Source organism: Streptomyces sp. NPDC048420, assembly GCF_040651535.1.
In the GTDB taxonomy this organism is placed as follows: domain Bacteria; phylum Actinomycetota; class Actinomycetes; order Streptomycetales; family Streptomycetaceae; genus Streptomyces.
The window spans coordinates 1-56,153 of record NZ_JBEZKG010000022.1; the positions used below are offsets into that span (position 1 = coordinate 1).

At 70.1% G+C, this 56,153-nt stretch carries 52 protein-coding genes and 3 pseudogenes (1 of these 55 running past the window's edge); 24 read left to right on the top strand and 31 right to left on the bottom strand.

Features of this window, described 5'->3' with window-relative positions; all coding sequences use genetic code 11:
* Window positions 1-222: 222 nt before the first annotated feature.
* From AB0D34_RS34555 to AB0D34_RS34575, 5 genes are all read right to left on the bottom strand, one after another.
* A complete protein-coding gene (locus AB0D34_RS34555; RefSeq protein ID WP_362668889.1) occupies window positions 223-1,323 on the bottom strand; it encodes a PDR/VanB family oxidoreductase in 1,101 nt (366 codons plus the stop codon).
* 23 nt (window positions 1,324-1,346) lie between these two features.
* Window positions 1,347-2,258: a metal-dependent hydrolase gene (locus tag AB0D34_RS34560; protein ID WP_362668892.1), complete on the bottom strand. Its 912-nt coding sequence runs from the start codon at window positions 2,256-2,258 to the stop codon at window positions 1,347-1,349.
* Window positions 2,259-2,340: 82 nt separating this feature from the next.
* Window positions 2,341-3,273, bottom strand: a complete 933-nt coding sequence (locus AB0D34_RS34565; protein ID WP_362668895.1) for an alpha/beta fold hydrolase — start codon at window positions 3,271-3,273, stop codon at window positions 2,341-2,343.
* On the bottom strand, window positions 3,270-4,427 hold the full coding sequence (locus tag AB0D34_RS34570) for a hypothetical protein (RefSeq protein ID WP_362668898.1): 1,158 nt from the start codon (window positions 4,425-4,427) through the stop codon (window positions 3,270-3,272). The genes AB0D34_RS34565 and AB0D34_RS34570 overlap by 4 nt, the downstream gene beginning before the upstream one ends.
* A gap of 4 nt (window positions 4,428-4,431) precedes the next feature.
* Window positions 4,432-5,343 carry an SDR family oxidoreductase gene (locus AB0D34_RS34575; protein WP_362668901.1) on the bottom strand — a complete coding sequence of 304 codons (912 nt, stop codon included), beginning with the start codon at window positions 5,341-5,343 and terminating at the stop codon, window positions 4,432-4,434.
* 152 nt (window positions 5,344-5,495) lie between these two features.
* Between AB0D34_RS34575 and AB0D34_RS34580 the strand changes: the two genes are divergently transcribed.
* From AB0D34_RS34580 to AB0D34_RS34590, 3 genes and pseudogenes are all read left to right on the top strand, one after another.
* A complete protein-coding gene (locus AB0D34_RS34580; RefSeq protein WP_362668904.1) occupies window positions 5,496-6,137 on the top strand; it encodes a TetR/AcrR family transcriptional regulator in 642 nt (213 codons plus the stop codon).
* Between the two features lie 235 nt (window positions 6,138-6,372).
* On the top strand, window positions 6,373-6,639 hold the full coding sequence (locus AB0D34_RS34585) for an STAS domain-containing protein (protein ID WP_362668907.1): 267 nt from the start codon (window positions 6,373-6,375) through the stop codon (window positions 6,637-6,639).
* 103 nt (window positions 6,640-6,742) lie between these two features.
* Window positions 6,743-7,039: pseudogene (locus tag AB0D34_RS34590) on the top strand (nitroreductase/quinone reductase family protein); the annotation flags it as partial.
* Between the two features lie 341 nt (window positions 7,040-7,380).
* Here AB0D34_RS34590 and AB0D34_RS34595 read toward each other — a convergent pair.
* Window positions 7,381-8,415, bottom strand: coding sequence for a LacI family DNA-binding transcriptional regulator (locus AB0D34_RS34595; RefSeq protein ID WP_362668910.1), 1,035 nt, complete (start codon window positions 8,413-8,415; stop codon window positions 7,381-7,383).
* A gap of 181 nt (window positions 8,416-8,596) precedes the next feature.
* On the opposite strand from AB0D34_RS34595, the gene AB0D34_RS34600 reads away from it, so the two are divergent.
* The 5 genes from AB0D34_RS34600 (at window position 8,597) to AB0D34_RS34620 (ending at window position 13,738) form a co-directional block, all read left to right on the top strand.
* Window positions 8,597-9,379, top strand: a complete 783-nt coding sequence (locus AB0D34_RS34600) for a TIM barrel protein (protein ID WP_362668913.1) — start codon at window positions 8,597-8,599, stop codon at window positions 9,377-9,379.
* 135 nt (window positions 9,380-9,514) lie between these two features.
* Complete coding sequence (locus AB0D34_RS34605; protein ID WP_362668916.1) at window positions 9,515-10,537, top strand: sugar ABC transporter substrate-binding protein; 1,023 nt, start codon at window positions 9,515-9,517, stop codon at window positions 10,535-10,537.
* A gap of 163 nt (window positions 10,538-10,700) precedes the next feature.
* Entirely contained in the window at window positions 10,701-11,720 is a 1,020-nt protein-coding gene (locus AB0D34_RS34610) for a Gfo/Idh/MocA family oxidoreductase (protein WP_362668919.1), read from the top strand.
* Between the two features lie 78 nt (window positions 11,721-11,798).
* Complete coding sequence (locus tag AB0D34_RS34615) at window positions 11,799-12,761, top strand: sugar phosphate isomerase/epimerase (RefSeq protein ID WP_362668922.1); 963 nt, start codon at window positions 11,799-11,801, stop codon at window positions 12,759-12,761.
* A 230-nt stretch (window positions 12,762-12,991) separates the two neighbouring features.
* On the top strand, window positions 12,992-13,738 hold the full coding sequence (locus AB0D34_RS34620; protein ID WP_362668925.1) for a GntR family transcriptional regulator: 747 nt from the start codon (window positions 12,992-12,994) through the stop codon (window positions 13,736-13,738).
* A gap of 51 nt (window positions 13,739-13,789) precedes the next feature.
* Here AB0D34_RS34620 and AB0D34_RS34625 read toward each other — a convergent pair whose 3' ends face one another.
* From AB0D34_RS34625 to AB0D34_RS34645, 5 genes are all read right to left on the bottom strand, one after another.
* Window positions 13,790-14,569, bottom strand: a complete 780-nt coding sequence (locus tag AB0D34_RS34625) for an SDR family NAD(P)-dependent oxidoreductase (RefSeq protein ID WP_362668928.1) — start codon at window positions 14,567-14,569, stop codon at window positions 13,790-13,792.
* Between the two features lie 13 nt (window positions 14,570-14,582).
* Complete coding sequence (locus AB0D34_RS34630; RefSeq protein WP_362668931.1) at window positions 14,583-15,878, bottom strand: substrate-binding domain-containing protein; 1,296 nt, start codon at window positions 15,876-15,878, stop codon at window positions 14,583-14,585.
* 66 nt (window positions 15,879-15,944) lie between these two features.
* Entirely contained in the window at window positions 15,945-16,997 is a 1,053-nt protein-coding gene (locus tag AB0D34_RS34635) for an ABC transporter permease (protein ID WP_362668934.1), read from the bottom strand.
* On the bottom strand, window positions 16,997-18,022 hold the full coding sequence (locus AB0D34_RS34640) for an ABC transporter permease (protein WP_362668937.1): 1,026 nt from the start codon (window positions 18,020-18,022) through the stop codon (window positions 16,997-16,999). The genes AB0D34_RS34635 and AB0D34_RS34640 overlap by 1 nt, the downstream gene beginning before the upstream one ends.
* Complete coding sequence (locus AB0D34_RS34645) at window positions 18,019-19,626, bottom strand: sugar ABC transporter ATP-binding protein (protein ID WP_362668940.1); 1,608 nt, start codon at window positions 19,624-19,626, stop codon at window positions 18,019-18,021. The genes AB0D34_RS34640 and AB0D34_RS34645 overlap by 4 nt, the downstream gene beginning before the upstream one ends.
* A 290-nt stretch (window positions 19,627-19,916) precedes the next feature.
* Between AB0D34_RS34645 and AB0D34_RS34650 the strand changes: the two genes are divergently transcribed.
* Together AB0D34_RS34650 and AB0D34_RS34655 are read left to right on the top strand one after the other, a co-directional pair.
* The gene (locus AB0D34_RS34650) at window positions 19,917-20,855 is read left to right on the top strand and encodes an SDR family oxidoreductase (protein WP_362668943.1); all 939 of its coding nucleotides are present in this window, start codon (window positions 19,917-19,919) and stop codon (window positions 20,853-20,855) included.
* Window positions 20,852-22,465, top strand: coding sequence for an FAD-binding oxidoreductase (locus tag AB0D34_RS34655; protein WP_362668946.1), 1,614 nt, complete (start codon window positions 20,852-20,854; stop codon window positions 22,463-22,465). Before AB0D34_RS34650 ends, AB0D34_RS34655 begins: the two co-directional genes overlap by 4 nt.
* A gap of 82 nt (window positions 22,466-22,547) precedes the next feature.
* Here the strand turns inward: AB0D34_RS34655 and AB0D34_RS34660 are convergent, their stop codons facing one another.
* Genes AB0D34_RS34660 through AB0D34_RS34680 form a run of 5 tightly spaced genes read right to left on the bottom strand, consistent with a single transcriptional unit; the run spans window position 22,548 to window position 28,445 of the window.
* A complete protein-coding gene (locus tag AB0D34_RS34660; protein WP_362668949.1) occupies window positions 22,548-23,381 on the bottom strand; it encodes an SDR family NAD(P)-dependent oxidoreductase in 834 nt (277 codons plus the stop codon).
* Window positions 23,378-24,952: an FAD-binding oxidoreductase gene (locus tag AB0D34_RS34665; RefSeq protein WP_362668952.1), complete on the bottom strand. Its 1,575-nt coding sequence runs from the start codon at window positions 24,950-24,952 to the stop codon at window positions 23,378-23,380. The genes AB0D34_RS34660 and AB0D34_RS34665 overlap by 4 nt, the downstream gene beginning before the upstream one ends.
* Window positions 24,949-25,956 carry an alpha/beta fold hydrolase gene (locus AB0D34_RS34670; RefSeq protein ID WP_362668955.1) on the bottom strand — a complete coding sequence of 336 codons (1,008 nt, stop codon included), beginning with the start codon at window positions 25,954-25,956 and terminating at the stop codon, window positions 24,949-24,951. The genes AB0D34_RS34665 and AB0D34_RS34670 overlap by 4 nt, the downstream gene beginning before the upstream one ends.
* Before the next feature lie 49 nt (window positions 25,957-26,005).
* Window positions 26,006-27,247, bottom strand: a complete 1,242-nt coding sequence (locus AB0D34_RS34675; protein WP_362668958.1) for an acyl-CoA dehydrogenase family protein — start codon at window positions 27,245-27,247, stop codon at window positions 26,006-26,008.
* Between the two features lie 31 nt (window positions 27,248-27,278).
* Entirely contained in the window at window positions 27,279-28,445 is a 1,167-nt protein-coding gene (locus tag AB0D34_RS34680) for a flavin reductase (RefSeq protein WP_362668962.1), read from the bottom strand.
* Window positions 28,446-28,642: 197 nt separating this feature from the next.
* On the opposite strand from AB0D34_RS34680, the gene AB0D34_RS34685 reads away from it, so the two are divergent.
* Both AB0D34_RS34685 and AB0D34_RS34690 read left to right on the top strand, forming a co-directional pair.
* Complete coding sequence (locus AB0D34_RS34685) at window positions 28,643-29,878, top strand: acyl-CoA dehydrogenase family protein (protein WP_362668965.1); 1,236 nt, start codon at window positions 28,643-28,645, stop codon at window positions 29,876-29,878.
* 36 nt (window positions 29,879-29,914) lie between these two features.
* Entirely contained in the window at window positions 29,915-30,334 is a 420-nt protein-coding gene (locus AB0D34_RS34690; protein WP_362668967.1) for a nuclear transport factor 2 family protein, read from the top strand.
* Between the two features lie 47 nt (window positions 30,335-30,381).
* On the opposite strand, the gene AB0D34_RS34695 is transcribed toward AB0D34_RS34690, so the two are convergent.
* Genes AB0D34_RS34695 through AB0D34_RS34740 form a run of 10 tightly spaced genes read right to left on the bottom strand, consistent with a single transcriptional unit; the run spans window position 30,382 to window position 38,521 of the window.
* Window positions 30,382-31,128, bottom strand: coding sequence for a GntR family transcriptional regulator (locus tag AB0D34_RS34695; RefSeq protein ID WP_362668970.1), 747 nt, complete (start codon window positions 31,126-31,128; stop codon window positions 30,382-30,384).
* Between the two features lie 6 nt (window positions 31,129-31,134).
* Complete coding sequence (locus AB0D34_RS34700) at window positions 31,135-32,256, bottom strand: zinc-binding dehydrogenase (protein WP_362668973.1); 1,122 nt, start codon at window positions 32,254-32,256, stop codon at window positions 31,135-31,137.
* An 11-nt stretch (window positions 32,257-32,267) separates the two neighbouring features.
* The gene (locus tag AB0D34_RS34705; RefSeq protein WP_362668976.1) at window positions 32,268-33,356 is read right to left on the bottom strand and encodes a zinc-binding dehydrogenase; all 1,089 of its coding nucleotides are present in this window, start codon (window positions 33,354-33,356) and stop codon (window positions 32,268-32,270) included.
* On the bottom strand, window positions 33,353-34,213 hold the full coding sequence (locus AB0D34_RS34710) for an SDR family oxidoreductase (protein WP_362668979.1): 861 nt from the start codon (window positions 34,211-34,213) through the stop codon (window positions 33,353-33,355). The genes AB0D34_RS34705 and AB0D34_RS34710 overlap by 4 nt, the downstream gene beginning before the upstream one ends.
* Before the next feature lie 11 nt (window positions 34,214-34,224).
* Window positions 34,225-34,986, bottom strand: coding sequence for a carboxymuconolactone decarboxylase family protein (locus AB0D34_RS34715; RefSeq protein ID WP_362668982.1), 762 nt, complete (start codon window positions 34,984-34,986; stop codon window positions 34,225-34,227).
* Window positions 34,983-35,903 carry an NAD(P)-dependent oxidoreductase gene (locus tag AB0D34_RS34720; protein WP_362668985.1) on the bottom strand — a complete coding sequence of 307 codons (921 nt, stop codon included), beginning with the start codon at window positions 35,901-35,903 and terminating at the stop codon, window positions 34,983-34,985. Before AB0D34_RS34720 ends, AB0D34_RS34715 begins: the two co-directional genes overlap by 4 nt.
* A complete protein-coding gene (locus AB0D34_RS34725) occupies window positions 35,896-36,345 on the bottom strand; it encodes a carboxymuconolactone decarboxylase family protein (RefSeq protein ID WP_362668988.1) in 450 nt (149 codons plus the stop codon). Before AB0D34_RS34725 ends, AB0D34_RS34720 begins: the two co-directional genes overlap by 8 nt.
* A 6-nt stretch (window positions 36,346-36,351) precedes the next feature.
* Entirely contained in the window at window positions 36,352-36,750 is a 399-nt protein-coding gene (locus AB0D34_RS34730; RefSeq protein WP_362668991.1) for a cupin domain-containing protein, read from the bottom strand.
* The gene (locus AB0D34_RS34735; RefSeq protein ID WP_362668994.1) at window positions 36,747-37,673 is read right to left on the bottom strand and encodes an NAD(P)-dependent oxidoreductase; all 927 of its coding nucleotides are present in this window, start codon (window positions 37,671-37,673) and stop codon (window positions 36,747-36,749) included. Before AB0D34_RS34735 ends, AB0D34_RS34730 begins: the two co-directional genes overlap by 4 nt.
* The gene (locus tag AB0D34_RS34740; RefSeq protein WP_362668997.1) at window positions 37,670-38,521 is read right to left on the bottom strand and encodes an N-acyl homoserine lactonase family protein; all 852 of its coding nucleotides are present in this window, start codon (window positions 38,519-38,521) and stop codon (window positions 37,670-37,672) included. Before AB0D34_RS34740 ends, AB0D34_RS34735 begins: the two co-directional genes overlap by 4 nt.
* Before the next feature lie 216 nt (window positions 38,522-38,737).
* On the opposite strand from AB0D34_RS34740, the gene AB0D34_RS34745 reads away from it, so the two are divergent.
* From AB0D34_RS34745 to AB0D34_RS34780, 8 genes are all read left to right on the top strand, one after another.
* Entirely contained in the window at window positions 38,738-39,694 is a 957-nt protein-coding gene (locus AB0D34_RS34745; protein ID WP_362669000.1) for a hypothetical protein, read from the top strand.
* A gap of 109 nt (window positions 39,695-39,803) precedes the next feature.
* Complete coding sequence (locus AB0D34_RS34750; RefSeq protein ID WP_362669002.1) at window positions 39,804-40,889, top strand: maleylacetate reductase; 1,086 nt, start codon at window positions 39,804-39,806, stop codon at window positions 40,887-40,889.
* Window positions 40,882-41,694, top strand: coding sequence for a hypothetical protein (locus tag AB0D34_RS34755; protein ID WP_362669005.1), 813 nt, complete (start codon window positions 40,882-40,884; stop codon window positions 41,692-41,694). Before AB0D34_RS34750 ends, AB0D34_RS34755 begins: the two co-directional genes overlap by 8 nt.
* 105 nt (window positions 41,695-41,799) lie before the next feature.
* Window positions 41,800-42,528: a GntR family transcriptional regulator gene (locus tag AB0D34_RS34760; protein ID WP_362669008.1), complete on the top strand. Its 729-nt coding sequence runs from the start codon at window positions 41,800-41,802 to the stop codon at window positions 42,526-42,528.
* Between the two features lie 155 nt (window positions 42,529-42,683).
* Entirely contained in the window at window positions 42,684-43,943 is a 1,260-nt protein-coding gene (locus AB0D34_RS34765; protein ID WP_362669011.1) for an Nramp family divalent metal transporter, read from the top strand.
* Between the two features lie 54 nt (window positions 43,944-43,997).
* Window positions 43,998-45,962 carry a nitrate- and nitrite sensing domain-containing protein gene (locus AB0D34_RS34770; protein WP_362669014.1) on the top strand — a complete coding sequence of 655 codons (1,965 nt, stop codon included), beginning with the start codon at window positions 43,998-44,000 and terminating at the stop codon, window positions 45,960-45,962.
* A gap of 9 nt (window positions 45,963-45,971) precedes the next feature.
* Entirely contained in the window at window positions 45,972-46,391 is a 420-nt protein-coding gene (locus AB0D34_RS34775) for a roadblock/LC7 domain-containing protein (protein ID WP_362669017.1), read from the top strand.
* Window positions 46,392-46,402: 11 nt separating this feature from the next.
* Window positions 46,403-46,537: a hypothetical protein gene (locus AB0D34_RS34780; protein ID WP_362669020.1), complete on the top strand. Its 135-nt coding sequence runs from the start codon at window positions 46,403-46,405 to the stop codon at window positions 46,535-46,537.
* A 251-nt stretch (window positions 46,538-46,788) separates the two neighbouring features.
* Here the strand turns inward: AB0D34_RS34780 and AB0D34_RS34785 are convergent, their stop codons facing one another.
* Window positions 46,789-47,862, bottom strand: a complete 1,074-nt coding sequence (locus tag AB0D34_RS34785; protein WP_362669023.1) for an alpha/beta hydrolase — start codon at window positions 47,860-47,862, stop codon at window positions 46,789-46,791.
* A 66-nt stretch (window positions 47,863-47,928) separates the two neighbouring features.
* Complete coding sequence (locus AB0D34_RS34790) at window positions 47,929-49,293, bottom strand: aromatic acid/H+ symport family MFS transporter (protein WP_362669026.1); 1,365 nt, start codon at window positions 49,291-49,293, stop codon at window positions 47,929-47,931.
* 193 nt (window positions 49,294-49,486) lie between these two features.
* On the opposite strand from AB0D34_RS34790, the gene AB0D34_RS34795 reads away from it, so the two are divergent.
* On the top strand, window positions 49,487-51,007 hold the full coding sequence (locus AB0D34_RS34795; protein WP_362669029.1) for a carboxylesterase family protein: 1,521 nt from the start codon (window positions 49,487-49,489) through the stop codon (window positions 51,005-51,007).
* 551 nt (window positions 51,008-51,558) lie between these two features.
* Here AB0D34_RS34795 and AB0D34_RS34800 read toward each other — a convergent pair.
* Window positions 51,559-51,720: pseudogene (locus AB0D34_RS34800) on the bottom strand (pirin family protein); the annotation flags it as partial.
* A gap of 452 nt (window positions 51,721-52,172) precedes the next feature.
* Between AB0D34_RS34800 and AB0D34_RS34805 the strand changes: the two are divergent.
* Together AB0D34_RS34805 and AB0D34_RS34810 are read left to right on the top strand one after the other, a co-directional pair.
* Entirely contained in the window at window positions 52,173-52,979 is an 807-nt protein-coding gene (locus AB0D34_RS34805) for an SGNH/GDSL hydrolase family protein (RefSeq protein WP_362669032.1), read from the top strand.
* Between the two features lie 69 nt (window positions 52,980-53,048).
* Window positions 53,049-54,347, top strand: a complete 1,299-nt coding sequence (locus tag AB0D34_RS34810) for a DUF3533 domain-containing protein (RefSeq protein WP_362669035.1) — start codon at window positions 53,049-53,051, stop codon at window positions 54,345-54,347.
* An 85-nt stretch (window positions 54,348-54,432) separates the two neighbouring features.
* On the opposite strand, the gene AB0D34_RS34815 is transcribed toward AB0D34_RS34810, so the two are convergent.
* Window positions 54,433-55,008 (bottom strand): PadR family transcriptional regulator, encoded by a 576-nt coding sequence (locus AB0D34_RS34815; protein ID WP_362669038.1) that lies wholly within the window; start codon window positions 55,006-55,008, stop codon window positions 54,433-54,435.
* A gap of 129 nt (window positions 55,009-55,137) precedes the next feature.
* Between AB0D34_RS34815 and AB0D34_RS34820 the strand changes: the two genes are divergently transcribed.
* On the top strand, window positions 55,138-55,530 hold the full coding sequence (locus tag AB0D34_RS34820; protein WP_362669041.1) for a nuclear transport factor 2 family protein: 393 nt from the start codon (window positions 55,138-55,140) through the stop codon (window positions 55,528-55,530).
* Window positions 55,531-55,930: 400 nt separating this feature from the next.
* Here the strand turns inward: AB0D34_RS34820 and AB0D34_RS34825 are convergent.
* Window positions 55,931-56,153 (bottom strand): annotated as a pseudogene (locus AB0D34_RS34825) (transposase) (its annotated part continues 163 nt past the right edge of the window); the annotation flags it as partial.

Below are 56,153 nucleotides of genomic sequence, written 5' to 3' on the forward strand. Positions count from 1 at the left end.
GCGCGACCCGGGAGCCATGTCCCATGGCGTGGCCGACGCGCGGTTACCGGAACTCGTCGAGCAAGGTCGCTTACACCACGAAGAGGGACACGACCTGCCGCAGAGCCGGGGTACATCGCACCCATTGGCATGGGACGCCGATGAAGCGGTTCCTGCCAGCGCTTTCGGATACCCCCACGAAACGGCGTCTCCCAGGGCCTGGGCAATGTGCAGACGCACCGTCTACACATCCAGCACCAACCGCTCTCCTTCCGGCGCACGCGAGACGCACGGCAGCATGGCGCCCTCCGCACGTTCGGTGGCCGTGAGCCGACGGTCACGATGATCGACATGGCCCTGCGCCACCCGTACCCGGCAGGTACCGCAGAACCCCTGGCGGCAGGAGAACGGCATGTCCGGCAAGGCCTCGTGGAGAACATCCAGGGCGGAGCGGTCGTACGGCACCGGCAGAACCCGTCCGGTGTCGCCCAGTTGAAGTTCGAAGGGGCGGCCGTCCGTGATCGGGGGCGGGGCGAAACGCTCGAAGTGCAGGGCTGACGCGCGACTGTCATCGAACGCGCGCCGAACGCCGTCGATCATGAGCGCGGGCCCGCAGCAGTACACCGCACCCGCCGCCGGGCTCAAGCTCAACAGATCGGCTGCTTCGGGCACGCCGGACTCGTCGTCAGGACGGATGCAGACCCGGTCCGGGGCTGCGGCTGCGAGTCCGGTCAGCTCTGCCGCGAAGGGCATCGAGGCGCGGCTGCGGCCCGTGTGCACGAGCCTCCAGTCCAGCCCGCGTCGGGCGGCTTCCCGGGCCATCGGCAGGATCGGGGTGATTCCGATGCCGCCCGCGATGAGCAGGACGGACGCTTCGGCGGCGAAGGGGAAGGCGTTCCGGGGCGCGGTGACGGCGACCCGCACACCCTCTCCGAGGGTGTCGTGGACCTCGGCCGAACCGCCTCCGCTCCCTGCGATGCGGCGCACCGCGATGCGGTGGTGGTACCGGTCTGCGGGGTCGCCGCACAGGGAGTACTGCCGCTTGCGGCCGGAGGGCAGGCGCAGTTCGATGTGGGCGCCGGGCTGCCAGGGCGGGAGCATTGCCCCGTCGGGTGCTCCCAGCCGCAGGGAGATGACATCCTCGGCCTCTTGGTGCCTGGTGGCGACCACCAGTTCCCGGATCACGGGCGTCTCGGTGGCCGGAGGGCGCCCAGGAGGAGTCCCGCGCCGCGCGAGGCGCGTGACCGCGTGGTCGCTGAAGGCCGCCAGCTTCTGCATGAAGGAGTCCCCGCGCGGTCTGCCGTACAGATCCGGCGGCCGGGTGACGGGTGCGCTGATGTCCATGGGATGCCTCACTGGTCGCCGGCTCAACGGGCAGCCGCTCGGGCGGCGGGGGACGCCGCCAGGTAGGCGACCGCCTGCTGGGTCGAGCCCTCCTGGGTCGGGTGGTAGCCGGGGCGGAAGTAGCGCAGCACCGAGCGGGCGAAATTGCCCGGCGGGGGCAACAGGTCCTTGCGTGCCGCGGCCAGGAAGTCGCGGAAGCGGACCTTGACCCGGTCGTCGAGTTCGGGGTCGGCGGCCATCAGGAAGCGGACTCCGCGGATCCACAGGCGGGTCAGGACCGGAGCGGTGACGAGCATGCCGGTTACTCGGCGCCGGTACCGGGGATCGAGGTGAACCAGCAGGTCGAAGGCGACCGAGCGGTGTTCGACCTCCTCCGCGCCGTGCCAGCGGAACAGATCGAGCATGGCGGGGTCAGCGCCGGCCTGGTCCAGGTGCCTGTTGCTGAGAATCCAGTGACCCATGTACGCGGTGAAGTGCTCGAAGGCCGCTATGAGGGCGAGCCGTTGGAGGAGGTGCGCGTGTGCGGCGGCCGGCGTCAGCTCCGGCCGGTCCCCGAGCACCCTTCGGAAGATCCACTCGGACTGCAGGGTGTACGGAGCCGGGTCAAGACCCTTGGCGAGCAGGTGCTCCAGCACCTCCTGGTGCGCCTCGGCGTGCATCGCCTCCTGGCCGATGAAGCCGCGTACGTCCTCGCGCAGCCGGTCGTCGGTGATCAGTGGCAGGGCCTGCTCGAAGGTGCGCACGAACCAGCGTTCGAGTTCGGGGAGCATGAGGTGGAGCACATCGAAGGTGTGGGTCGCGAAGGGCTCACCCGGCACCCAGTGCAGCGGGGTCGCGCCCCAGTCGAACGTGACGTCCCGGGGTTGCAGCACCAGGTCGTGGTGGTCGATGGGCTCGGACGGGCTCTCCCGGTGGGCACGTGCGGCTCGGAACATGACAGGTTCCTCCTGCGTCAGCGATCGAAGTGTGGGAAAGGGCGGCCAGGCAGTCGTCCAGTACTGCCGGCCTGTTGGTCGGTCAGATCGGGTGCGCGGTGTGGTCCGGAGTGCGGTCGGAGCCGTCTTCGACGCGGTGGGCGAATTCCGCGATCCAGGACGCGACCTCCTCGGGGTGGCTGAGCTGTACCCAGTGCCCGGCGTCGATCGGGCGCCGTTGTATCTGGCGCGTCCAGCGCTCCACTCCGTACGACAGCACCGGGGTGACGCAGAAGTCGCGCATGGGGACGATGAGTTGGACCGGGACGGTGGTCGGCCGGTCCCGGGGACGCAGCAGGCGGGGCAGCATGTTGGCGCGGTAGAGCGCGGTGCCGGACACGGCGTCGCGGACCAGCGTCGGCGCGGGGTAGGCGGTGTACCCGGGCATGCCCTGGGAGCCGGTGAGGAAGGCGCGCCAGCGGTGTCCCAGTGCTCTCCAGGTCAGGGCGGGCAGGAGAGGGAGGTGGAAGAAGGTGACGTACCAGGACCGTACGCCCTGCCACAGCATCTTCGGCAGCTCCGGATGCCGCGGCCGGACGCGGGCACGGATCAGGTGCCCGACGTGGTCCAGGCAGGGTCCGGAGATGGAGGTGAACGAGGCGATCCGCCCGGCCAGGCGGGTGCCGGTGACCGACTCCCAGGAGTGGATCGATCCCCAGTCGTGTCCGACCAGGTGCACCGGGCGGTCGGGGCTCACCGCGTCGAGAACCGCCTCCAGGTCGGCTTCCAGGCGGGACATCCGGTAGGCGCGCAGCCCCCTGGGCCGGTGGGATGCACCGGCTCCCCGCACGTCGAACGCGGTGACGTGGAAGCGGTCGGCCAGGCGCTCGGCGACGGGGTGCCACACGGCGCTGGTGTCCGGATAGCCGTGGACCAGCACCACCGCGGGAGCCGTGGGCGCTCCCCATTGGTAGGCGGCCAACTCCACGCCCTCGGCGCCGTCCACGGCGATTCGGCGGGCGGCCGGGCCGGTCACCGGCCACCACTGGCTGCGGACCGGCCACCACTGGTTGCGGTCAACTCGCCGTAGTTCAGACCGCCGTGGAAGAAGCTGGGCTGCACCGGCCAGTGCCGCTTGAAGGGGGCCAGTTCCGAGGAGGGCAGGATCTGCAACCAGCGTGGATCGCGTCGGCTGGGGTCGGCGAGGGTCTTCTCCTTGACCATGGAGTCGTACTGGTCGAGAGAGTCCTCCAGGGTGTTGGCGTTGGGCACCACCTCATGGCCGTAGAAGGCGGCGTGGCGGCGCACCCCGGGGATGCGGGAGAGCTCGGGCTGCCAGTTGTCGGCCGAGATGCCGTTCTCGGAGGAGACCCACACTCCGTCGGGGGTGTTCAGCACCAGGGAGTGATTGCCGTCCGTGTGGCCGGGGGTCCACAACAGGCTGACGCCGACGCCGAGTTCCACATCGCCGTCGAAGGCGGTGACGCGCTCGGGCGGTACCCCGTCCATGCCTCCGTCGACGTACCAGGCCCACTGCATCGGATGCGTCGATTCGAACGTGCCCAGTTCCCTGCGGTGCACCAGCAACCGGGCGCGCGGGAACAGCGCTTCGCGGGGCGCCCGTTCGCCGGGAATGGTGCTGGTACTTCCCATGATCATGCGCACGTCCTGGACGTGCAGGTGGTCGAAGCTGACGAAGTCCACGTCCTCGGGTCGCAGACCGCAGGAGGGCAGGACGGTGTCCGGGTCCTGGTAGTAGCGGGAGAAGACGTGCTCGGTGAGAAAGTCCCCGGCCAGCCGCTTGAGCTGGGCGTAGAACGGTGCTTGAACCGATCCGGCGGCGACGGTCGGCTCCCACACCAGTGTTTTCCGCTCACCGTCGAAGCCGTCGAACTGCACGATCAGCATCCGGTTGACGATGCTCACGAACGGGTTGACGGCGAGCGCGGCACCGTGGAAGCCGAACCGCGTCGGATACGGGGCGGCGGCGATGTCGAAACTGCGGACGGCGTGGATGTGGCCCTGCTGGACGAACCGCTCACGGTAGGCGGCCGCGGCGCTGCGAACGGCGCGCAGCCGGTCACCGCGGGGCCATACGTCGTGGACGCCTTCGAATTCGGGGATGGGGCGCGGAGCGGCCGCGTCCTGGGCCTTCTCCGCGCTGGGCGCCGGCTTGGGCGTGGTGGTCACGGGCTCACCTTTCGGGATGGCGGGCGGTCCGGGTGCGCTGCTCGTAGGCCGCGCGGACCGACCGGTCGGACAGGGCGGCGAGCTGGTCGGGGACAAGGAAGTGATGCAGGGCGTCGCGGGCACGGCCCGGGAGCAGCGCGGCCAACCGGGTCAGGGCGGCCACCTGACGTGGAACGAAGACCTCGAACCGCGGGCGCAGCACGACGTCGAGCACCGCGTCGGCCACCTGATCTGTTGTCAGGCGTGGGGTGCGGCCGGCCGCGGTGCCCACGGCCAGCTCGGTGTCCACGACGCCGGGCATCACCAGGGACACCTGCACGCCGGTGCCGCGCAGTTCGGTGCGGACGGCGGTGCTGTAGCCGTGGACGGCGTGCTTCGTCGCCGCGTAGGTCGCCTCACCGGCCGGGGCGACCTTGCTGGCGGCGGAGGCGATGTTCACGACGTGGCCGCGACCGCGTTTCCGCATCTGCGGGATCGCGAGCTTCATCCCCCGCAGTACGCCGTGGACGTTGACGTCGAACTGGCGCAGGGCGGCTTCCTCCGGTTCCTCCGCGAAGGGGCCCACCCACATGATTCCGGCGTTGTTGATCAGTACGTCGATCGGCCCGAGCTCGGTCTCGACGGTGCGCAGGAAGTCTTCGAAGGAAGGTGTGTCGGTGACGTCGAGGGACAGCCCGAGCAGCCGGCCACCGGGATGTGCGGGGATGGCACCGGCCGTCTCGACGGCGAGCTCCGCGTCGATGTCGCCGATCGCCACGGAGGCTCCGGCCGCGGCGAGCCGGGCTGCGACGGCACGCCCGATTCCGCGCCCCGCCCCGGTGACCGCGATCACTGTGCCGGTCAGTGGTTGCGTGCCGGGGAGTCTGTCGCGGTCTCTTCGGCTGGACGCGTACGGGTCTTTGGGCGGTGCGGCCACGGTCGAGCCCCTTTCTTGCCCTGAGCATGAGCGGAACGCCGAGCGGCGAGCGGCCCCCACACGCGTCTGACACGTCGCCGTGTCAGATGAACTGACAAGCTAGAGTGTCAGTTCGGAGCACACCGGTGTCAACACCTCTGCGAAGGGGAGAAATGACCGGCACACAGACCGCCGGGCGGCGCTACGGCGGACGCGACGCGGCGCAGCGACAGCAGGAGCGCCGCACCCGCCTCATCCAGGCGGGCCTCGACCTGTTCGGCACGGCCGGATACGCCTCGGTCTCCGTCAAGCAGGTGTGCTCGCACGCCGGACTGACCGAGCGCTACTTCTACGAGTCGTTCCGCGACCGCGAAGACCTTCTCACCGGCGTCTACAACGACCTGGTCGCCGCGATCACCACCGAAACCGCGCACGCCGCAGCCGCTGCCGCCCCCGATGTCGACGCCCAGCTGCGCGCGGGCCTCGAGGTGTTCATCCGCGCGCTGGCCGGCGACGCCCGTGTTGCCCGCCTGGTGCTCATCGAAGTCGTCGGCGCCAGCCCTCGCCTCGAAGTACGGCGCCGTGAGGTCCTGCACGAATTCGCCGCGATGGTCGCCGGCGTCGTCGGACCGCTCCCTGGCCCGGAAGCCTCCTCCAGTCGGCTCACCATGACCGCGATGAGTCTGGTCGGCGGGGTCAACGAACTCCTCGTGGACTGGACGCTCGGCCACCAGAACGCCACCGTCGAAGAGCTGATCGACCTGTGCCACACCCTGTACACAGCGGCCTACCGAGCCATCAGCGATCAGCCCTGATCACACAGGCCCGGATTCCTTGAGGGCTGCAGCGCCGGAGCAGAAGGCGTGGGCTGCCGTAGGACTGCCCGCGGGCGGCCAGGTCCTGCTGGGGTTGGCGGCAGTCTGATCGGCCTACCACCGGTGGAGGTCGCAGATGTGTACCGGGCGGGGGGACCTTTACAGGGCGGGAGATGACCAAGAGGCCGGGTCCGCGGACGGTGTCCTGGCAGATGGGTCCGGTGGGCGTCTGCGCGTGTCCAGCGCGCCCGGGCTTGGTGAGACCCTGGTGGTCGTGGTGGTGGGCGAGGTGGACTTCGGTACCTCGCCCCAACTGGGTGCAGCCCTGGAAACGGCCGTGGCCGGCGGGACGCGCCGTGTCCTGGTGGACCTGAGCGGTCTGTCCTTCTGCGACTGCTCGTGCGTGAACGTACTGCTTGCCGCGCGCGGGCCGGCCGGCGGAACGGCACGGTTCTCCTATGTCAGGGGCTGTCGCCGTTCGCTGAGCGTGTCTTCGAGCTGACGGAGGCGGGAGAGCTGTTGCGGGCGGCGTGATCTGCCGTTGACCGACTGATCCCTGGCAAGGGGCGCCCCACATACGCCACACGAGTTTCCCGTTCGCAGCGCCCCGCCGGACCCCGGTGGGCGGCAGGCGGGTCGGCGGCTCCTTCTGGCCGGTCTCCGAGTTCGGGGAGCGGTCGCAGTACGTCCGCAACATCAAGGCCGACCCGCGGGTCCGGGTCCGGATCAGGGGGCGGTGGCACCCGGGTACGGCCCATCTGATGCCGGAGGACGACACGGCCGTACGACTGCCTTCGCTGGCGTCGATGAACAGCGTGGCGGTGCGGGCGACAGGGGCCGGACAGCTGACCGCACCCCCGCATGGATCCTCCCCAGCCGCAGATCCGGCGCGCCCGCGCTGAACGAGCGACGGCTTCCTCCACAGGGCCCGGGCCTCCTGTGATCGTTTCCCACCAGGCAGGTGGGCGGTGCACAGGGCCAGGCTGTGCCAACGTGCGTAAGCCACTCTGCCGAAGATCTTGGAGTTCATGGTCATGCGCCCTGACGCCACCATCGGGGCCTGGAACGCCGTAGGCGGGCGCGGTCGGCAGGTGTGCTCTTCCGGCCCTCGGGCGGCCGGGCGCTCGACGTTTATCGCGATGCCGAGGGAGCATGACCAGGATCGGCTGAGTTTCCTTCAGCCCATCCCGGTTCAGGACAAGAAACCTGGGAGGGGGCCCTGGACCTCACAGCACCGCGCTGGTCAGGACCGGGAAGGCGCGGTCGTCGTGCTGCGGATGACGAGGCGTGGTGTGACGACGATTTCCCGGTCGTCCTCGGCCGCCTCCCCCTCCAGCCGGGCGACGGCCCGTTCCACGGCCAGCCGCGCAAGCTCGGGGACTTCCTGCCCGACGGTGGTGAGATCGACGTGGGCCAGGCGCGCGAGGTGGCTGTCGTCGAAGCCGACGACCGAGATCTCTTCGGGCACCGCCACCCCGGCACGCAGGAAGCTGTCGAGGACGCCGATGGCACAGTGGTCGTTGAAGGCGAGGACGGCGGTGGGGCGGGAGGTCTCGGCCAGGAGCGTACGGGCGGCCGCGGCGCCGTGGTCCTCGGTCAGCCCGCCCGGCACCAGGCGGGCACGGTCGGCCAGGCCGTGGCGGTTCATGGCCGCCTTGTAGCCGCGGCGCCGGTCGGCCGCGCCGGGCGCCCTGCCCCCGTCGATGTGGACGATGTCCCGGTGGCCCAGTGCCACCAGGTGGTCGACCGCCTGGCGGGCGCCCTCGTCGTCGGCCGCGCGGACGACGTCCACGTCCTCGGCGCGCGGGCGCAGCCGCCGGGCCACGGAGACGACCGGCAACTGCGCCGCGAGTCGTGTCAGTTGGGCCACCGGGACGTGGGGGCTGAGCAGGATCAGCGCCTCGCAGCGGTCGGCGAGCAGCGTCTCCACGGCGTGCTGTTCGCTGCGACTCGGTGCGACGGCGCTGAGGGCGATCTGGTATCCGGCGGACTCCGCCGCGGTGTAGAGGGCCTCCACCATGTCGGCGTGGAAGGGCTGTTGGAGGTCGAACTGCACTCCGAGCAGGTGCGAGCGGCTGCTGCGCAGCAACCGCGCCCTGCTGTCGGGCCGGTAGCCGATCTCCCGCGCGGCCTCCAGTACCCGCTCGCGGGTTGCCGTGCCGGCCCCCTTGGCACCGCGCATGACGATGGAGGCGAGCGAGACGGACACGCCGGCCCGTGCCGCGAGGTCGGTGAGCGTCGGCCGCTTTCCGTCCGGGACCGCAGGTAGCGAGGGCACCGCCGGCCTTCCTGATCGATGGTCCTCTTCAGGGTGATCGTAGACGGAGCCGAGCCGGTAACGCACCGCTCAAGGGTGCTGCAACGTTCTAGCTCAAATGTCCGCACAAACCCTTGACAGGCCGCTCGGCGGCTGGCGTACTGCTCCTGTTCCTTTGCAACGTTCTAGTCCTGGAGCGGTCATGCACACGTTGGCGGTCTGTGCCGAGATGGTCTTCCGCGACCTGCCCATAGAGGAGCGGGCGCGGCGCATCCACGAGGCCGGCTTCCAGGTGGAGATCTGGGACTGGACCCGACACGACCTCGACGCTCTCGCCCGTACACCTGCCACGTTCTCCTCGATGACCGGCTACATCCGCGGCAGCCTGACCGACCCGGACGGGGCCGCCGAACTGCTGCGCACCGCAGAGGAGTCCGTCAAGGCCGCCGAACACCTGGGCTGTCCCCGGCTCAACGTGCACGGCACCGGGCTGGACGGCGAGGGCCTGCCCGTGGTGCCGGTGAGCGGCGAGGCCACCGGCGAGATGTGGATCGCCGCGCACCGCACCCTCACCCGCCTCGCCGAGCTGGGCGAGAGCGCGGGGGTCACCTTCACCCTGGAAAACCTCAACACCGCCGTCGACCACCCCGGTGTCCCCTTCGCCACGGCCGCCGACACGTTCGCCCTGGTCGCGGCCGTGGACCGGCCCGGGCTGAGGATGAACCTGGACCTGTACCACGCCCAGATCGGCGAGGGAAACCTCATCGAGCTGGTCCGCCGGGCACACGGCGCGGGTCTCATCGGCGAGATCCAGGTGGCCGACGTACCCGGCCGCTGCGAACCCGGCACCGGTGAGATCAACTACCCGGCCGTGGCCCGGGCCCTCGCGGACCTCGGCTACGACGGCACGGTCGCGATGGAGGCGTGGGCCTCCGGCGACAGCGAGGCCGCCCTGGAGCGGTTCCGCGCCGCCTTCAGCCTCTGATCCTCCACACCGACACGCCCAGCAAGCCGCGCCACCTGCCGGTGAGCGGCTCCTTCACCCGACGCACGAGGGATGTCACGTCTCCCTCCGCGGCGCGTCGCCCCATCCCCGCCATCAGCACAGTGAGGTGCCGACATGACGAACCGCCCGTCTTCCCTCCGCTCCCGCAGACTCACCCTTGCCGTGGCCGTGGCCGCCGGTGCGGCACTCACCCTCGCCGGCTGCTCCAGCAGCTCGGGCGGCAAGAAGTCCGAGGAGAGCGCGGACGGCGCCCCCGCGGGCAAGGCCACCACGCCCCGTATGACGGTCGCGATGATCACCCACGCGGTCCCCGGTGACACGTTCTGGGACACCATCCGCAAGGGCGCCGAGGCCGCCGCCGCGAAGGACAACATCAAGTTGATCTACTCCTCCGACCCCAGCGGAGGCACCCAGGCGAACCTGGTGCAGAACGCGATCGACCAGAAGGTCGACGGCATCGCGGTCACCCTCGCCAAGCCGGACGCGATGAAGGATGTCGTCGCCAAGGCGATGAAGGCCGGCATCCCCGTGGTCGCCTTCAACTCCGGTGTGGACAACTGGAAGAGTCAGGGGCTGCTCGAGTACTTCGGCCAGGACGAGACCGTCGCCGGCGAGGCGGTCGGCCGGAAGCTGAACACCCTTGGTGTCAAGCACACCGTCTGCGTGATCCAGGAACAGGGCCAGGTCGCCCTGGAGGCACGCTGTGCGGGCGTGAAGAAGGGCTTCGAGGGCAAGACGGACATCCTCTACGTCAACGGCGCCGACATGCCGTCACTGAAGTCGACGATCACCGCCAAGCTCAGGCAGGACAGTTCCATCGACGAGGTGGTCACCCTCGGCGCCCCCTACGCGCTGGGCGCGGTGGGTGCGGTGTCCGACGCGGACAGCAAGGCCAAGGTCGCCACCTTCGACCTCAACAAGGACCTGGTGAAGGCCGTCCAGGACGGCAGCATCCAGTTCGCCGTCGACCAGCAGCCCTATCTGCAGGGCTACCTGGCGGTCGACGGTCTGTGGCTCTACAAGAACAACGGCAACTACAGCGGCGGCGGTGAGCAGCCGGTCCTGACCGGCCCGGCTTTCGTCGACAAGTCCAACGTCGAGACCGTCGCCGGGTTCGCCGCGAAGGGCACGCGCTGACGACCCTGCCCCGGCTCCCGGCCGGCCCCGAACCGGTCCGGCCGGGAGCCGGGTAACCGCCGCCGCGCTCCGGCAAGAAACGTCCCGTCAGGTTGTCGTATGCCGGCTCAGGTCTCTCCGGGCGCAGGCATCACCACATCGCCCCCCTCCTTGAAAGGACTCCATGTTCCACCACGACTCCCTCGGTGTCGCCGTCATCGGCGCCGGCCGCATGGGCGCCGACCACGTGCGGCGGATCAGCGGGGTGACCAGCGGCGCCCATGTGGCCGCCGTCGTCGACCTGGACGCCGACCGGGCCAAGGCGATCGCCGCCGGTGTCGAAGGATGCGCGGCCTTCGACGACGTGGCCGAGGCGATGGCCTCCCCGGCCGTCGACGCGGTGCTGCTCGCATCCCCTGGCGTCGCCCACGAGGCCGCGCTGCTCACCGCGTTCGACCACGACCTGCCCGTCCTGTGCGAGAAGCCCCTCACTCCCGACGCCGCCTCCGCGCTGCGCGTGCTGGAGGCCGAGCAGCAGCTCGGTCACCGTCGGGTGCAGGTGGGCTTCATGCGCCGCTACGACCACGAGTACCTGAAGCTCAAGGCACTGCTGGACAGCGGGGAACTCGGACGGCCGCTGATGCTGCACAACCGGCACCGCAACCCCTCGTCCCCGCCGGACTTCACCACCGCCATGCTCATCAACGACTCGGTGACACACGAGATGGACATCATCCGCTGGCTGCTCGGCCAGGAGATCACCTCCGTCACGGTGATGCGCCCGAAATCCTCCGCCAACGCCCCGGAAGGGCTGGCCGATCCGCAGTTCGTCGTCTTCGAGACCGACGGCGGGGTTCTGGCCGACGTGGAGATCTACGTCAACGCCCGCTACGGCTATCAGGTCCAGGCCGAGGCGGTGTGCGAGAACGGCACGGCCCGCATCGGCGACCGGCACGACATGCTCGTCAACTCCCGTGGCAACTGGGGCGGAACGGTCACTCCCGGCTTCGTCGAGCGGTTCGAGGAGGCGTACGACCGCGAGGTCCAGGCATGGGTCGACGCCACCCGGCGCGGGGAGGTCACCGGGCCCAGCGCCTGGGACGGCTACGCCGTGGCCGCGGTCTGCGAGGCGGGCGTCCGCGCGCAGACCGAGGGCCGGCGCATCGAGGTGGAACTGGCTGACCGGCCCGCCCTGTACCGCTGACCCTGATCGCCGCCGAACCACCGGACCATCGGCGGACAACCGCGCCCCCCAACGACCACACCGGAGACAGGGAACATCATGAAGATCGGTCTGAACACCGACAGCGTCGGGCAACTCACGCTCGACGAGACACTCGATTTGGCTGCCGAACTCGGCCTGGACTACGTCGAGTTCGCCACGGGCGCCTGGTCCACGGCCCCGCACGTCGACATCGACCAGCTGCTCGACAGCGAGCGCGCACGCCGCGAACTGCTGGCCAAGATCACCGACCGGGGGCTCGCGATCAGCGCCCTCACCTGCTCGGGCAACCCCCTCCACCCCGGGCCAAGCGGCCGCGCGCACGACCAGGTCACCCGCAGGACGATCGCCCTCGCACCTCTTCTCGGCGTGGACCGTGTGGTGATGATGTCCGGCCTGCCGGGAGGCCCGGGCGACGCCAACCCCAACTGGATCACTGTCTCCTGGCCGCCGGAGACGACCCAGATCCTCGAATGGCAGTGGAGCGAGGCCGTGCTCCCGTACTGGCGGGACCTCGTAGCCCACGCCCGAGACCGGGGCGTGCGAAAGCTCTGCCTCGAAATGCACGCCCACCAGGCCGTCTACAACGTTCCCACCCTTCTGCGCCTGCGCGAGGAGGTCGGACCGGTGGTCGGAGCCAACTTCGATCCCAGTCACCTGATGTGGATGGGAGCGGACCCGCTCGCGGCCATCGAGGCCCTCGGCGAGGCGATCTACCACGTACACGCCAAGGACACCCGCCTGGAGCCCCTCCGCCAGTCCCTGACCAGCAGGCTGGAGACCCTCCCGGTCATGGCCGCGAAAGACCGCTCCTGGAACTACGTCACCCTCGGCTACGGCCACGACGACGCCTTCTGGCGAGCCTTCTGCCTCGCCCTGCGCCGCGCCGGCTACGACGACGTCCTCAGCATCGAACACGAGGACGTCCTCATGAACCCCGTCGAGGGCGTGACCAAATCCGTCGACCTGCTGCGCCGCGTCGCCCTGCGTGACCTCAGTTCCTACAAACCCCAGGAGGTCTGACGCTGCACACCGCTCAATGCGAACCAAGCCGTGAACGAGCAGCTCACAGGACCAGGCTCGCACGTCGCCACTCCACGGCAGCGGTGTCGGCGGGCGCGCAGACCTGGTGTGCCCCCGGCCGGTCGGCCAATGTGTCACGCCGTTGAACATCTTGGGTCGGTCCGCGAAATTCGTGTGCAGGCTCACCGGGCCCACTGGGTTGTACGACGGCCGTACCGTATCCTGATCCTGTGACCGCATCAGGCAACCCAGCGCCCCGCAGCTCCGCCGAATCCGTCGATCTGGCCGCCCAGGTCGGCCGGGTCGCCGCACCTCTGCGTCAGCAGGTGCTCGATGTACTGCGTCAGGCCATCCTCAGCTTCCACTACGCGCCCGGTCAGCGGCTGGTCGAGCGCGAGCTGATCGAGGAGATCGGTGTCTCGCGCACCACCATTCGCGAGGCTCTGCGCGAGCTGGCGGCCGAGGGACTGGTCAAGACCATCCCGCAGAAGGGCGCCGTCGTCGTGGTGCCGTCGCTCCAGGAGGCGCTGGAGCTCTACGAACTGCGCGCCGCCCTGGAGGCGCTCGCCGTGCGCCGGTTCACCGAGGTCGCGTCGGACGACCAGGTGGCGGAGCTGCGCGCCGCGCTCGAACAACTGGCCGAAGTGGCGAACGGTGACGGTGACACCCTGCGGATCCTCAAGGCGAAGGACCAGTTCTACGACGTCCTGCTGCGCGGCTGCGGCAACCGCTCGGTCCACTCCACGCTCGGCGGCGTCCAGGCCCGCCTCAGCCTGTTGCGGGCCACCTCACTGGCCCAGCCAGGACGCACGGCACGCAGTGCGCAGGAGCTGCGCACCATGGTCGAGGCGATCGAGGCGCGCAATCCCGAGGCCGCCGTGCGTGCGTGCACGCACCACATGGAGCAGGCGAAGCGGGCAGGACTGGAGGGCCTGTCCGCCACCAGTGGGCTGCCGTTCAGTACCGCCTCGCTCTGAGCCGCGCCGCCGGGACCAGGGCGCACACGGCCCAGAACACGCGCTTCCCGTTCAGTGCATGACGTACCCACCGTTCGGTGACAGGGTCTGGCCCGTGTAGAACGCCGATTCGTCGCCCGCGAGGAAAAGGATCGTATGCGCGATCTCCTCCGCGGACGCGGCCCGGCGCAGCACCCCCAGATCGACCACCGCACGGCGGACCCGCTCGTCCTGCGGCAGCATCGGTGTGTCCGTCGCCCCGGGCGCCACCGCGTTGACCCGGATCCCGTCGTCCGCCACCAGCGCCGCCACCGCACGGGTCAGCCCCAGCACTCCCGCCTTGGACGCCGGGTACATGGCCGGCAGGGGGAAGTTGGCGAGGGCTCCCACGCTGGAGACATTGACGACGGACCCGCCCGAGGGGGAGTTGCGACGCATCAGCCGTACGGCGGCTCGCACGGAGTAGAACGTACCGGCCAGGTTGACCGCCACGACCTCCTCGAAGTCCTCGTCGGTGAGATCGCAGATGTCGGCCTGGGCGCCCGAGACGCCCGCCGCGTTCACCGCGATGTCGAGCCGTCCGAACTCGGTGAGAGCGCGTTCGTACGTGGCGTCCACCTGCCCGCTGTCCCGTACGTCGGCGCCGACCGGGATCGCCCCCTCGATCCCGGCGACCGCCCGGGCCGTCGCTTCGGGGTTCAGGTCCACGGCCAGGACCCGCGCTCCCTCGTCGGCGAAGCGGCTCACCGTGGCCAGTCCGATGCCCGATGCGGCGCCGGTGACCAGGGCGGTCCGGCCGGCGAGCCGGCCGCCGGCGTGCTGCCGGCGGCTCCCGCTCGATGACACGCTCATACGGCCCCGGTCCTCAGTTCGTCGCGGGGGCGGCGGGGTGGTCGAAGAACTGGTCGAGGTACGCCTGCGGCATCCACGCCTCCCCGTCCATGACCTCTCCGAGATCGCTCGGCGTCGCGCCGGCGGGCAGATAGTCGGCCAGGTTCGCCTTGGTTATCACCGACGGCTCGCGGGTGATCGTGCCGACCTTCGGGCCCTCTCCCCCCATCACCATCATCCCGACGGTGAACCAGGCCTTCGCCTCCTGCGTGCCGTTGCCGCCCGTACCGGCGGTCTCATAGCCGTCGGCCGCCGCCAGCTTCTTCCAGGAGGCCAGCGACGAGGCGGACGCACCGGCGTCCACCACCTTGGGGACCTTCCGGCCGGTCGAGTCGAAGGCCGCGTAGACACCGGAGCCCATGACGCCCAGCTGCGCCACCATGTCGATCTTCTGCGGGTGGCTGGAGAGGAACTTCAGCAGCTCGGCCTTGGCGACGGGCGGTACGAAGGCGCCGTTGACCTCGCCGAGCACCTTCATGTCGGGGCATGCGGCGAGAACATCCTTGACGGCCTTGTAGCCGATCGTCTCCGTCGACAGTCCCTGGAAGCCGCGGACGACGACGACGTTGCCCTTGCCGTCGAGTTGCTTCGCGACGAGGGCGGCCGGCCGGGCGACGTTCAGGTAGGAGTTCTCGGCCACGTTCACGGCGTACTTGGACCGGATGGTGGAGGAGAGCGCGACCGTCACCACGCCCTTCTTGCCGGCCGCGTCGACCGCGGAGACCATCGCGTCGCCCGAGAGCGGCGTGATGTAGATGATGTCGACACCGGAGTCGACCAGTTCGTTGTAGCCACGGATCTGCTCGGCCGGGGTCATGGTTGCCGGGTCGGTCATGATCCGCTTGACGAGTGTGCCCTGGACCAGGCCCTTGGCCTTGGCCGCGGCGAAGCTCGCGTCGAGCTGCTTGACGACGGACGCGGCGAACGCGTTCGAGGCCGGCAGATACGAGAGGCCGACCTTCGCGGGGCGGCCCAGCTTCTTCTTGTCCCGCCAGGCGCTCGCGAACACGTCCTCGCCGTAGGCGTTGTAGGCCTTCCGCAGGTCCGCGGGCAGGGCCTTGACGGCCCCGTCTGGGTCCTTGGGCGCGATGGTCGGCACCGCGCCGCAAGCGGCGGACGCCTTCCCCTGGGTGTCGGCCGCGCCGCCGGTCGCGCTGGAGGCGACCGTGCCGCCCGCCCCGCCACAGCCGGCGAGCAGGGCCGTGAGGACGATCCCGGTGGACGCCGCCACGACGAGCCTGCGGGAGTGCCGGTAGCTGGATCTGTTCATGGAAAGCCTTTCTGGAACAGAAGAAGGAGAGAGGGAGAGAAGAGAGGGGGGAGAAGGGGAGCGACGTCAGACCTGGTCGCGGAGCCTGCGCTCGCGGCCGTAGACCGCCATCGCGGCGAGGATCACGACGCCGTTGAGGATCTGCTGGTCGGCTTCCTGGAAGCCCAGGCCGACGAGCACGGTGGAGACCGAGGTGAGCAGCAGGACGCCGACGGTGGTGCGGGTGTAGCTCCCGGGACCGCCGAACGCCGTACCGCCGAGGACGACGGCGGCGATGCTCTGGAACAGGTAGGGGTTCCCCAGCCGGTTGTCTACGTTCCCCGCGAAGCCCGCCAGGACGACGCCGGCGAGGATCGCGAGGGCCGCCGCGACGGCGTACACCGTGACCCAGACCTTCCGGGTGCTGATGTGGGCGAGGTCCGCGGCCACCGGACTCGCGCCCGTGGCCAGCAGTCGCCGGCCGGGGCGGGTGCGGTGCAGCACGACGGAGACGACGGCGATCGCGAGTGCCCAGATGACCACCACGGGGGGCACGGGGATTCCGAAGGTCGACGACATGGGGGCGCTCAGCCGGCTCACCCAGCCGGGGGCGGCCGTCCCGGTGCTGCCGCCGCTGAGGACGGAGGTCACGCCGACGGCGATCGAGCCCGCGGCGAGGGTGACGATGATCGGGTGGATGCCGAAGCGGTGGCACAGATAGCCGACGAGACCGCCCATGGCGGCGCCGCAGGCGACGGCGACGGCGAGCATGACGGACAGGGGCACTCCGGGGATGTCGCCGAACTGGGTCACGGTCACGGCCCCGGCCACGATGAATCCGGCCAGGGACAGGTCGATGCCCCTGATCAGTACGACGAGGGTCTGTCCGATCGAGGCGAGGCCGGTGAGTGCGCAGAGCACCAGGACCGAGCGCATGCTCGACGGTCCGAGGAACCCCGGCATGACGGCCGCGCCCCACGCGAGAACGGCCACGGTGAGCAGGAGCTGGACGAGCGGGAACCGTCGCTGGAGGGAGAGGAGCCGCTGGCCGGCCGAAGGACCGGGCGCGGCCACGGGTGCCGGGATGTCGCCGCCGGGGGCGAGGGGGGCCGTGTCGAGCGAGCCTTGCTGCGTGGTCATCATCGCCCTTCCTTCAGTTCGCGTGCCGCGACGGCACCGAAGAGCACCGCGCCGATGAGCAGGACGCCGTAGATCACCTGGAGCCACGTCTGCGACACCTGGAGCACGCCGAGCAGGCTCTGCAGCAGGTAGATGGCGGCGGCGCCGGCGAGCGCGTTGGCGATTCCGCCGCCCCCGCCCTGCAGGGGGATGCCTCCGAGGGAGACGGCGGCGATCGCGATGAGCGTGTAGGAGGTGCTGGTGCCGGCCTCGGCCGTGGACGCCAGCCCGATGAGGACCAGGCCTCCCACCGCCGCCATGGCGCCGCCCAGGGAGTAGGCGAGGACGCGCACCGCGCCGACGGGCACTCCGCTGGTGAACGCCGTGACGTCGTTGCCGCCCACGGAGCGCAGCAGGCTGCCGTACGTCGTCAGTCTGGTGACCAGCAGCCAGAGGGTGGCGGGGACGGCCAGCGCGACGAGGCCGCCCGGGACCGGTCCCATCGACCCCGCGAAGCCTGCCATCCAGGAACCGGAGATGGTGGTGGGGCTGGGAGAGAGTTTGAGGTCGACGCCGGTGAGGACGAAGAACATCGCGAGGGTGACGACGATCGGCTGAAGCCGGCCCACGACGATGAGCAGACCGGTGAGGGTTCCGACCAGCGCGCCCGCCACCATGAGGAGGGGCAGGGCGACGTACCCGCCGAGGCCGGCCGGCTGGAGCTGGGTCGCGTAGAGCAGAGCGCTCAGCGTCATCAGCGGGCTGACCGACAGGTCGATGCCGCCGCGTCCGCTCATGATCGAGGGCACGCTCGCCATGGCGGCGATGCCGAGCGGAGCCAGGGCCGCCAGTTGGGAGGTGGCTCCGAAGCGGGGTTGCAGGGCGAGGTTGGCGATGAGGAGCGTGGCCGCCAGGAGGACCGCGAAAAGGTAGGTGTGGCGGGCGAACAGGGATCTGAGCGTGCGCCGGGGTGCGGGGGCCGCGTGCTGGGCGGGCCGGTCGGGCTGCTGGGCGGAGGTGCGGGAGGCGTGGTCGACGGTTCTCACGCGGCCACCGCCGCTCCGCCGAAGAAGGCGTCGACGAGCCGTTCCCTGTTCAGCTCCTCCCGGGTGAGTTCCGTGGCGAGCGAACCTTCTCGGAACACCAGGACGCGGTCCATCAGCTCGACGTGCTCGTCGACCTCCGAGGACAGCATGACGACGGTCAGTCCCTGCCCGGCCAACTCGCGCAGCAGCCGGTAGAGGTCGCGTTTGGCTCCCACGTCGATTCCCCTCGTCGGGTCGTTGAGCAGCAGGACGTCCGGGTCGGCGGCCAGCCAGCGGGCGATGACGACCTTCTGCTGGTTGCCGCCGCTCAGTGTGGTGATCGCGTCCGACGTACGGCCGAACCTGATGCCGAGCCGCTCCACGTAGTGGCGGAACCGCGTCTCGGCGGCGCGCTCGGACAGCAGCCCTTTCCTGACGTCCTGTTCGGCGGTGGCGATGGCGAAGTTGTCCAGGATGGACATCCACGGCAGGATCGACTCTCCGCGCCGGTCCCGTGCCACATACGCGATGCCCAGGTCCCGCGCCTTGCCGGGATCGGTGACCCGGTGCTCCCGGTCTTCCCCGATCCGTACGACGCCGTCTGAGTCGCCGTGCCCGACGAGGAGGCGCAGGAAGTCGTCCTGGCCGTGACCCTCCAGGCCGGCCAGCCCGACGATCTCGCCCCGGCGCAGCTGCGCCCGGCACGGCTCCGCACCCGGTCGCAGCCGGGAGCCGGTGACCTTCAGGACGACCGGGCCTGCCTCGGTGGCGGAATCGGTGGTGGTGGCGGAATCCGTGGTGGTGGCGGAATCCGTGGTGGTGGCGGAATCCGTGGTGGTGGCGGCGGAGACCGCGCGGGCCGTTTCCTGCACCAGGTGCGCGCCGCCCGTCATCAGCCGGATCATCTCGTCGTGGTTCCAGTCCGCGCCGAGGGTGCCCACCGTGCGGCCCGACCGGAGCACGGTGACTCGGTCGCCGATCTCCCGGATCTCGTCCATCCGGTGGGTGATGAGGACGATGCTCATGCCCAGCGCCGCCCGTTGCTTCACCAGGGCGAACAGGCGGGTGCGGGTGTCGTGGTCGAGGGCGGAGGTCGCCTCGTCGAGGATCAGCACCTTGGGGTCGCGCAGCAGCGACCGGGCGATGCCGCAGGCCTGGCGGTCGCTGAGCTGGAGCGAGCCGAAGGGGGCGTCCAGCTCGGGCGGCGTGACGAGCAGCGCGGCGAGGATCTCCGCCGCCCTGGCACGGCGGCCGGTGTCACGGGTCACGGGGCGCAGCAGGCGGTCCGCGCCGAGCCACAGGTTGTCCAGGACGGACCGGTTCTCGACACCGAGCACCTCCTGGAACACCGTGTCGATGCCCGCGCGGAGTGAATGGGCGGGGGTACGCGGGGCGAAAAGCCGACCGCCGACCGCCATGGAACCGGTGTCGGGGCGGTGCACTCCGCTGAGGATCTTGACCAGCGTGCTCTTCCCGGAGCCGTTCTCCCCCACGAGCGCGTGGACCTCGCCGGGGAACAGACGGAGTGCGGCGTCCTGGAGGGCGACTGTCGGACCGAAGTGCTTCCGCAGGCCGTCGACCGCCAGCACGGCGTCCGGCTTGGCTGTGAGCGGGTGGGTCGGCACTGACCCCTCCTGACTTGGTGACGGATTCCAAACGGGTTCCAGATGGATCCCAGCCTGTGTGATTGTCGTCTGGTCATACAATATTTGGATGCGAGGCAGACGGTAGCGCGTCACGGAAACCGGCGTCCAGAGGCGAATCACCCCCAAATCTCTTGGACGCTCAAGGCGTGGACTAGGGGGAATCCGCAGGAAGCCCCAGCGGGAGGGTGATTGTCGTCTCGTCATACAAAGAGTACGGTTGGCGAGCACCACCCGGGCGGGCCGGGTCGGCGAGCACCAAAGGAGTGCACGTGTACCTCATCACCGGTGCCAGCGGAGGGCTGGCCCAGACCGCAGCGGAGCTGCTGCTGGAGTCGGTCCCCGCCGACCAGGTCATCCTGACGACGCGGGCCCCCGGCAAGCTCCAGTCCTTCGCCGACCGTGGCGTCCACGTGCGGTACGCAGACTTCGCCGAGCCGGACAGCCTCGAGGCGGCCTTCACGGGTGCGGAGCGGATGCTGCTCGTCTCCACCGCCCAGGTCGGTTCACGGATCGGGTTCCACCGCAACGCCATCGAGGCGGCCCGGCGCGCCGGTGTCCAGTACCTCGCGTACACGTCGATCGTCGGCGCCGGCGTCGAGGAGAACGACGCCGTCGTCTGTATCGAGCACCGCGCGACCGAGGCCATGCTGCGCGAGTCGGGACTGCGCTGGAACGTACTGCGCGACTCGCAGTACGCGCAGGCGGTGGCCTACTTCATCGCGCCCGGCGCGGTCGCCATGGGGCAGATGGTCGGCGCCTGGGGCGAGGGCACGGTCGGCTTCGTGTCGAGGGACGACTGCGCGGCCACCGCCGTCGGCGCGCTGCTCGGCCGCGGCGAGGACGACCGCGCCTACGAGGTCACCGGGCCGGAGCAGCTGACGTACCGTCAAGTGTGCGCGCTGATCTCGGAGATCAGCGGCACCGAAGTCACCTACGTGCCGATCAGCGACGAGGACCAGTACGCCGTATTCGACTCCATCGGTGTGCCCCGCGAGTACGACGCCGAGGCGATCGCCGCCTCCCCCATCCCCTGGAACAGCGACGACATGGTGTCGTTCAGCCGCGCGATCCGCCTCGGGCACATGGCCTCCCTCAGCGACACGGTCCAGACGCTGGCCGGGCGGGCGCCGCGGTCGATGCGCTCCGTGCTGGAGGAGGCCGCGGCGACCTGGGCGCCCGCCGGAGCCGTCACGGAGGCCGCGCGATGAGCGACGACACGAGCACGGAGCTGAACACGACCGCCGTCGACGACGGCACCTACCTCACCGACAAGGCACTGCGGCGCTTCGTCGACGTGCTCGGCGAGGACGGTGTCGTCCTCGGTGAGGGCCGCTTCCACGAGCAGTACCGCGACAAGTACTGGCACCGCGACGACGACACCTACGACCCCGCCGCCGTCCTCCTGCCGCGCAGCGCCGAGGAGGTACAGGCGGTCGTCCGGATCGCGAACGAGTTCGGGGTACCGATCTGGACCTCCTCGCAGGGCCGCAACTACGGCTACGGCGGCTCCTCGCCCCGTCTGAAGGCCACCGTGGTGGTCAGCCTGACCCGGATGAACCGTGTCCTGGAGATCAACCGCGACCTGGCGTACGCGGTGGTGGAACCGGGCGTGCGCTGGATCGATCTGTACGAGGCGCTGAAGGAGTCCGGCAACGAGGATCTGATGGTGACCGTCCCCGACCTCGGCTGGGGCAGCGTCATCGGCAACTCCCTCGACTGCGGGATCACCTACCAGCCCTACGGTGCCGACTTCATGGCTCCGTGCGGGATGGAAGTCGTGCTGGCCAACGGCGAGTTGCTGCGTACGGGCATGGGCGCCATCCCGGACAACAAGTCCTGGCACACCTACAAGCGCGGCCTCGGACCGGTGCTCGACGGCCTGTTCGTGCAGTCCAACTTCGGCATCGTGACGCGGATGGGCTACTGGCTCATGCCGCGCCCCGAGGCGTACGCGCCGTTCTTCCTGACGGTGCCGCGGGACGAGCACCTGGAGCAGGCCATCGACATCGTCCGCCGGCTCCGCCTCGACGGCACGCTGCGCGGGGTGCCGAGCATGTACAACACGGTGACGCTGGCGGCCCAGTTCCCCGACGTGATGGGCCGCTTCGCGGGTGCCGACGGCGCCTTCAGCGAGGAGACCCTGGACGAGATGGCCGATGCCACCGGGCTCGGCCGGTGGGCGCTGCGCGGGGCGCTGTGGGGGGACGGCCCCGTCGTGGAGCACCAGTTGGCGAAGATCCGGGCGGCGTGGAGCGAGGTTCCCGGCGGACAGGTGCTCTTCGAGCGGACGTACGGGCCGCAGGAGTACGACGAGATCCGTTCGATCCCCGACAAGTGCCAGGGAGGTCTGCCCGGGCTCGATCTGCTCGACGCCATTCCGGAGGGGGTCGCCCATATCGGCTTCTCCCCCGCGATCCCACTGGTCGGCAGCGATGTGCGGGAGGTCGTCGACCTCTTCGACCGGATCGTCAGGGAGCAGGTCGGGGTCAATGTGGCCGGCGGGCTGCTGATCATCAACGAGCGGACGGCGCTGTACGTCACCGGGCTCAACTACGACTACCGGGACGCGGAGCAGTGCCGTCGGGCCTACGACGCGCTGAAGGTGCTCGTGGCGGAGGCGGGGCGGCGTGGGTACGGCGAGTACCGCGCGCACCTGGACTTCATGGACCTGGCGTCCGCGCAGTACTCCTTCAACGACCACGCGTACCGCCGGTTCTGCGAGACGATCAAGGACGCGGTGGATCCGAACGGCATCCTGTCGCCGGGCCGGCACGGCATCTGGCCGGAGAACCTGCGGCATCTCGCGGATCGCGACTGAGGTTCGTCACCGAGGTTGATGGCTGACGTGAACGAGGCCCCGGCTCGCTTGAGCCGGGGCCTCGGACGTGTTCTCGCTTCTTCTACGGCAGTTTCGCCGCCCGTTCGAACGCGGCCTCGATCCTCGCCGCTCGCTCGCCCACCATCGGATACCACTCCGGATGCGTGACGATGTGGGTCTCACCGCGGGCCAGGCCCGCCAGCACGACGTCGCCGACCTCCACCGGGTCCAGCCAGCGCAGCTTGGCCAGTTCCGGGTCGTCGGAGATGTCGTTCTGGACGAAGGCGCTGCCGCTGCTCGCCTCCCCCGCGGGCCTGGTGCGCAGGGACCGGGCGATGTTGCTGCGGACCGTTCCCGGGACGAGGACCGCGGCGCCCACGTTCGAGTCCTCCCGTCGCAGCTCCTGTGCCAGCGCCTCGGTGAGGCCCATGATCGCGAACTTGGTCGTGGCGTACGCCCCGAGGCCGGGCATGTCGGCGACGAAGCCGCCCATGGAGGACGTGTTGACGATGTACGCCGGCTCGCCGTGCTGCTTGAGGAGCGGCAGAAACGCGTGCACGCCGTGGATGACACCGTCGAGGTTGACGTCGAGGATCCACTTCCAGTCGTCGAGGGTCATGTCCGCGATGCGCGACTCCGGGGCCACACCGGCGTTGTTGAACACCAGGTGCACCTTGCCGTACCGGTCGACGACCTGGTCGGCCAGCGCCCGCACGCTCGCGGCGTCCGAGACGTCGGTGCGCACTCCCACCGCCCCGATCTCCTCGGCCGCCGCGTCCAGCGGGTCCTGCTCGATGTCGGCGATCACCACCTGGGCGCCGCGCTCCGCCAGCCGCTGGGCGATGCCCTTGCCGATGCCCGACGCGCCGCCGGTGACGACGGCGACGAGGCCGCTCACGTTCTCGATCACGGTCATGCGACGGCCTCCCGGTAGGCGGCGGGCCATACACCGTGCCGGCCCGGGGACAGGATCCCGTTGGGATCCACCGCGTCCTTGATCCGCTCGACGAAGCGGCGGTACGCGTGGTCATTGAAGGAGTACTGGTCGGCCGCGAGGTCCATGAAGTCCAGGTGGGCGCGGTACTCGCCGTATCCGAGCGCCCCCACCTCGCTCACCAGCATCTTCGCGGTGTCCACCGCCGCCCGTACCTGCTTCTCGTCGCGTGTGTCGAAGCTGATGCTGCTGACGACGATGGCACTGCGGTCGTTGATCGGGAAGATCGCGCAGACGAAGTTCGTTCCGGCCCGGTCGGTGACCAGCGGATGGATCACGTCGACGACGCGGCGCACCTCACCGCCGGTGAGCGGGACCACCGGCGAGAAGCCGATGTGGCCGACGAACTCCGGAACGACCTCCATCAGGTCCATGCTCGGGATGCCGGCCTGGATCTTCTCCATGAAGGTGTTCAGCTCGCCCCACTCGTGGCGCAGGTAGGTGCGGTGGTGGTCGACGCGCGAGCCGTCGATGGCCGACCACGCCTCCCGGATGCGGCGCAGGTGGTGTTCGACGACGGGCCCGTCGCCCCACAGCGCGGTGCGCAGCCCCCAGCGTCCGATGCCGGTGCGGGCGGCGAGGCCGTCCAGGGCCTCCTCGCTCGCCGGTCCCTCGGCGCCCATGAACTCGCCCAGCAGCTCGGGGAACTGGGCCGCCATGGTGATGGTGTTCTGCAGGTTCGGCACTCCCCGGATCACCCCGTCGAGGCGGAGTTCGCGGACGATGTCGACGGCCTGGGCGAGCTGGTCGTCCCTGGGGATGGTGAGGTAGAGCGGCGCGTACGCCTCCGGGCGGCGCTGGAGCCAGACGCCCGCGCGCGTCACGATGCCGTAGTTGGACTGGATGAACAGCGGGTCGAGGACCGGGCCGAGGCCCCGCTGGTAGACGTGCCAGGAGGGGTTGTCGGGGATGGCTCCCATGCCGGTGCGCAGCACCTCCCCGTCCGCGAGGACCACCTCCATCCCGCACAGTTTCTGGAAGTCGGAGCCGTTCGGGCCGTAGGTGACGCCGTTGTCGAGGGAGTTGCCGATGACGCTCCCCCAGCCGAGGTCGGGGATCGAGCACCACAGGTCGCCGTTGCCGGACGCCTCCAGTGCTTCGTACAGGTCGAACCAGCGCACACCCGGCTCGACCACGGCGTACGCCAGTTCGCGGTTGATCTCCAGGACCCGGTTCATCCGGCGGAAGCTGATCAGGAGGGAGCCTCGGACGCGGGGCGACGGGCCGCCGTAGCCGTTGTTGCGGCCCTGGGAGGAGGTCCACACGGGAATGCGGTACTCGTTCGCGATCCGTACGACCTCGCGCACCTGGTCGGTGGAGGTGGGGAAGACGACGGCGGAGGAGTCGTAGGTGCGGTCGCCCTGGAACCAGTACGGGTCGCGGTAGGTGTCGCGTTCGCCGTCGGTCAGCAGGACGGCGTCCGCGCCGACCACCTCGGTCAGGCGGCGCACCGCCTCGTCCGGCAGGTCCGTGTGCTCGTGTGTGGTCGTCACCGCGCTGCCTCCAGCCCGTCGAGCCATCCGATGACCGGCTTGACCGTGTCGGAGGAGTTGGCCTCAAGGATCAGCCCGTGGCCGTTGCCGACGATGCCGGCGTCCTCCAGGGCGAGCAGTTCGGCGTCCGCGCCCACCTCGCGCAGGAACTCGACCAGCGGCGGGGACTGGGCCGCGCTGCCGGACGCGCTGCCCGTGACGACGGCGATCGGGGTGCCGCTGAGGCCGGGTATGCGGTGGCCGGCGGGGTCGGCTTTCAGCTGATGCGGGGAGTCGATTACCGGTTCGGTCGTGAGTTCGGCGTAGGTCAGGCCGTATGTGATCTCGCCCAGGCCGGGGAAGTCGGCGTACGGCGGTCCCATCGGCTCGATCGCGACGATGGCCTCGACCAGGTCGGGCCGCCGGTTCGCGGCCAGCCAGCCGCCCGGGCTGCCGGCGGAGTGGGTGATGAGCACCGCCGGGCCGATCCGGTCCAGCAGGGCGGCGATGCGCTCCCCGTCCAGCCGCTGTCCCTCGGCGAAGTCGGCCAGGAAGAAGCCCATCGCCGAGGTGAGCTGCTGGAACTCGGGGCCGTCGAAGGTGCGATCCCAGGGCCACTGGGTGTGGGACCCGGCGGCTTCCGGGGGCGCGAACAGGAAGCTCGCGAACTCCAGCGGCAGTGGCGGGGCCACCGGCCCCAGTCCGTCCGGGTGGTGCGGCGAACGGCCGTGGCCGGGGCGGTCGACGACGTACACCGCGTATCCGGCGCGTACGAGGTCGTAGGCCCAGCCCTGCCGGCCGTCCGGGGTGCCGAGCCAGTCGGTGCCCTGGCCGCCGCCGCCGTGGACGAGGACCAGGGGGTGGGGGCGGGTGACCTCGGGCGGCGCGAGCCACTCGACGTAGAGCGGTCCGCGCGGGACGGTGCCGTGCGGGGTGGGGATCTGCTCGCCCGGGATCCAGAAGAAGCCGGTGCGGATCGTGATCGGCTCGACCCGGTCGTCGAGATGGGGCGGTGTGTCGGTCATGGTCGGTCCTGTCTCACGGCGGCCCAACAGGGGGAAGAGGAGTCAGCGGTCAGCGAGCCTCGGGCGGCGGGATCTCCAGGAGCAGGTGGGCGGTGTTGCGGAACGCCTGCTCGCGCAGCATCGGGTTGCGGTGGGTGAGGAGCGAGCTCATGTCGCGGAAGATCCGGTCGAACCGCTCGCCCTGGCGCATGGAGCCGGAGCCGACGACGCGCAGCAGGTCGTGTTCGAGCGTTTCCCAGAGCTGGATGATGATCTCCCGGACCACGCAGGCCAGGCTCCAGTCGTCGACGAAGGTGTACTCGCGGCTGCCGTCGACCGTGGCGCGGCAGAACTCCTCGTGCTGCGCGATGACGCCGTCCAGCGCCAGTTCGGCGGTCCTGATCTTCGTCCAGGCGGCGCCGTAGTGCCGCTGGTAGTCCACGTCGTACAGGCGGAGCTGGACGGGTGGGAGCGGGGTCTTGCGGGTGCGCATGAGGCGTTCGAACTCGTCGAGGGCGTGGTACAGCCCGCCCACCGCCAGGCTGGCCAGGGACACGGTGAAGGTGAGCAGCCCGCGGCCGGCGTACATGGGGTTGCCGTGCAGCTGGGAGCCGACCGTGCCGTCCTTGACCGGGATGTCGATCATGTTGGCGTCCTCGATGACGAGGTCGGCCTCGACGAAGGCGTCGGTGAAGCGGATGCTCTCCGAGCCGGTGGCTTTCAGGCCGGTCGACTCGCCCCAGTTGTGCAGACGCTCGAAGCTCTCCTCGGGTGCGAGGAACATGCCCATCGCCGGGGCGGAGCCGTCCTCCTGCTCGACCATGCACTGGCCGAGGTACCAGGTGGAGTGGGGGATGCCGGAGCAGTAGTCGACGACACCGTTGAGGACGTATCCGCCGTCGGTCTTCTTCGCCCTGACCGTAGGCGCGGACACCGACGCGGCCCGGAAGTCGTGGTCGCCGAACGCCCGGTCCTGGACCTCCTCGGGGTACCAGGAGGCGACGTGGAGGGCGTGGTTCGCGGCCAGTGCGAAGCACCACGCGCTGCCCATGTCGCCGCGGGCGAGTTCCTTGCAGACCGCGAAGAACGTCCGGGGCGAGACCTCAAGGCCGCCGTACTTCTTCGGGACGAACATGTCGTAGAAGCCGTTCGCGACGAACTGCTCGTGGACGTCGTCGGGGAGGTGGGTCAGCCGCTCCGCCTCCTCCTGGCGGGCGAGCAGTTCCTCGCGCATCGCCCGGGCCCGCCCGACGAGCTCCTCCGGCGAGGGCACGGCCAGGTCGGGCTGTGCGGCGGCGTGTGCTGTGGTCATCGAATCTCCTAAGCGGGGGGCAGAGCCGGGTTCAGGCGAGGGGGCTCGCGTCGGTGGCGCGGCGCAGTTGGTCCTCGCGGCGCATCTCCAGCGGGCGCCGCGCGTGCTGCCGGAGTACGCCGGAGACCTGGGCCAGGTCGCCGGCCTCGTATCCCTCGACGAGCCGGCGGTGGTCGTCGAGGAGGGAGCTGGAGGCGTAGCTCGCCGAGTCGAGCGCGCGCAGGTTGAGGCCCGGCAGGCAGAGGCGGCGGTAGGTGTCGAGCAGGATCGTGGATCCGGCGAGTTCGACCATGTACTCGTGGAAGCGCTCGTTGGCGCGCACCCAGCCCTCGGGGTCGGTGAAGTGGCCGTCCTTGACGAAGCCGAGGGTGTCCTCCATCAGCTCCCGCAGCCGGGCCAACTGGTCGGTGGTCACCTTGCCGACGGTCAGTTCCGCGACGCCCGTCTCGATGGCGAGCTTGGCCTTGTAGACGTCGTCGATGATCGAGTCGGGGACGGGTGCGATGAGGTACTCCCCCGCCTGACGCCGGATGAGCCCCTCGTCGGCGAGGGCGGCCAGGGCGCGGTGGACGCGGTTGGTGTCCACCCCGAACTCCTCGGCCCAGCGGCCGGTGTCGATGACCTCCTCGACGTCACTGCCGGCATCGAGCACGCGGGCGCGGACCTCGCGCAGGACGGTGGCCTCCGGCGCCGTCTGCATCCGGCCGAAGCGGCCGCGGAAGTAGGCGAGCGGATGGCCGGGGTACGACATCGCCTCCTCGACATGGGCGAGGAACACGTAGTGGGTGCCGGCCTCCACCTGCTCGGCGACCCGGCAGATCAGGTGGGCGATGGCACCGACGAGCAGGGGCGAGCCGTTCGACGCGGTCTCGGTCGGCACCCCGTCGTACTTGTCCGCTACGCGGGAGGCGAAGCGGGTCGCCAGGTCGACGTGGTCCTCGGCGAGGACGTTCACCGCGAAGGCGCCGCTGTCGCGCACCGCCGCGGCGGTGGCCGAGTTCCGGTTGAGGCAGATCAGCAGCATCGGCGGGTCGTCGGTGAGCGAACTGACCGCGCTCGCGGTACTGCCGTACCGGATGCCGCCGCTCTCCGTCGTGATGACGGTGACGCCGGTGGCGAACCGCCCGATGACGTCGCGGAACTCCCGCGCGGTGACCGGACGGGAGCCGGACGGGGCGACGGATGACGGCGTGGACATCACAACCAACTCCTCTGAAGTCCCGGACCGGGGGCAAGGGGCCTGCGGGGGACTGTATGACGATCGCACAATGACGTAAAGAGGGAGGCGAGGGGCGCCCGCCAGAGTCGATCCCCTGGTCGGTGATCCCATCTAGCGCCGTGCTCTGCATGCCTATAATATCGTCATACAAAGTTTCGTGTCGAGAGGAGAGCCCGATGAGCGCAAGCCTGTACGCCGCAGACTCCGCCCCCCTGCCTGCGGCGGAGGGCACGGTCGACCACCTTCTCGAGGTGGCGACGAGGCTCCGCCCGGTCCTGCGGGCCGCGCAGGCGGAGCACGAGGCGCTCAGTGGTTACTCGGAGGCGATCCACAAACAGCTGCTCGACGCCGGCTTCTACCGGATGCTCCACCCCAAGCGGTACGGGGGCCTCGAACTGCCGCTGGAGGACTTCCTCCGGGTGGCCGTGGAGATCTCACGCGGCGACCCGGGTGTCGGCTGGTCCTTCGTCCTCGGCGCCGGACACGCCTGGCACGTGGCCTCCTTCTTTCCCGAACAGGCCCAGGAGGAGCTGTTCGCCGGAGACCTCATCGCGCCGGGACGCACCATCCCGCGCGGCCGGGCGGTCCGCACCGCGCACGGCTACCGGCTGACCGGCACCTGGGACTACTGCTCGGGCTCGATGTGGAGCACCCACGCGATGCTCGTCGCCCACACCTTCACCGAGCGGGACGAGCCGCTCGGGCTGCGCGCGTTCATCGTCCCGCGATCCGACTACGAGATCCTCGACGACTGGTCCGGCGTCCTGGGCATGCGGGCCTCCAGCTCGAACTCCCTCCAGGTCACGGACGCGCTGGTCCCCGAACACCTCAGCGTGGTCTACGACTTCAAGGACCACACGCTGGGCGACACGGGCACCGTCGGCTACCGGCTGCACCGCAACCCGATGTACCTGGGCCGCACCCTCGCCTTCTTCAACTGCGAGCTCGTCGCCACCCAGATAGGCGTCGCCTGGGCGGCCTTCGACGCCTTCGACGAGCTCATGGCCACCCGCCCGACGAGCTTCCCGCCGATGATGCCGCGCACCGACTCCGCCGAGTTCCACCGCTGGTACGGCAAGATGCTCGCCCAGATCGACGCCGGCGAGACCCTGCTGCTCGGCGCGATGCGCCAGTACACCGAGCTGGGACGGCGCTGGGAACGCACCCGCCAGGAGTTCACACCCGAGGAGGACGCCCGGCTGCGCGGCGTCATCCTGCAGGGCGCCCAGCTGGCGAACCAGGCCGTCGACCTGGCGTTCTCCACCGCCGGATCCAGCTCGGCACGGCTCGGGTCGCCCATGGAGAAGTACTACCGGGACGTCGCGATGTTCAAGACGCACATCGCCGCGAAGTGGGACGTCACCTACGGGTCGGTCTCACGCTTCCACTTCGGACAGCCGCTGACCTTCTGACACCTCGGCCGCCATCCCTACCGAAGAGAGACCTTCATGGCCATCGCCTCCAAGGACGTCGTCCGGGCCTTCGTCGACGCGCTCAACCGCCAGGACTGGGACCGTCTCGGCGAGCTGATCACACCGGACTTCACCTACACGATCCAGGCCTACGACCTGCCGGGCGCCGGCGACCCGATGGACGGGGAGACCCTGGTCAAGGTCCTTGCACACATGCTCGCGCTCTTCGACGCGACCGGCCCGCAGATCGCGATCACCCGCCTCGTCGGCGACGGGAGCTGTGTCGTCGCCGAGGCCGTGGGCAGCGGCTTCTTCCGCGACGGAAGCCGCTACGACAACCGGTACGCGAACGTGTACGAGATCTCCGGCGACCGGGTCAGCGCGGTCCGCGAGTACATGGACACGCAGCACACCGCGCAGTCGTTCGCGGCGGTGACCTCCGGGCGGGGCGACTGAGGCGGCGCCCCGGGGATCGGGACAGCGAAGGGGATCCAGGAGTGGCCCTACCGCTCCTGGATCCCCTTCAGGCCCTCAAGGACGTTGGCGGCCACGCGCCGCATGTGCTTGGCGTAGATCTCGACCGCGGTGTCCGCGTCCCGCTCCCTGACGGCGGCGACGATGTCGCGCAGTTCCTGGATCACTTCGGCGTGGTTCGTCGACATGCCCTTGACCACCAGGACGCGCACCTTGGCCTGGACGCCCTCCACCAGCTGCCGCAGCACCTCGCTGCCGGCACCGTCGTGCAGGACGGCGTTGAAGTCGCGCCGCGCGTCGAGCACGTCACGCGGCTCGGCGTCGTCCCGTGAGGCGACCTCGGCGAAGTGCTCCGCGGCCGCTTCGAGGGCGTACACCTTGGAACGCGGCGCCTTCTCGATGAAGCGTCGCACCAGCAGCGTCTCCAGCGCGCACCGGACCTCGTAGAGGTCGCGCGCCTCGTCCGGGGTGGGCACCGCGACCACGGCACCCTTCTGGGGCACGACCTTGATCAGCCCCTCGGAGGTCAGCTCCCGCAGTGCTTCCCGAACCGTGGTGCGGGAGACGTCGAGTTGCTCGACGAGTTCGCGCTCGACGAGGCGGCGGCCCGGCTCCAGGCGGAAGTCGAGGATCGCCTCGCGCAGAGCCGTGACGACCTGCTCGCGCAGCGGTGCGGCGATCCGGCCGACGGGGCTGGTGGTCCAGGCCGAGGCGAGAGTGGTCGAGGCCGGATTCGAGGTCGGATTCGAGGCCGTGGGCTTCGGGGCGCGGGGCATGATCCCTCACTCCTGCGTATGTGGTTGATGGCGGAAGGCCGTGATGACCCCGCTGAGGTCCCGGAACTCTCCGGCGGCGTACAGCGCCTCGTTGATCTGGTCGAGGGTGTACCGCGCCGTCACGATCGGCCGGGCGTCGTACTCGCCGCTCTCCAGGAGTTCCACGCAGCGGGGCAGGTCGCGGGACATCACGCTCTGGCCGTTCTGGCAGGACAGGATCCGTCTGCCGTGGATCGCGACGGCGTTCTGCGGCAGCGAGATCCGGCCGTCCGCCCACTGCACACCCGTCAGCACGACCGTCCCGGCCCGCCGTGACATGGCGACCGCCTGCTGCACCGCCTGTTCGGGGCCCGCGGCCTCGACGACCACGTCCGCGCCCCGCCCCTCGGTGAGGGACCGCACCTGTTCGACCGGATCGCCCTCCGTAGGGTCCATGACATCGGTCGCCCCCAGCCCGGCGGCTGTGGCACGGCGGTCGGCCAGCAGGTCCACACCGATGATCCGGCCGGCGCCGGCGACCCGGGCGGCCTGCACGCACCACAACCCCAGGTGTCCCAGACCGACGACCGCGACGGACGCGCCCGGCGGGACCTCGGCCACGTTCACGATCGCGCCGTGGCCGGTGGTGATGCCGCAGCCCAGCAGGCTCAGGTGCGGGGCGGGTAGCGAACTGTGCACCGGCCACACCTGGCTGCGGTCCGCGAGGACGAACTCGGCGTACGCTCCGACGCCACCGGCCGCGCGGACCGGACGGCCCGCCGGGTCGGTGGCGACGACCGGCTCGGGGCTCTCGAAGAGACGGGCGCACTGGTCCGGCCGGCCGATGCCGCAGTAGAAGCACGCGTCGCACTGTGGCGTCCCGGCGACGACCACGAGGTCACCTACGCCGTAGCCGCGACCGCGGGCATGGGTGCCGCGGCCGTCGCAGCGTTCGACCACGCCCAGCGCAGTGTGGCCGAGCACGACCGGCGGTTTCTTGCCGCGCATCGCCCGCCAGCCGAGCCAGTCCGTGGAGCAGAACGGCGCGGCGACCGTCCGTACCAGTACCTCGTGCTCGGTCGGGTCGCGCAGGGCAAGTTCCCGGACCGGCATGGGGGCGCCGAACGCCTCCAGCACCGCTGCTCTCATCTCGGCTCCCGTCAGAAGACGAACACGCCCGAGAGGTCCTCGAGCCGTTCGGACCGCTCGAGAGCGGTGTTGATGTCGTCGAGCCGGTACGTCGAGGTGATGACCGGCGACGGGTCGAGCACGCCACGTTCGAGCAGACGGACGTACGCGGGGAGGTCGCGGCGCATGCGGACGTTGCCGTTCTGGGTGCTGAGAACCTGCCGGCTCTGGACGGCGAGGGGGACCTGCCCGAACGTGACCTGACCGGCCACGTCCTTCAGTCCGGAGAGCACGACGGTGCCGGCTCGCCGGGAGATCTCCAGCGCCAGGCGCTGTGCGGCGGGCGGCCCGGCAGCCTCGATGACCTTGTCGGCCCCTCGTCCCCCGGTCACGCCCCGTACGGCCTCCAGCGCGTCCTCGGGTGCGACGGCGGCCGTGGCTCCCACCTTGGTCGCCACGCCTCGGCGCTCCTCCCGGGGCTCGATCACGACGACCTCGCGGGCCCCGGCCAGACGCGCCGCCTGTACGGCCCACAGCCCCAGGTGTCCCGCTCCTACGACGGCGACCACCTCGTCGGGCCGGACGCGGGCCACGTTGAGGACCGCCCCCACCCCGGTGGTGACCCCGCATCCGAGGAGCGAGAGCACCTCCCAGGGCAGGTCCGTGTCGACGGGGAAGACCTGGTTCTGCGAGACGTTCATGATCTCGGCGTAGCCGCCGACGCATCCGGCGGCGTTCACCACCAGGCCGTCGGAGGTCCGGGCGACGTCCGGGTAGACACCGCCGAGGTCGAACAGTTCCGAGCACTGGTCGGGGCGGCCGATGCCGCAGTAGAAGCAGTGGCCGCACTCGGGTGTGCCGGGGACGACGACGCGTTGGCCCACCTCGATGCCGCGGACCTGGCTGCCGACCTCGACGACCTCGCCGGTCGAGGCGTGCCCGAGGATCGTCGGCGGGACCTTGCCGAGGCGGCCGTGAAAGCTGGTGACGTCGGTGGAGCAGAACGGCGTCGCCTTGGTGCGGACCAGCACACGGGTGGGCGCGAGGTCGAGCAGTTCCACCTCCTCGACGGTCAGGGGCTGTTCGAAGCCTCGCAGCAGGGCTGCTCTCATCGTCGTCATCGGGAGGCCTCCCGCGTCCCGGCGGCTCCCGCCGCGTGCCGCGCGAGGAGCGCCTCGTCGGTCACCGCCACGTCCCAGAGCCCCGCTCCCCCGCCTCGGCGGTTGGTGTTCTGCACACTGGCGCCGCCGTCGACGGAGAAGATCTCGCCGGTGACGTAGCTCGACTCGTCGCTGAGCAGGAACGCCACCGTCGCGGCCACCTCCTCGGGCCGGCCCGCGCGCCGCAGCGGCGAGGTGCCCGCGCGCCCGCGCATGTCGGCCATCCCTGCCTCACCGAAGATCGGCGTGGGCACGATCCCCGGAGCGACGGCGTTCACCCGCACGCCGATGGGGCCCCCGTAGACGGCGGCCCCGTGGACCAGACCCACCGTGCCGTGCTTGGACGTGGTGTACGCCAGCAGGTCGTTGCTGCCGCGCAGGCCGGCGATCGAGGCGGTGACGACGATGGACCCGACGCTGCCGCGCTGGAGGTAGTGGCGGAAAGCCGCCCGTATGCCGAGGAACGGGCCCCGCAGGTTGACCGCCATCACCTTCTCCCACTCCTCGACCGACACGTCAACGAGGTCGGCGAGGGAGCCGGCGATCCCGGCGTTGAGGTGGTGCAGGTCCACCCGTCCGAACGCGTCCACGGCGGCCCGCATGTAGGCGTCGACGCCCTCCTCGGTCGTCACGTCCGCACCGACGCCGACGGTCTCTCCGCCGACAGCCGCGGCGACCTCCTTGGCGGCCGACTCGTCCAGGTCGACGGCGACGACCTTCACGCCCTCCTCCACGAGCCGCTCCACCGTGGCCCGTCCGAGGCCACCGGCGGCCCCGGTGACGACGGCGACCTTCCCGTCAAGTCCGCGCAGTGTCATGTCTTTCCGCCTCACGTCTGTCGCAGGGGTCGGGCTTGTTCCTCGCGCAGCACCGGCAGGGCCTGGAGTGCGCTCTGCATGCCCATGACGGCGGCGATCTCCATGACCTCCAGGAGCTCGCCGACGGTGGCGCCGTAGGTCAGCGCGTTGTTCATGTGCGCCTTCCACCCCTTGACGTACAGGTGGGTGGAGGCGCAGTCGAAGGCCGTGTAGACGAACTCCTTCACCTTGGGTTCCAGGGAGCCGTGCTGCCACGACACCGACGAGAAGTCGGTGTAGGCCTCGAACATCTCCGGGTCGAGTTCGAGGATCTCGTCCCAGAACTCGTGCCAGTAGCCGCGGCTCTCGGTGAACCGCTCCTTCAACTCCTTCTGGTACGCGCCGAGTTCGCCGGGGCCGTCGCGCAGGCCGCGTTCTTCGAGGAGCTCGGCGAGCAACGGCACACCGATGTTCATCGCGTGGATGCCCAGGGTCGTCGTCAGCTCGATGACCTCGGTGATCTCACCCGGCGTGGCGCCGAGGTCGAGAGCCCGGCGGATGTGGCGGCGCACGCCGGGGGCGTACAGGTGGGTCGCCGCCGCGTCGACGGCCAGGTAGATCAGTTCGCGGGTCTTGGGGTCCAGGTGCCCCTTGCGCTGGGGCACACCGGCCAGCCGTACGTACGCGGCGAGCAGTTCGGGCGCGAGTTCGAGGACCGCCTGCCACTGCTCGTCCCAGGCGCCGTGCAACTCGACGACGGAGTCCCGCAGTTCGTTCTCGGGCGGCGCGCTCATCCGGCCACCGGCTCTCGGTCCGCGGAAGCGTCGAACGCCCAGCGGGCGATCTCGGTGTGGTCCGCGGTGTCGGGCAGGGCTTCGAGTGCGCGTTCCCACAGGGCTACGGCGCGGTCGGCGAGCGGGCTCTCGACGCCTAGCTGGTGGGCCAGGTCGACGGCGATGCGCATGTCCTTGACCATCAGCTTCATGGCGAAGCCGGAGTCGTAGGTACCGGGCAACACGAAGTTGGGGAACTTGTTGTCCGTCGAACCGCTGCGCCCGCTGGAGGAGTTGATCAGTTCGACCATGACGGCCGGGTCGAGTCCGAACCGCTCCCCCGCCAGGACGCCTTCGGCGGTGGCCAGCAGATGGGTGGCGGACAGCAGGTTGTTGATGGCCTTGAGCGCGTGGCCCGCGCCCACCGGTCCGGCGCGGCGGGCGGTGCCCATGGTCGCCAGCAGCGGTGACAGCCGTTCGACGTCGTCCTCGGCGCCGCCCACCATGATCGTCAGCTTGCCGTTCTCGGCGCCCTTGACCCCGCCGGAGACAGGAGCGTCGACGAGGGTGACCCCTCGGCTGCCGAGGGCGGCGGCCAGGCTTCTGGTGGACAGCGGGTCGGAGGAGCTCATGTCCACGACCGTGCTGCCCGGGGCCAGCGCCACGGACACCGCAGGGGCACCGAGCACCGCCTCGACCACCGGACTGCCGGGAAGCATGAGGACGACGACGTCGGCGCCCCGCGCCGCCTCGGCCGCGGTCTCGGCGGTGGCGGCTCCGGCGGCGGCCGACGCGGCACGGGCGTCCCGGCTCAGGTCGAACGCGGTCACGGAGTATCCGGCACGGACCAGGCGCACGGACATCGGCGCGCCCATGTTCCCCAGGCCGATGAAGGCCACCGAGGGCAGGGCGGCGGGAGTCTCGGTGCGGTCAGGCATCGCCGTTGACCTCACCGATCACCTGCTCGGCGACACGGAAGGACTCCAGTGCCGCCGGGACGCCGACGTAGATGGCCGTCTGGAGGAGCACTTCCTGGATCTCCTCGGTCGTCACCCCGTTGGTCAGGGCTCCCTTGACGTGGACGCCGAGCTCGTGGTTGCGGCCCAGGGCGGTCAGCATGGCGAGGTTGACCAGGCTGCGGGTACGTCGCTCGAGTCCCGGACGGCTCCACACGGCGCCCCAGCAGTACTCGGTGACCAGCTCCTGCATCGGCCGGGCGAACTCGCTGACGTTGGCCAGCGAGCGCTCGACGTGTTCGGCGCCGAGGACCGCCTTGCGGATGGCGAGGCCGGCTTCGTAGGTGTCGCGGTGGGTGGCGTCTCGCGGGCTGACGTCAGTGATCAGGGGCTCGGTCGCGGTGGTCGGGGTATCGGTTGCCATGGAGTCTCAGTCCTCTGCGGTGACGGGAGCGGGGTACTGCTCGTGGCCGACTTCCTCGGCCCAGGCGGTCTTCCCGAGCGAGATGGCCGTGTGGGTCAGATAGGAGTCGGGGGCGGCGCCGTGCCAGTGCCGCTCGCCCGGCGGACACCACACGGTGTCGCCGGCCCGCAGCGGCCGGACGCCGTCCTGCTCGGTCGCAACGAAGCCGCTTCCGGCAAGCACCTGGAGGATCTGGCCGTGCTCATGGGTGTGCCAGTAGGTGCGCGCGCCCGGTGCGAAGTTGACGGTGTTGATGGTCACGCCGTCGGTGGCGGGCATCGTGAGGTGGGCGTGCACCGTGCCGGTGAACTGCGAGCCGGTCTTGGTGCCGGGGCCGTGCTGGGTGGTTCCGTGGATGAGTTTCACGACTTGTCCTTCCCGGCGTCGTACGCGCCGTCGTGGACGCGGACGCGCCCGGAGAGGTCGCCGATCGCGTCGACGACGGTGTTGCTTATGTCCTGCGCGTAGCCCAGCTGGAGGGCGAGGCCGAAGGAGGCGAGCGGGGCGGCGGAGTTGGGGCTCGCGACGCCGAGGCCGGTGACGAGGTCGACGTAGGCGAGGACGTCCTTCATCATCAGCGCGTTGGTCAGGCCGCCCTTGAGGTAGTCGCCCTGGATGATCTTCGGGAAGCGGTTCTGCGTCGCGAAGTTGACGCCCGAGCTGGTGTTGAGCACGTCGAGGAGCACCTGGAGGTCGAGTCCGGCCTTGCGTCCGGCGACCATCACCTCGGCGGTCGCCGACAGGGCGATGGCGTTGAGGAAGTTGTTGAGCAGCTTGGCCGTGTGGCCGGCGCCGACGGGTCCGCAGTGGAAGACGTTGACGGAGAAGGCCGCGAGCAGCGGGCGCACCCGTTCGAGGGTCGTGGTGTCCCCGCCGACCATGAGGGTGAGGGCGCCCTTCTCCGCCGCGGCCGCGCCGCCGGAGATGCCGGCGTCGAGCAGGGTGGCGCCCCGCTGGGCGAGTTGCTCGTGCAGGCGCGTGGTGGAGGCGGGCGCCGAGGTGCTGAGGTCGACGACGACCTGACCCTCGCGGGCGTGGGTCAGCACGCCCTGCTCGCCGAGGACCACCGCTTCGACGACCTTGCTCTCCGGCAGGGACAGAAGGACGACGTCACACCTGCGCGCCACCTCGGCGACGGACTCGGCGGGGGTCGCCCCGCACGCGGTGATGTTCTCCGAGCGGGTGTCGTGGCCGAGGACTTCGTACCCGGCGGACACCAGGCGGCGGGCCATCCGCCCGCCCATGTTGCCGAGGCCGATGAAGCCCAGCGGCGTTGTCTTGCTGGTCATGCCTTTCCTCCGCTCTGAGGGCCATTGAGGCGGTCACTCGGCGCGCCTCCGATGACCGCGACGAACTCGCCCATCGGGCCGTCGAGCCGCCGGTGGCGGTCGAGCACGCCCGGGTCGTGGCCGGGGACGAGGATCGCCCGGCGGTCGGCGATGAGCTGGTTCATGTAGTCGAAGCCCCGGTACATCGCCTCGAGGTCGGCCACGACCAGGAACGGCAGGTCGCGCTCCAACTCCTCGTAGTAGTGCGTGGCGTCGGAGGCGAGCAGCACCAGCCCCTCGCTGGTGTTGACGGTGAGGATCGCCTGTCCGGGCGAGTGGCCGCCGAGCTCGATCAGCTCCACACCGGGCGCGATCTCCTGGTGGCCGTGGTGGAAGACCATGCGGCCCTGCTTGTGGACGGTCCGCAGGTGGTCGATCTCGGTTTCCTCGACGGTGTGGTGGAACTGGAACCGCCGTGCGCAGTCACCGGTCCAGAAGTCGAACTCCGTACGCGGCACGATCACCTGGGAGTCCGGGAACAGGTCCACGTTGCCCGCGTGGTCGTAATGGGCGTGGGTGAGGACCACGGTGGCCTCGGCCGGCTCCACTCCCAGGCGACGCAGCGCCTCCCCCGGGTGGATGAGGTGACCCCGGTTCCGGTTGCGTCCGCCGAGCTCGCTGTAGCCGGTGTCGACGACGATCGTGCGGCGCTCGTTGCGCACGATCCAGACGTAGTAGTCCATCCCGATGGGGCCGTCCGGCTCGCCGTACAGATGGTGGTTGAGGAAGACGAGACCGCGGGTCGTCGTACGGGAGGCGTACCGCACGATGAGGACCTCGTACGTGTCGTCGGCGAGTGGTGGACTCACTGTCACCCCGTATGATTGTCGGACAATTGCTCGGGACGCACGTTAGCGCAGACCAGAGCGTCCCGCAACGGCCGGAGCGACCCCTCGCATCGCCTGCACGGCAGGCAAATGACGAAACTCCGTATTGACCTCTGGCGTCATATCGTATGACAATCATACGGCCCTGCTGAGAGCTTCACTTCCGGCACGGCACTACGAGACAAGGAGACCCGAGCTATGACGTATCTCGTCGGCTCCCACCACGTGACGCTGTCCGTGGGTGGTGCGCAGGAGGACGTGGACTTCCACACGCGAGTCCTGGGCATGCGCTTCATCAAGAAGACCGTGCTGTACGACGGTTCGACGCCGATCTACCACTTCTACTACTCCAACGCGAACGGCGATCCGTCGTCCGTGGTGACCACGTTCCCGTGGGCGCAGGCGGGGCTGTACGGCAAGCGGGGCACCAACCAGGCGCGCGAGGTTCTCCTCTCCGTTCCGGCCGGCTCCCTCGACTACTGGGTGAAGCGGCTGGGCGAGCACGACATCGAGGCCCGGCGCTTCGAGGCCCTCGGCCGGGGCCGAGTCGCCTTCCTCCACCCCTCCGGCATCGAGTACGTCCTGGTCGGCAACGAGAACGACCCGCGCGAGGGCTTCTCCGGCAACGGCGTGTCCCCCGAGGCCGCGATCCACGGCATCCACGGCATGGGCATCCACGTGTACGACCAGGACCGCATGGTCGACTTCGGCAACGAGGCCTTCTTCTCCCAGGGCAAGGTCGAGGAGGACGGCGACCTCGCCTCCTTCCAGGCCGGCACCCAGGAGTACGGCAACTTCATCGAGCTGCGTGGGAACCGCTCCGACGAGCAGGGCACCTGGCGCTACGGCGCGGGCACCTACCACCACTTCGCCTGGAACCTCGACACCCTGGAGAACCAGAACGCGGTGAAGTTCGAGATCGAGGGCGCCGGCTACACCGACATCTCCGAGCTGAAGAACCGCACCTACTTCAAGTCCCACTACGTGCGGACTCCGGGCGGCGCCCTGTTCGAGCTGGCGGTCACCGACGACGAGGGCGGCTGGGACTGCGACGAGTCTCCCGAGGAGCTCGGCAAGAACTTCATGCTGCCGCCGCAGTTCGAGAGCGAGCGGGACGACATCCTCGCCCGTCTGGAGCCGGTCACGACCGACTGACGGTCCCCGTCCCCCGCTCTCCCGTATCCGCCCGGGGCCCGGGCGCACCCATCACGCCCGGGCCCCGGCGCGCACCGCCGTCCCCGCCCGTCCCCGACAGGAACGAACAGTGAGCCTCACCTTCGAGAACATCACGCTCGGCCAACGCGTCCTCTTCGGGTACGGCCGTGCCGCCCGCAACCTCGCCGCGGAGGCCGACCGCCTGGGCGCCCGCAGGGTCATGGTGATCGCCGCGCCGGCCGAGGCCGCGATCGCCGACCGTGTGACGGCGGACCTCCCGGTGGTGCTGCGGCACGCCGACGTCCGACCCCACGTACCCGTGGAACAGGCCGAGGCGGCTCGCGCCGCAGCCTCCGCATGCGACGCCGACCTCGTCGTCTGCGTGGGCGGCGGTTCCACGACCGGACTGGCCAAGGCCGTGGCGCTCACCACGCGGCTGCCCATCGTCGCGGTGCCGACGACGTACGCCGGCTCCGAGGCCACGAACGTCTGGGGCCTCACGGAGGCCGCGCGCAAGACCACCGGCGCCGACGATGCCGTCCTCCCGGTCGCCGTGGTGTACGACTCGGAGCTCACCCTGTCACTGCCCGCCGGTCTGTCGGTGGCCTCCGGACTCAACGCCATCGCCCACTGCGTCGACTCGATGTGGGCCCCGCGCACCAATCCGGTCAACCAGGCCTTCGCGATGGAGGGCCTGCGGGCCGTCGCGGACGGGCTGCGCCGGATCGTCCGGGAGCCGGAGGACATCGACGGACGGGACGCCACGCTGTACGGCTGCTACCTGGCCGGGGTGGCCTTCGCCTCCGCCGGATCGGGGCTGCACCACAAGATCTGTCATGTGCTGGGCGGGGCGTACGACCTGCCGCACGCCCAGACCCACGCCACCGTGCTGCCCTACGTGCTGCAGCTCAACGCGCCGGGTGCGCCGGACGTGGCCCGCCGGATCGCCGCCGCTCTGGGCAGCGCCACGCCGGTGAGCGGTCTGAACGCGCTGCGCGAGACGCTCGACGCCCCGCGCGCACTGGCCGACCACGGAATGCGCCGCGAGGACATCCCTGAGGCAGCCGGCCTGATCCTGCCGTACGTGCCGCAGGACAACCCCGTCCCGGTCGGCACCGGGGAACTGACCGACCTGCTCACCCGAGCCTGGGCCGGGGAGCCACCACGAGACAGCGAGGCGGTCCGAGATGCCTGAGACACCCGAGACGGAGACGACGGCTTTCACCACCGCGCCCGAGACGGAGACGACGGCTTTCACCACCGCGCCCGGGACAGAGACGACGGCTTTCACCACCGCGCCCGGCAACCCGCACCTGGCGCGCCCGCCACTGCTGCGCGGCGCGCCCCTCGACCGGGCCGGGCTGGTGGTCTACGCGGTGCACGGGCGCGGGCAGGGCACGGGCTTCATGGTGGAGCAGGCCGAGCGGGTCAACCTCCCCGGCGTGACCTGGGTCGTCCCGGGGGCCGACGGCGACACCTGGTATCCGCGCGGCTTCCTTGCACCGCTGGAGGAGAACCAGCCGCACCTGGACCACGCCCTCGACACGGTACGCACCCACCTCGCCGACCTGGAGCGCATGGGCTGGGCCGCACGGGACGTGGTGCTGTTCGGCTTCTCCCAGGGAGCCTGCCTGCTCTCGGAGTACCTGTTGCGGGAGCAGCCGTCATGCGCCGGCGCGTTCCTGCACACCGGCGGCCATCTCGGGCCGGTGGCCAAGCCCTGGCCCGCGCGGCCGGAAAACGGGCTGCCCGGCACCGAAATCGTGCTGCTGTGCGCGCAGGAGGACGAGTTCGTCCCCCTCGTGCGGGCCGAGCGGACAGCCGGCGCCCTGGCCTCCCTGGGCGCGAGGATCGAGCTGACCACGTACGACGACCCGCTGCACCATCTCAACGAGGACTCGGTCGTACGTCTGCGGCGTATGCTGCGCACTCGCCTGCTGGAGCGGGTCGAGGAGGTCGCGGAGAGCGCGCGCCCGAGCGAGAGCCGTACCGCCCCGTGACGACGACTGCGGCGACCGCCCCGACGCCCTGTGCGGACGCACCCCGTCGAAATCGCGCCACACAAGGCATTGATTGTATGACGAACCGGCCGTAGCCTCACTGCCGTGGAGCACGAAGGCTCGTGGGCAAGGAAGCCCTACTCGCGCCTGGAGACGGCCTCGGTGATGGCCTCCTCCAGGGATCGCGTCCTGCGAACGGTGCGCGAGGACATCTGCTGGTCGCGGCTGGTTCCGGGGCAGCGGCTCGACGTGAACCTGGTCGTGGGACGCACCGGCGTCTCGCGGAGCGTGGTACGTCAGGCCCTCCGTGACCTTTGCGAGCAGGGCTGGCTGACCACCGTGGACGAGGGATGCGTGGTGTGCGTGCCCTCGCCCGAGGAGGCCGCCGAGATCGACGAGGTCCGGCGTGCTCTGGAGGAGGTCACGGTGCGGCGGTTCGTCGCACACGCCTCCGACTCCCAGCTCAGGGCGCTGCACGGCGCCCTGATGGAGTTCGAGGACCTGGCGGAACTCCCGCCGGACCCGTCGGCCCTGCTGCAGGCACGGGACAACTTCTACGGACTGCTGCTGCGTGCTGCCGGCGTCATGGTCACGCTGGACGCCCTGGTGAAACTGCGGGCGCGGATCGTCGTACTGATGTGCGCCTCGCTGTGCTCGCCGGGCCGCGCGCGTGCCGCGGGAGCCGAACTGCGCAGCATCTACGAGGCGTTGGCCGACCGGGACGCCGAACGGGCCGTTCTCGCCTGCGCCACGCATGTGGACCGTTCGTACGCAGCGGGCTTCCGGGCGCTGGCGGCCCTCGACGGACCCGAGTCCGGCACCGCACGTAACTGAGCAGGGCCGAGAGCGCGAACCGTGTTGATCCCACTCCATTGCAGATCCGCACCCCCTAGTATTGTATGACGATATTACGCACGTACAATCTGTTGCTGCGGCTTCGGCCCCGCCGACATGCCTCCTCACTCCCTTCCGACTCGCAGGAGCCCCTGATGAGCACCGGCATCTCCGCACCAGCCCCACCCCTGGCCAAGGCGGCCATCGTCCGGCGGCGCCGACTCGCCTTCTACGGGCCTGCTTTCGTCGCCGCCGTCGCCTACGTCGACCCCGGCAACTTCGCCACGAACTTCCAGGCCGGAGCCCGACACGGCTACCTGCTCGTCTGGGTCCTCGTCTCGGCCTGCGCGGTCGCCATGTTCATCCAGTACCTGTCGGCAAAGACCGGTCTGGCCACAGGACGTGACCTGCCGACGCTCTGCCGGGACAACTTCCGCCGTCCGGTCGTGGTGGGACTGTGGGCACAGGCCGAGGTCGTGGCCATGGCCACCGACCTGGCGGAGTTCGTGGGCGCGGCGATCGGCCTCTATCTGCTCTTCGGCGTGCCCATGCTCCCTGCCGGGCTGATCACCGCGGTAGTGAGCTTCGCGATCCTGGCCCTCCAGCGGCGCGGCTACCGCCCGTTCGAGCTGGCGATCGTCTTCCTGCTCGGAATCATCGCCCTGGGCTTCGCGTACACCGTCGTCGCCGCCGGCGGCCAGTCCGCCTCGGGGCTGGCTTCGGGGATGGTGCCGGCCTTCCACGGCACCGACTCCGTGGTGCTGGCCATCGGCATCATCGGCGCGACGGTCATGCCGCACGTCATCTATCTGCACTCGGCCCTCACCGCACAACGGCAAGCGCCGCAGGGCCCGGCCGAGCGCCGACGCGCCCTGCGCACACTGCGCGTCGACACCACGCTGGGCCTGAGCCTGGCCGGGCTGATCAACCTCTCGATGCTCTGCGTCGCGGCCGCCGTCTTCCACGATGCCGCCGGGGGCTTCGACGGCAGTCTCGGCAGCGCCCACCAGGGCTTCGGCCGGATCGTCGGAGGCGGCGCCGCGCTCGCCTTCGCCGCCGCCCTCCTCGCGTCCGGCCTCTCCTCCTCAGGCGTGGGCACCTACTCCGGCCAGGTCATCATGGAGGGCTTCCTGCGGAGGCGGATCCCTCTGTTCCTCCGGCGGGCCATCACCATGGCACCCGCACTGACCGTCCTCGCGATCGGCATGTCGCCGGACACCGTGCTGCTGGCATCTCAGGTGGTGCTCTCGTTCGGCATCCCGTTCGCGTTGATCCCCCTGGTACTGATCAGCCGCCGCCGGGATCTGATGGGCGATCTGGTCAACCGTCCCGTGACCACCTTCGTGGGGTGGGTGGCGGCTCTGCTCATCTCCGGTATCAACCTCTATCTGCTGCAGCAGGTCTTCTTCGGCTGAGTCACCACTACCGCCCGATCGTATGACGAACTGATACATGAGACGGAGTCGTGCATGACGCTGTCCGCCACGGGCCGCAGGGTCCGGACGCTCCGCAGGGCCCTCGGCTGGCGCACCATCCGCGGGCGCATGGCGCTCATCCTCGCGGTGCCTGCCTGCCTTCTGCTGGTAATGGTCGGCGTGGCCGTCGACAACCAGCTGCGGTCGTACCAGGACGCGCGTGAGACCGACGAGCAGATCGGGGTGAGCCTGCGCATCCAGGGGCTGGTGCACAACCTGCAGGAGGAACGCACCTTCAGCAACCTGGTCGCCGAGGACAAGAGCTACCGCTCACAGCTCGCCGGGCCACGCGACCGCGTCGACTCCTTCCGCCGCGAGCTGCGCGACGAGCCGGTCGTGACCGACGCGATGAGCCGCTTCGGGCAGCTCTCGTCGATCCGTGACTCCGTGGACTCCGGCAGGGCCGACGGGAAGAAGACCCAGGCCTACTACACCCACGTGATCGGCGCACTCGCCGCCGGCGACCCCACCACCGACAAGGCCACGCGCAGCGACCCGCAACTGCGCAAGGATTTCGCCGCCCTGGAGGCGCTGGCCGAGACCAAGGAGGCCGGCAGCCAGGAAGCCGGCCTGCTCGCCGGCGTGCTGGCCGCGGGCCGGTTCCGGGGGACGGAGTACATGGACTACACCGGTATCCGGGCGACCCGTTTGTCCGCCATGAACCGCTTCTTCAAGATCTCCACCCCGTCCCAGAGTGACGCCGTCCGGAAGCTGTTCTCCTCGACCATGTCCCCGCGCCTGGACGCCATCGAGAAGGCCGCTCTGAGCGCGTCCGACGGGTCGCGGCTCGACTTCGACGCGTCGGCGTACGCCAACGACATGGTTCGTGTCGACAGCACCGTGTACCGAGGGGAGCAGCGGGTCGACGCCGATGTGCGAGCGCGCGCCAAGACCCTCAGCGACGAGGCCGCCACCGCCCTGGCCGGCTACATCCTCCTGGGCGCGGTGGTGGTGACCGCCCTGATCGCCGCCGCGATCCTCGCGGGCCGCTCCATCACCAGGCCTCTCAATGATCTGGCCCGCGAGGCCGACGACGTCGCCCAGCGCCGCCTCCCCGAGACCGTGGCCCGCATCCAGTCCGGCGAACTCGTCCCGGCCGAAGAAGGCGAGCAGCCGCACAGCAGCGCACAGGAGATCTCCCGTGTCGTCGCGGCCCTGCACAACGTCGAGCGCACCGCCATCGGTCTGGCCGCCGAACAAGCCCTGCTGCGCCGCAACACCGCCGAGTCGCTGGCCAGCCTCGGCCGTCGCAGCCAGGGGCTCGTCCGCCGTCAGCTGGCCCTCATCAGCGCCCTCGAACAGCAGGAGCTCGACCCGGAGGCACTCGCCGAACTCTTCGAGCTCGACCATCTCGCCACGCGTATGCGCCGTAACGCCGAGAGCCTGCTCGTCCTGGTCGACGAGCGCAGTCCCCAGTTCCGGAACACACCGGCCACCAGTCTGGAACTCGTCCAGTCCGCCATCGGAGAGGTCGAGCAGTACCGACGGGTCTCCATAGCCGAGATCGAGCCCCGCCGGATCAGCGGCCGCGCCGTCGCCGAACTCTCCCATCTGCTGGCCGAACTGATCGAGAACGCCCTCACCTTCTCCCCTCCCGACCGGTCCGTGGACGTCCACGGCTGGGCGGACGGCGACGACTACCACCTCGCCGTCGTCGACTACGGGGTCGGTATGTCCTTTGAGGACCTCGCACGCTCCAACGCCCGTATCGCCGGGGAGGAGGCGTTCATCGTCGCTCCCACCCGCTACCTCGGCCACTACGTCGTCGGCCGCCTCGCCCGCCGGCACGGCGTCGACGTGCTGCTCTCGGACACTCCGGGCGGAGGAGTGTCCGCTCTCGTCGTCCTTCCCGGCCGTCTCCTGGCTCCCGACGAAGCCCCACCACCGGACCGGCGAAGGTACGTCTCCTCCATGCTCAACGGCTTCCGGGCGGGCATCGCGCGCGCCGAAACCAGATAGGAACGGCTCGTGACCTCCGCGCACCAGAACTTCACCTGGCTTGTCTCCGACTTCGCCCGCACCACCGACGGCGTCACCCATACGGTCGCCGTTTCCTCCGACGGCCTCCTCATCGCGGCGTCCGACGGCCTCAGCCGCGATCTCGCCGACCACCTGTCCGCCCTGGTGTCCGGCATCGTGTCCCTCACCCAGAACGCCGCCGACACATACGGCTTCCGCGGGATGAAGCTCGTCATGATCGAAATGATCGACGGTTTCATGATGGTCACCCACATGCGTGACGGCTCCTGCCTGGGCGTACTCGCCCAGGAGGGCTGCGACATCGGCCTCGTCGGCTACGAGATGGCCGTCCTCGCCGACCGTGCCGGCGCGCTGCTCACCCCCAAGCTCGTCGGTGATTCCGGACAGGCGCGGCGCGAGTGGCGCTGAGCGTGGTGGCTGTGGCGACGCGTTCGGTCGGTGAGGAGTCGGGCATAGGCTTCGGCCTCGCGCTCGCGGTCTTCTTCGACGTCTTCATGGTCCGCATGGCGACCGCCCCGGACGGTCAGCAGGGGCAGGGCTGCCCCGTGGGCTGAGCAGTCGTCCGGGACGCCAACGTGCAGGGTCTTTGCCAGGTGCCGGAGTACGGTGCACAACCGGGCTGGTGCACTGGCGGTCCTTCCAGTCACGGCAGAGATCCTCGACGTGCTTCAGCGGGACAATGGCACGCTCGGCGGTGCAGCCGGAGGCGGCATAGCCCCCGAACCGGGCGAGTTCGGCTTGCTGTTACTGCCGGCCGCGAACCGCTCGGCGAACGACGGCGACGCCTGCAGGAGCGCAGCACTCATCAGTGCGACCTGGCGGACAGGGCGGACAGGCTCTGATCCAGGAAGGAGATGACGGTCTGCCAGGTCGGTGTCACCGGACGCGGTGACGAGGCCTGCCCCTCGTGTGCGGTCTCCTCATAGGCGCCCTCGCGGGTCGCGTCGTCGCTCAACATGGCGAAGTTCGTGCCGTGTCCGGCCCTCGGGAAGGAGATCAGGCGAACATCGGTGCCCGCAGTCACGAGCTTGTCGTACAGCAGTCGGCTCTGGTGGTACGGAACGATGGTGTCCTGCTCGCCATGCAGGATCAGGAAGGGTGGGGTGGACCGATTCCCCACATAAGTGAGCGGGTCGGCGGCGGCGACCTTGTCGGGGCAGGCCGTGATGGTGCAGCCGAGCAGTCGTGATTCGGGTGATCGGGCGTCGGAGTGGCAGTTCGTCAGTCCGAAGGCCGAGTTGAACGCCCTGCAGTTGTCCGGCATGTGCGCGTCCATCTGCAGGAAGTCCGTCGGCGGGTAGAACGGCACGGCCGCCTGGACGGCACTGGACGGGCCGAGCGGCCCGACGTCGCCCTCCAATGCCGGGATGTTCCCGGTGACGGCGGCCATCGCTGTGGTCCAGCCACCCGACGAGTCACCCATGATCGCGACGCGGTCGGGGTCGAGGTGGTACGTCGTCGCGTGCGCCCGCAGCCAGCGGATGGCGCCCTTGATGTCGTACAACTGGGCCGGGAACTGAGCTTGTCCGCTGGAGCGGATCGCGACGCCGGCGACGGCGTACCCATGCGGGTTGAGCTGGGCGGCGACCTTGTCGGCGCCCGTGCGGCCGCTGTCGGCCAGCCAGCCCGAACCGCTGGTGAAGATCACCAAGGGAAGCGGACGGTCGGCGCGGGGGACATACAGGTCGAGCAGGTGACCCTGGGTGCCGGACGGCTGGGCGGGGGCGTAGGCGAGGTTTTTGGTGACCTCGACATCCACGGCGGCGCGCGCGGGGGAGGTACTGGTGGCTGCCGTGGCCGTGATCAGGGCGACGGCCGCGGCAGCCGCCGCCAAGGCTCGGGGGAGGCGCCCCAGGGGTGTCCGAATGCGCAGATGCATGCCGACTCCTCTTCAAGAGTGGGGGGTTGGGAGTGAGGCGGTGCTGGAGGGGGGAGAGGCCGAGCGTCACCTGTCCGCGGTACCTGCGGGGGCCGTGGCCACCGTGCGGGAACCCTGGACGGAGGCGTCGCCTCTGCCCGCCCGTTGTGCCAGTGGTACGAAGGAGATCGCGACGGCGCCGATCAGTCCGGCCAACGCGAAGGCGGTGAAGCCCCAGCTCTGGTTGCCGCTGGTGGCGAGGTGGCCGATGAGCCAGGGGCCGACGACCGCGCCGGTGCGGCCGATGCCGGTGACCCAGCCGAGGCCCGCGGCGCGTTCGCTGTCGCGGTAGACGGTGTTGGTGGCCGCGTAGACCATGACCTGTGCGCTGAACAGCCACACTCCGGTGATGGCGACAACGATGTAGGTGACTCCCAGCGGGAGATGGGATTTGAGGAGCAGGGCGCCGGCGGCGGTGAGCACGAACCAGATGGCCGACACGCGCACCGTGCCGAACCTGTCGGCGGTGCGGCCGGCGATCAGCAGACCGACGATGCCGCCCGCGTTGATCACCATGAGGAAGCTGACCGAGGAGGACAGTCCGTAGCCTTCGGCGCGCATCATCTGCGGCAGCCAGGTGCTCACGCCGTAGACGAGGAGCAGTCCGCTGAAGGAGGCGAGCCACAGCAGCGGGGTGGCCCAGCGGGACTGTGGCCGGAACAGGGCCCGCACGGCGGCGAGGCGGCCCGCCGCACCGGCCGCCGGAGCGGCGACGATGGTGGGGCGGGGGATTCCGTAGCGGTCCGCGACCGCGTCGGCCTCTTCGCGCTTGCCGCGTGCCAGCAGTACACCTGGTGATTCCGGCAGCAGCTTGAGCAGCAGTGGTACGGCGATCACGGCGGGGAGCACGCCCGCCCAGAACACCCAGCGCCAGCCCGCAGCCGGCGCCAGGGTCAGGCCCAGGCCGGTCGCCGCCATCCCTCCGAAGTGGTACGAGGTCATCAGCAGGGCGGTCGTGAGGGCGGCCCGGCGTGGTGGTGCGAACTCCATCACCATGGCCAGGCACAGCGGCATGAGCCCGCCCAGGCCGAGACCGGACACGAACCGCCCGGCGCCGAACAGACCGACACCGGGGGCCACGGCACAGATGGCCGAGCCTACGGAGAACAGCGTCACGCTGGCTACGAGCATCAGGCGTCGACCGAGCCAGTCGGTGAGATTGCCGGCGATGAGCGCGCCGACGAGCATGCCGAACGTGGTCCAGCTGCCGATGGTTCCGGCGGTGGCCGGGGTCAGCCCGAGGTGTGGGTCGTCGAGCATGTGGGGCATGACGGCGCCGTAGATGTTGACGTCCATGCCGTCGAAGAACACGGCCAGCCAGCAGAGGGACAGCACTGGGAAGACCGTGCGGAACGTGTGCCGAGGGGGACGGGACACAGCGGAGGTACGCATCTTCGTCCTTGGAGATGGGGTGGGGCCCGGAACAAGAACAAGTGTGTTCGTCTGGTGAAATATGGTTCACTACGAGCTGGCTATGAGTCTCGGCTCGGGTCGGGTGCGTGTCAATGGCGTTGCGTCCGGCATTCTCCGGGACTCGTGTTCCTGTGCGGACCGGCAGCCGTATGGCGGTCGAATGAGGAGAGACATGAGCATTGACGGATATCCCGAGGTCACGACCGTGGCGGGCGCGGTGTGTGGCCACCACGTGGAGGGGCTCGCGGTCTTCCGTGGCATCCCGTTCGCCCAGCCGCCGGTGGGTGCGCTGCGCTTCGGTGCGCCGCGCGTGGTGGACTCTTGGGACGGCGTCAGGGATGCCTTGACGTTCGGTCCGCCGCCCCCACAGGAGCCGTTCGGCCCCGACGCGGCTCTCTCCGGAAACGCGCTGGCAGGGGATGACTGGCTGACCGTCAACGTGTGGACACCTGACCAGGATCCGGCCGCACGACGCCCCGTCATGGTGTGGATCTACGGCGGTGCCTACAAGTTCGGCTCCGCCGACGACCCGGCCTACGACGCCGCCCGCCTCGCCCGGGAGGGCGGCTTGGTCGTGGTCACGTTGAACTACCGCGTCGGAATCGAGGGTTTCCTGCGGATCGACGGCGCGCCCGCCAATCGTGGTCTGCTCGACCAGGTCGCCGGCCTGGAGTGGGTGCGCGAGAACATCGCCGCCTTCGGAGGCGATCCGGAACAGGTCACCGTCTTCGGGGAGTCGGCCGGCGCCGGGTCCATCGCCGCTCTCATGGCAATGCCCCGGGCGCGAGGGCTGTTCCAGCGGGCCATCGCTCAGAGCGTGCCGGGCACGTTCTTCTCCGACGCGTTGGCAGCGGACATCGCCGAGGTCATGACCGGCGCACTCGGGCTGCGCCCGACGGTGGACGACCTGTCGGCCGTGGACCCGCGCAAGCTCACCGAGGCCGGGGCCGCACTCGGCCCCAGGATGCGTGAGTACGCGCACCGCTGGGGTGCTGTGGCCTTCACCCCCACCCCGTTCTCACCCGTCGTCGACGGCGACGTCCTGGCCTCCACACCGTGGGAGGCGCTGGCGAGCGGCGCCGCGCGGGACGTGGACCTGATCGTCGGGCACAACCGGGACGAGTTCCGGCTCTTTCTCCTCCTGGGCGGGCTGCTGGGCCGCGTGGACGACGGCCTCGCCTCACTGACCCTCGGTCTGTTCGGTCCGACAGCGGACGCCGAGCAGGCGTACCGCGCCGTATTCCCGGATGCCTCCTCGGAGTACCTGTTCGAACTCGTCCAGTCCGACTGGCTGTTCCGCATGCCCTCGCTGCATCTGGCCGAGGCGCACGTGGCCGGGGGTGGTCGGGCACACGTGTACGAGCTCACCTGGCCCGCTCCCGCCAACGGCGGAGCCCTCGGAGCCTGCCACGGCCTGGACGTGCCTCTGACCTTCGGCGTCTACGGCGGCCTCGGCGACATGCTGATCGGCCCCACGCCGTCACCCGAGACCGAGGCGCTCTCCGCTCAGTTCCGCTCCGCCTGGGCCGCCTTCGCAACGACAGGAGACCCGGGCTGGACCGCCTACGACACCGAGGAGCGCCTCGTGCAGATCCTCGACGCCACCCCGAAGGTCGCCGCATATCCCGAGGAGGCCTCGCGACAGCTGTGGGAGCGGCACACCTTCGCCCCACTGCCCTTGCTGAACCGGTAACGGCCTCCGGCGGCGGATCGGTTGCCGGCGAAGCCTCCTAGCGCGATCCCGTTGACATCCGCGCACCCCGATCGGGCCCCCGGTCAGCCACACCCGGCTCGCGCGCGTTTCGCACGAGCCGGTAAGTGTGTGGGCCGACCTTGCCGACGGCCGCCGGCTCGCCCGAGGCCGGTCCCCTCACACCGGACCACACGGCCTGGCTCCTCACATGGCGACCGACCGCTCGATCTTCCCGCGGTGCCGACAGAGGCGTTCACCTTCGGCGGGTACGCCGCGGATGAGCGGCTCGCCCAAGCCTGTCGTGCATGTTCGCGCCGGCCACGGCGACGGCGAGCCGCTGCCGTGGGCGCCACCTGGCCTGACTGAGCGTCAGGCAAGTCAGCAAAGGTCTGCCACAGCCGCCCACAGACGGCCACACCATGGAACCGCCGCCCACCCCAGCACGAGACGGCAACGCGGTCGACCGCCCTCCCGCAAGCGGTAGACCGCGGGAGGCGTTGTCCGGCCGCACCCCACTGGACAGCGTCACCGAAGCACGGCATTCCTGCAGGTCAACGCACTCTGCCCCACGGCTTCAACGGCACCGCCGGCAGTTCCGGTGCAGGCAGCGGAGCGCCCTCGTACCCCTTCACCTCACCGAACCGCGAGCCCTCCATCCAGTCCCGGCGCGCCTGCACGATCTCCTCCTGAGACCGCCCGATCCAGTTCCAGAACTTCCAGGTGGAGGCGTACGGCCTCACCGCGACGGAGCCCAGGCTGGAGGGCTACACCACCCTCGGCCCTCTCGCACTCCGCCCCCGGCACTCAAGACCCGGAGATGAGCCGGGGGCGTGACGGCCTGGCAGTAGGCATTGCCGCCCGGGCCGTGGGCGCCACCGTTGAAGGTGATCCGGTACGGGCGGTTCGGCGCGAAACGGCGGGCGGTGGTGAAGCCGACCACATCCTCGTTGTGCATGCCGTTGACGACCCGGGCGCTCAGGGGCCGGCGCAGACCGTGCCGGTGGACCGCCCTCGACGACCTCAGCTCCTGCCTGAGCGGCGTCACTTTGCAGGAAGGTGAGCCTACAGCTATCGTCATACTCAACAATGCGACTATGTGCCTAGTTGTTTACTGACGGCCGTGTGCCACTTCCATCAGCAGCGTTGACGAGAGGCGGTCGGCCCCGTGTCGAGCAGTGGGTATCTGCGCTATGTCGCCCTGGGCGACAGTCACACCGAGGGGCTCGGGGACGGCGACGACGGCCGTGGTCTTCGGGGCTGGGCGGACCGGCTCGCCGAGCAGGTCGCCCGCCACAGCCCCGGCCTGCTCTACGCCAACCTCGCGGTGCGTGGCCGTAAGGCCGGTCAGGTGCGCGCCGAGCAGCTGGCTCCGGCTCTCGCGATGCGGCCCGACCTCGCCACCGTGGTGGCCGGGGTCAACGACGTGTTGCGCCCGGGCTGCGACCTCGACGAGGTGGCCGGCCATGTTGAGGCGATGTTCGCCGCCCTCACCGCGCAGGGCGCCACCGTCGCGACCCTCATGTTTCCCGATGTCGGGCGTATCACGCCGTTGGCCCGCCCGATCGGTCACCGTGTTCTCGCACTCAACGCACGCATCCGGGAGGCCGCCGACCGCCACGGCGTGGTGGTGGCGGAGACGGCCGCGCACGCGGCGGCGACCGATCCGCGGTTGTGGAGTGCTGACCGGCTGCACGCCGGCCCCCTGGGACACGCGCGCATCGCGGCTGCCGTGGCCCAAGCGCTCGGTCTACCGGACAGCGACGACACATGGACCCTCCCCCTTCCGGCCGAGAGGACAGGCATCTCCGGCTGGAGGACCGTGGGTGCCGAACTGCGCTGGGCCGGCACCTTCCTCGGCCCCTGGGTCGGCCGCCGCCTGCGTGGCCGCTCCTCCGGCGACGGCCGCCAGGCCAAGCGGCCGGCGCTGCTTCCGGTGGCCGCGTCCGCCGGGGACACCTCCTCAGCCGTATGAGGCTCCGCCCGCGACGACGCCGGCGGCTCCTCCTGCTGCACTTCTCTCTTCCTCGTACCGGAGCTGGAAATGAGTAACGCCCACCCCTTCCGCGTCCTGCGCGCGAAGCGTCTGTGGACCGTCAACGGCGTCGTCGTGGGCTTCGTGGCACTGCTGTTCACGGTGTTCTACGTCGGCGCCAACATCGACCCTGCCGGTCACCTGCACAAGCTGCCCGTCGGCCTGGTCAGCGCCGATGAGGGGTCGAAGGTCGGCGGCAAGCAGACCGACCTCGGGGCACAGATCACCCAGTCGATCAAGAAGTCGTCCCAGGGCGGAGACAGGATCGACTGGAAGCTGATGGACGAGGAGGAGATGAAGGAGGAACTGGGCAAGGGCAAGCTGTTCGGCGCGCTCGTCGTGCCCCGCGACTTCACCGCCACTGTCGCCGCCCTCACCGGCCCCGGGGTGGCCGGCAAGCCTGTCCGCCCGACACTCACCGTGCTGACCAACCAGTCCGCCGGCAGCGTGGGGTCGAGCATGGCGCGGCAGGCCACGACAACGGCCGCGCAGTCGGCCTCCGCGCAGGTGGGTGAACAGCTGACCGCTCAGGCCGGGGCCGCGCAGGCCCAGCTGCCCGCTGCCGCGCGCCTGCTGCTGGCCGACCCGGCCGTGGTGCAGATCGAGGACGGGCATCCGCTCGACTCGCACAGCGGCCTCGGTCTGAGTGCCTTCTACTACTCCCTCGTCCTCGTCGTCTGCGGCATGCTCGCCGCCAACGTCATCAGCGGCCAGGTGGACCACGCCCTCGGCTACACCCACAGCGACATGGGCCCGCTGCGGGTCCACAAGCCGCTGCTGCGCGCAACTCGCGTCCAGACCCTGGCCATCAGTAGCACGCTCATGATCGGTCTGTCCCTGCTCATGGGCAGCCTGGCCCTGGCCGGCGCGGTGGGCATCATGGGCATGGACGCCTCTCACCTGCCCCTGCTGTGGCTCTTCTCCGTGTGCACGATCGCGGTTGTCGGCATCGGCGGGCTCGGACTGCTCGCTGTGTTCGGCACGCCGGGGATGCTGTTCATCACGATCTTCTACATTGCCATGGCGGTACCGACGTCCGGTGCCACGGTCCCTCTCCAAGCCCTTCCCGGTTTCTACCGCGTCCTCGGCGAGTTCGAGCCCCTGCGCCAGATCACGGGTGCCGTCCGCTCGATCCTCTACTACGACGCCCAGGCCGACGCGGGTCTGACCCGGGGCTGGGTGATGCTGGGTGTGGGACTCGCGGTCGCCGGCCTCTTCGGCTTCGGCGTGACCCGGTTCTACGACCGCAAGGGACTCCATCGCATTCCCGCCGACGAGGAACCGCAGCCGCTCCTCGCCCCGGCATAGTCCGACGACCGGTGAGGGGGTGGAGTCGGGCACGATCGCCCCACCCCCTCTTTCCTGACCGATCGTGCAGGTGGGATCGTCGCGGTCAGCCGTCGGCCCGCAGTGCCGTTGTGCGCTGTTCGAGCCTGCGCAGCGCCATGTCCCCCCACTGGAGGTTCTCCCGCTCGAACGTCATCCCGCGCAGCAGGGTGAGATACGGGCCGATGCGCTCGGCCTCGGCGAAGTACGCCTCCTCGGAGCGCCCGTCGAGCAGACGCCGCCGGAGCCGCTCGTAGCGGGCCAGCTTGGCGGTGGCCCACTCCATGCGCTCGGTGATGGCGGTCCGGACCGCTTCCATGTCGCCCGCGTCCACGCACTGCACCTTGACAAGCAACTCGTCCCGGATCACCGCCGGTTTACCCAAGGGCTCGGCGGTGTAGGCGTGGACGGCCTTCTGCCCGGCCTCCGTCAAGGAGAACAGCCGCTTGTTGGGGCGGCGTTCCTGCTCGACGAGGCGGGCCGTGACGAGCCCTTCGGCCTCCATGCGATCCAGCTCCCGGTAGAGCTGCTGAGGCGTTGACATCCAGAAGTTGGCGACTGTCGCGTCGAACGCCTTCGCGAGGTCGTACCCGGACGCCTCGCCCTCCAACAGCGCGGCCATCACCGCGTTCCGCAAAGCCATGGATGCACGCTAGCAGATTAATCAACAAGGTGACTAATGTCACCCCATCCCTTCCCTGTAGACAAGCCCTAAAGGACCCTCTACCCTCCATCACGCCTATTCACATTTTTGAGTATCGAAGGTGGGCTCATGCATCCCTTCCGCAAGGCCGTCGAGAGCGGCGACCTGGACGCCGTGGCCGCTCTGCTGGCCGACGACGTCGTCTTCACCAGCCCCGTCACCTTCAAGCCGTACCCGGGCAAGGCGATCACCGCGGCGATCCTGCGCGGCGTGCTCCGGGTCTTCGAGGACTTCACCTACGTCCGTGAGATCGCCAACCCCGACGGCCGCGATCACGCCTTCGTCTTCACCGCCACCGTCGCCGGCAAGCAACTCCAGGGATGCGACTTCCTGCACTTCGACGACGACGGGAAGATCGACGAGTTCACGGTGATGGTGCGCCCGCTCTCCGCCGCCCAGGCGCTCGGCGAGGCCATGGGCGCTCAGTTCGAGCAGATCGCCCGAGAGGCCGCCGAACAGTAACCACGACGACGGACTTCGACGCGGTGGTCATCGGCGCGGGGCAACGCCGGACTGACCGCCGCCGCCCTCCAACGCCGGGACTGCGCACCCTCCTGGCGGAGCGCCACAACGTCCCCGGCGGCTGCGCCAGCTCCTTTCGACGAGGCCGCTTGGAGTTCGAGACGGCGCTGCACCAACTCCGGCCGACTTGGAAGTCCAGCCGTACACGCTGCGCGGGCCGTTCGAGAAGCAGGGCATCGCTGACTCACTGTTCGTCCAGGAGCACGACCTGTATCGCGCCGTGGTACCCGGCCGGCGCGACGTGACCTGCCCGCTGGCTGGGCCGCGCCGTGGACGCTCTGGAGGACGCCTTCCCCAGCAACCGCGCACGCGTCGAGCGCTTCTTCGCACTCGCCAGGGACGTGACGGAGCCGTCACGCCACACGACCTCGGCACCCGGACGCTCGCGCAGCCAAGCTTCCAGCGCGTCGGCAGTGCGGTCGGGCAGCACGTCGATCCACTCATGGGTCTCGGCGTCGATGTGCGACATGGTGGCATAGCGGTGCCGCCGACGCAGAGCGAAGTCGTCGACGCCGATCACGCGGGGCGTCCGCGCGGTGGGCAACGGGATGCGCAGCAGGACG

Excerpts from the sequence above, each read along its gene's own strand:
- AB0D34_RS34580 (WP_362668904.1), top strand. The coding sequence starts at position 5,496 with ATGACCGGCACACAGACCGCCGGGCGGCGCTACGGCGGACGCGACGCG.
- AB0D34_RS34700 (WP_362668973.1), bottom strand. The coding sequence starts at position 32,256 with ATGAGAGCAGCGGTGCTGGAGGCGTTCGGCGCCCCCATGCCGGTCCGG.
- AB0D34_RS34695 (WP_362668970.1), bottom strand. The coding sequence starts at position 31,128 with ATGCCCCGCGCCCCGAAGCCCACGGCCTCGAATCCGACCTCGAATCCG.
- AB0D34_RS34690 (WP_362668967.1), top strand. The coding sequence starts at position 29,915 with ATGGCCATCGCCTCCAAGGACGTCGTCCGGGCCTTCGTCGACGCGCTC.
- AB0D34_RS34560 (WP_362668892.1), bottom strand. The coding sequence starts at position 2,258 with ATGTTCCGAGCCGCACGTGCCCACCGGGAGAGCCCGTCCGAGCCCATC.
- AB0D34_RS34820 (WP_362669041.1), top strand. The coding sequence starts at position 55,138 with ATGCATCCCTTCCGCAAGGCCGTCGAGAGCGGCGACCTGGACGCCGTG.
- AB0D34_RS34705 (WP_362668976.1), bottom strand. The coding sequence starts at position 33,356 with ATGACGACGATGAGAGCAGCCCTGCTGCGAGGCTTCGAACAGCCCCTG.
- AB0D34_RS34815 (WP_362669038.1), bottom strand. The coding sequence starts at position 55,008 with ATGGCTTTGCGGAACGCGGTGATGGCCGCGCTGTTGGAGGGCGAGGCG.
- AB0D34_RS34600 (WP_362668913.1), top strand. The coding sequence starts at position 8,597 with ATGCACACGTTGGCGGTCTGTGCCGAGATGGTCTTCCGCGACCTGCCC.
- AB0D34_RS34610 (WP_362668919.1), top strand. The coding sequence starts at position 10,701 with ATGTTCCACCACGACTCCCTCGGTGTCGCCGTCATCGGCGCCGGCCGC.
- AB0D34_RS34765 (WP_362669011.1), top strand. The coding sequence starts at position 42,684 with ATGAGCACCGGCATCTCCGCACCAGCCCCACCCCTGGCCAAGGCGGCC.
- AB0D34_RS34735 (WP_362668994.1), bottom strand. The coding sequence starts at position 37,673 with ATGACCAGCAAGACAACGCCGCTGGGCTTCATCGGCCTCGGCAACATG.
- AB0D34_RS34635 (WP_362668934.1), bottom strand. The coding sequence starts at position 16,997 with ATGACCACGCAGCAAGGCTCGCTCGACACGGCCCCCCTCGCCCCCGGC.
- AB0D34_RS34605 (WP_362668916.1), top strand. The coding sequence starts at position 9,515 with ATGACGAACCGCCCGTCTTCCCTCCGCTCCCGCAGACTCACCCTTGCC.
- AB0D34_RS34615 (WP_362668922.1), top strand. The coding sequence starts at position 11,799 with ATGAAGATCGGTCTGAACACCGACAGCGTCGGGCAACTCACGCTCGAC.
- AB0D34_RS34785 (WP_362669023.1), bottom strand. The coding sequence starts at position 47,862 with ATGCATCTGCGCATTCGGACACCCCTGGGGCGCCTCCCCCGAGCCTTG.
- AB0D34_RS34660 (WP_362668949.1), bottom strand. The coding sequence starts at position 23,381 with ATGACCGTGATCGAGAACGTGAGCGGCCTCGTCGCCGTCGTCACCGGC.
- AB0D34_RS34710 (WP_362668979.1), bottom strand. The coding sequence starts at position 34,213 with ATGACACTGCGCGGACTTGACGGGAAGGTCGCCGTCGTCACCGGGGCC.
- AB0D34_RS34715 (WP_362668982.1), bottom strand. The coding sequence starts at position 34,986 with ATGAGCGCGCCGCCCGAGAACGAACTGCGGGACTCCGTCGTCGAGTTG.
- AB0D34_RS34625 (WP_362668928.1), bottom strand. The coding sequence starts at position 14,569 with ATGAGCGTGTCATCGAGCGGGAGCCGCCGGCAGCACGCCGGCGGCCGG.
- AB0D34_RS34795 (WP_362669029.1), top strand. The coding sequence starts at position 49,487 with ATGAGCATTGACGGATATCCCGAGGTCACGACCGTGGCGGGCGCGGTG.
- AB0D34_RS34670 (WP_362668955.1), bottom strand. The coding sequence starts at position 25,956 with ATGACCGACACACCGCCCCATCTCGACGACCGGGTCGAGCCGATCACG.
- AB0D34_RS34745 (WP_362669000.1), top strand. The coding sequence starts at position 38,738 with ATGACGTATCTCGTCGGCTCCCACCACGTGACGCTGTCCGTGGGTGGT.
- AB0D34_RS34685 (WP_362668965.1), top strand. The coding sequence starts at position 28,643 with ATGAGCGCAAGCCTGTACGCCGCAGACTCCGCCCCCCTGCCTGCGGCG.
- AB0D34_RS34725 (WP_362668988.1), bottom strand. The coding sequence starts at position 36,345 with ATGGCAACCGATACCCCGACCACCGCGACCGAGCCCCTGATCACTGAC.
- AB0D34_RS34755 (WP_362669005.1), top strand. The coding sequence starts at position 40,882 with ATGCCTGAGACACCCGAGACGGAGACGACGGCTTTCACCACCGCGCCC.
- AB0D34_RS34555 (WP_362668889.1), bottom strand. The coding sequence starts at position 1,323 with ATGGACATCAGCGCACCCGTCACCCGGCCGCCGGATCTGTACGGCAGA.
- AB0D34_RS34810 (WP_362669035.1), top strand. The coding sequence starts at position 53,049 with ATGAGTAACGCCCACCCCTTCCGCGTCCTGCGCGCGAAGCGTCTGTGG.
- AB0D34_RS34655 (WP_362668946.1), top strand. The coding sequence starts at position 20,852 with ATGAGCGACGACACGAGCACGGAGCTGAACACGACCGCCGTCGACGAC.
- AB0D34_RS34720 (WP_362668985.1), bottom strand. The coding sequence starts at position 35,903 with ATGCCTGACCGCACCGAGACTCCCGCCGCCCTGCCCTCGGTGGCCTTC.
- AB0D34_RS34770 (WP_362669014.1), top strand. The coding sequence starts at position 43,998 with ATGACGCTGTCCGCCACGGGCCGCAGGGTCCGGACGCTCCGCAGGGCC.
- AB0D34_RS34630 (WP_362668931.1), bottom strand. The coding sequence starts at position 15,878 with ATGAACAGATCCAGCTACCGGCACTCCCGCAGGCTCGTCGTGGCGGCG.
- AB0D34_RS34790 (WP_362669026.1), bottom strand. The coding sequence starts at position 49,293 with ATGCGTACCTCCGCTGTGTCCCGTCCCCCTCGGCACACGTTCCGCACG.
- AB0D34_RS34675 (WP_362668958.1), bottom strand. The coding sequence starts at position 27,247 with ATGACCACAGCACACGCCGCCGCACAGCCCGACCTGGCCGTGCCCTCG.
- AB0D34_RS34680 (WP_362668962.1), bottom strand. The coding sequence starts at position 28,445 with ATGTCCACGCCGTCATCCGTCGCCCCGTCCGGCTCCCGTCCGGTCACC.